The sequence below is a fragment of the Mycobacterium sp. IEC1808 genome, assembly GCF_002101935.1.
Lineage (GTDB): Bacteria > Actinomycetota > Actinomycetes > Mycobacteriales > Mycobacteriaceae > Mycobacterium.
On the sequence record NZ_LQPV01000002.1, the window covers coordinates 1 to 53,647 of the forward strand.

Consider the following 53,647-nt stretch of genomic DNA (forward strand, 5'->3'; position numbering starts at 1 on the left):
ATGCCCAAACGCCGCCGCACCCGCGCCCAAGACCGCGCCCACCGGGTGGCCACCGAACGCCGCCACAACCGCGACGCTCGCCTGGCCCGAAAATCGGAGACCCACGACTACTTCGCCCTGCCCCCACCCACCGGCGACGAGGAACCGCCACCCTTCTAGGCGAATTTGGCTCTGAGCTGGTCGTCCCCTAGACTCTAGGGGTTGCCTTGGGCAGACCTCGGCCGGTAAGCGAAAGCACTATCGGCCCCGCGTGCCCTTAGGTGACAAAGACCGCGCACGTCAGGTTGTTGGTGAGCACTGCTCATTGAGACGTTTTCTCCTGCCGTGCACATATGAAACCAGGTCAGGAGATCGAGTGATTCAGCAGGAATCGCGGCTGAAGGTTGCCGACAACACCGGCGCCAAGGAGATCTTGTGCATCCGGGTGCTCGGCGGTTCGTCGCGACGCTACGCCGGCATCGGTGACGTCATCGTCGCCACGGTCAAAGACGCCATCCCCGGCGGCAACGTCAAGCGCGGGGACGTCGTCAAGGCCGTCGTGGTGCGCACGGTCAAGGAGCGCCGTCGTCCCGACGGCAGCTACATCAAGTTCGACGAGAACGCCGCGGTGATCATCAAGCCCGACAACGACCCGCGCGGGACGCGCATCTTCGGGCCCGTCGGGCGCGAACTGCGCGAGAAGCGATTCATGAAGATCATCTCGCTGGCCCCGGAGGTGTTGTAGATGAAGGTCCACAAGGGCGACACCGTCCTCGTCATCGCGGGCAAGGACAAGGGTGCCAAGGGCAAGGTGCTACAGGCGTACCCGGAACGCAACCGCGTGCTGGTCGAGGGCGTCAACCGCATCAAGAAGCACACCGCGGTTTCCACCAACCAGCGTGGCGCCCGCTCGGGCGGCATCGTCACGCAGGAGGCCCCGATCCACGTGTCCAACGTGATGGTGGTCGACTCGGACGGCAAGCCCACCCGCATCGGCTACCGGCTGGACGAGGAAACCGGCAAGCGCGTCCGCGTCTCCAAGCGCAACGGCAAGGACATCTAATGACCACAGCAGAGAAGGTTCAGCCGCGCCTCAAAGAGCGCTACCGCAACGAGATTCGCGATGCGTTGCACAAGCAGTTTGGCTACGGCAACGTCATGCAGATCCCGACCATCACCAAGGTCGTCGTGAACATGGGCGTCGGCGAGGCGGCTCGCGACGCCAAACTGATCAACGGTGCGGTCAACGACCTGGCGCTGATCACCGGCCAGAAGCCGGAGATCCGTAAGGCGCGAAAGTCCATCGCGCAGTTCAAGTTGCGCGAGGGCATGCCGATCGGCGTGCGGGTGACGCTGCGCGGGGACCGCATGTGGGAGTTCCTCGACCGGCTCACCTCGATCGCGCTGCCGCGTATCCGTGACTTCCGCGGGCTTTCGCCCAAGCAGTTCGACGGCGTCGGCAACTACACCTTCGGACTGGCCGAGCAGTCGGTGTTCCACGAGATCGACGTGGACAAGATCGACCGGGTCCGCGGCATGGACATCAACGTCGTCACCTCGGCGACGACCGACGACGAAGGACGAGCCCTGTTGCGGGCCCTCGGATTTCCGTTCAAGGAGAACTGACTAGATGGCTAAGAAGGCACTGGTTAACAAGGCCGCGCGCAAGCCCAAGTTCGCGGTGCGCGGCTACACCCGCTGCAGCAAGTGCGGACGTCCGCGCGCGGTGTTCCGCAAGTTCGGGCTGTGCAGAATCTGCCTGCGCGAGATGGCGCACGCGGGCGAACTGCCCGGCGTGCAGAAGAGCAGCTGGTGACGGGACATAGGACGCAACTATGACGATGACCGATCCGATCGCCGACTTCCTGACCCGTCTGCGCAACGCCAATTCGGCGTACCACGACGAGGTGACGTTGCCGCACTCCAAGATCAAGGCCAACATCGCCCAGATCCTCAAGAACGAGGGCTACATCAACGACTTCCACACCGAAGACGCTCGGGTCGGCAAGTCGCTGGTTGTCCAGCTCAAGTACGGGCCGAGCCGGGAGCGCAGCATCGCCGGCCTGCGCCGGGTGTCCAAGCCCGGGTTGCGGGTGTACGCGAAATCCACCAACCTGCCGCGCGTGCTCGGCGGACTGGGCGTGGCGATCATCTCGACCTCGTCGGGTCTGCTCACCGACCGTCAGGCAGCCAGACAGGGCGTGGGCGGCGAAGTCCTCGCGTACGTGTGGTGAGGGGTTAAACATGTCACGTATTGGTAAGCAGCCGGTTCCGGTCCCCTCCGGAGTCGACGTAACGATCGACGGCCAGAACGTCTCGGTGAAGGGTCCCAAGGGCAGCCTGAACCTGACCGTCGCCGAACCGATCACGGTGGCGCGCAACGACGACGGCGCGATCGTGGTCACCCGCCCCAACGACGAGCGACGCAACCGCTCGCTGCACGGGCTGTCGCGCACCCTGGTGTCCAACCTGGTCACCGGCGTGACGGAGGGCTACACCGTCAAGATGGAAATCTTCGGTGTCGGCTACCGCGTGCAGCTCAAGGGCTCCAACCTCGAGTTCGCGCTGGGCTACAGCCACCCCGTCGTGATCGAGGCGCCCGAGGGCATCACGTTCGCGGTCCAGTCACCGACGAAGTTCACGGTCACCGGGATCGACAAGCAGAAGGTCGGTCAGATCTCGGCGAACATCCGCCGCCTGCGCCGTCCCGACCCGTACAAGGGCAAGGGCGTGCGCTACGAGGGCGAGCAGATCCGCCGCAAGGTCGGAAAGACAGGTAAGTAGTCATGGCGCAAACAAAGACGGCCGCCCCGGCCGGAAAGCCGGTGGGGCAGAACGTATCCGAGACGCGGCGGGTCTCCCGGCTGCGCAGGCACGCGCGGCTGCGCAAGAAGCTGGCGGGCACCCCGCAGCGCCCACGCCTGGTGGTGCACCGCTCCGCGCGGCACATCCACGTGCAACTGGTCAACGACGAGAACGGCACCACGCTGGCCGCGGCGTCGTCGATCGAGGCCGACGTGCGTGGCCTGGACGGCGACAAGAAGGCGCGCAGCGTGCGGGTCGGTCAGTTGATCGCCGAGCGCGCCAAGGCCGCCGGCATCGACACCGTGGTCTTCGACCGCGGCGGGTACACCTACGGCGGACGGATCGCCGCGCTGGCGGATGCCGCGCGCGAGAACGGATTGCGATTCTGATGAACAACATCAGCCTGATGACAACTGGAAGGACCGCATAATGGCGGAACAGTCGGCCGGCGGGCAGGGCCCGGACAGCCGCGACAGCCGCGACTCGCGCGGTGACGGCCGCGACAGCCGCGGCCGGCGCGACGGTGGTGGCCGCGGCGGTCGTGACCGCGACGGCGAGAAGAGCAACTACCTGGAGCGGGTCGTCGCCATCAACCGCGTCTCCAAGGTGGTCAAGGGTGGACGGCGATTCAGCTTCACCGCGCTGGTCATCGTCGGCGACGGCAACGGCATGGTCGGCGTCGGCTACGGCAAGGCCAAGGAGGTGCCGGCCGCGATCGCCAAGGGTGTCGAGGAGGCGCGCAAGGGCTTCTTCCGGGTCCCTTTGATCGGCGGCACCATCACGCACCCGGTGCAGGGTGAGGCGGCCGCGGGCGTCGTGCTGCTGCGTCCCGCCAGCCCGGGTACCGGCGTCATCGCCGGCGGCGCGGCCCGCGCCGTCCTGGAATGTGCTGGGGTGCACGACATTCTGGCCAAGTCGTTGGGCAGTGACAACGCGATCAACGTGGTGCACGCGACCGTGGCCGCGCTCAAGCTGCTGCAGCGTCCCGAGGAGGTGGCCGCTCGCCGCGGACTGCCGATCGAGGACGTCGCCCCGGCCGGCATGTTGAAGGCGCGCCGGGAAAGCGACGCACTGGCCAGTGCGGCGGCGGCGCGTGAGGCTCAGATTTCGGGAGCGCAACCATGAGTCAGCTCAAGATCACCCAGGTGCGCAGCACCATCGGTGCTCGCTGGAAGCAGCGTGAGAGCCTGCGGACCCTGGGCCTGCGGCGGATCCGCCATTCGGTGGTCCGTGAGGACAACGCACAGACCCGCGGCCTGATCGCGGTGGTGCGCCACCTCGTCGAGGTGGAGGAGGCCAAGTGACCATCAAATTGCACGACCTGAAACCCGCACCCGGGTCGAAGAAAGCGCGCACCCGTGTCGGTCGCGGCGAGGGCTCAAAGGGCAAGTCGGCCGGGCGCGGCACCAAGGGCACCAAGGCCCGCAAGAACGTGCCGGCGACCTTCGAGGGTGGCCAGATGCCGATTCACATGCGGCTGCCCAAGCTCAAGGGATTCCGGAATCGCTTCCGCACCGAGTACGAGATCGTCAACGTCGGCGACTTGGGCCGGCTGTTCCCGCAGGGCGGCGCGATCGGCGTCGACGAGCTGGTGGCCAAAGGCGCGGTTCGCAAGAACTCGTTGGTCAAGGTCCTCGGCGACGGCAAGCTGACCGTCAAGGTCGACCTGTCCGCGCACAAGTTCAGCGGCAGCGCGCGCGAGAAGATCACCGCGGCGGGCGGCTCGGTCACCGAGCTGTAGTCAGCTCAGCTGCGGAATGACCTCCGCGGCAAGGCGTTCCATCTGTTCGCGGTTCTCTCCTACGTCGGCGCCGACGGGGTTGAGTAGCAGGTACTCGGCCCCCGCGTCGATCACCTCGCGCAGCCCGCGCACCACGTCGTCGGGCGTGCCCGACACCGGCACGTCATCCCCGCCGGGAATGGAATCGCCGTAGATGCGATGAAGGCCTTCGAGCACCCGCTCCCGGGCCCGCGACGCGTCGTCGTCGACCGTCAGGTAGACCCGCTTGCCAATGGTGAAGTGCGCCGGGTCCTTTCGTTGTTCGGCGAGTTCGCGGCGCACCACCGCGACAGCCCCGGCGAACGCCTCGGTGGTCGACGAGCCCGCGCCCAGAAACGAATCACCGTGGCGCACCGCCCTGGCCAGCGCCTTGGGGGCCAGCCCGCCGAACCAGATCGGCGGATGTGGCCGCTGCACCGGCTTGGGTTGAATCGGTAGGTCGTCGACGTCGCGGAACCGGCCGTGGAACGTCACCCGGGGCTCGTCGGACCAGGCCGCCTTCATCAGCTCCAGGCCTTCGGTGAAATACGAGATGTAGGTTGCCTTTTCGACGCCGAAGGCGTCGAATCGGCGAAAGCCGCCGCCGGCCCCGACGCCGAGGTCCAGCCGCCCGTGGCTGAGCCGGTCGACGGCGGTGGCGGACGAGGCCAGCTGCAGCGGGTCGTGCAGGGACGTCACCAGGACGGCGACCCCGAGGCGCAGCCGCTCGGTGCAGGCGGCGCAATAGGCCAGCAGCTCCAGCGGCGCCAGCAGCGGCGCCTCGCCGATGATCTGCTCGAGGACCCAGCCGCCCTCGAACCCGAGTTCCTCGGCGCGGGCGAGGTAGGCGCGCAGACCGGGCGCGTCGAAACGGTCGTAGTCGAATTGGGGGATCGCGATGGAAAACCTCACCCGACCACCGTACGGCGCCCGATCGGTAGGCTGCGAATATGTTCGGTTTCCTGCCCTCGGTCCCAAGCCTCGACGACGTCCGCGCCCTCGCCGGCCGCGTCGACACGGCGCGCCACCACGGCGTGCCCAACGGCTGCGTCCTCGAGTTCGACCTGCGCTCGGCGCCGCCGGAGAGCACCGGTTTCGACCCGGTGGCGATGATCACCGGGGGCAACCGGCCGATGTCGCTCCGCGACACCGTCGCGGCGATCCACCGCGCCGCCGAGGACCCGCGGGTCGCCGGGCTGATCGCGCGCGTGCAGCTCGCGGCGGCGCCGCCGGCCGCGGTCCAGGAACTGAGGGAGGCGATCGCGGCGTTCGCCGCCGTCAAGCCGTCGCTGGCCTGGGCCGAGACCTACCCGGGCACGCTGTCCTACTACCTCGCCTCGGCGTTCGGCGAGGTGTGGTTGCAGCCCTCGGGCAGCGTCGGCCTGATCGGCTTCGCGAGCAACGCCATGTTCCTGCGCGACGCGCTCGACAAGGCGGGGATCGAAGCCCAGATCATCGCGACGGGCGAATACAAGTCGGCGGCAAACCTTTTGACCGAGGGCGGCTTCACCGAGGCCCACCGCGAGGCCGTCACGCGGATGCTCGAGAGCCTGCAAGAGCAGGTGTGGGCAGCGATCGCCGAGTCGCGCAAGATCGAACCGGAGGCGCTCGACGAGTTGGCCGACCGGGGCCCGCTGCTGCGCGACGACGCGGTGGCCTCGGGCCTCGTCGACCGGGTCGGATTCCGCGACGAGGCCTACGCGCGGATCGCGGAACTGGTTGACGTGCAGGATATTTCGGACGAAAACACTCCGCCCCGGCTCTACCTGACGCGCTACGCCGGCGCGGCCCGGCCGCGACTCAGCCCGCCCGTGCCGTCGGTCCCGGGCCGCCGGCCCAAGCCGATGCTAGCCGTGGTCACCGTCGACGGCACGATTGTCACCGGACGCGGTGGCCCGCAGTTCCTGCCGCTGGGCACGTCGACCGCCGGCGCCGACACCATCGCGGCGGCGCTGCGGGAGGCCGCCGCCGACGATTCGGTGTCCGCGATCGTGCTGCGGGTGGACAGCCCGGGCGGTGCGGTCATCGCGTCCGAGACCATCTGGCGCGAGGTGAAAAGGGCCCGCGAGCACGGCAAGCCAGTGGTGGCGTCGATGGGTGCAGTGGCGGCATCCGGGGGCTACTACGTCGCGATGGGCGCCGACGCGATCCTGGCCAACCCGGGCACGATCACCGGCTCGATCGGCGTGATCACCGGCAAGCTGGTGGTGCGTGATCTGAAGGATCGCCTGGGGGTCGCGTCGGATACGGTGCGCACCAACGCGAATGCCGACGCCTGGTCGGCCGACGCGCCGTTTACGCCGGAACAGCGCCGGCATCGCGAGGCCGAGGCCGAGCTGCTGTACAGGGACTTCGTCGAACGGGTCGCCGAGGGTCGCAAGTTGAGTGCCGAAGCCGTGGAACTCGTTGCGCGGGGCCGGGTTTGGACCGGAGCCGACGCGCTCGAACGCGGCCTGGTCGACGAGCTCGGCGGCTTCCGGGCCGCGGTGCGCCGGGCCAAGGTCCTGGCTGGGCTGGACGAGGACGCCGAGGTGCGCGTCGTCAGCTATCCCGGGTCGTCGCTGCTGGACCTGGTGCGGCCGCGGGCCTCGTCGCAACCGGCCGCCGCGTCGCTGCCGGATGCGCTGGGCGCGCTGCTGGGCCGCTCGATCGCCGGGATCCTCAGCAATGTCGAGCAGACGCTGGGCGGCGTCAGCGCGCTGTGGCTGGGAAACCCGCGTCTCTAGTTCAGCGTGCCGCTGATGAAGATGATCTCGCCGAGCGGATCGTCCTGCTCCGGCGGCGGCACCTCGATGTCGTTGCGCCGGAACAGTTCCGTTCGCTCGACGCCCTCCGCGTCCCACCCCTTGGACCGCAGGTAGTCAACGACGTGGTTTCGTTCCCCGGTGTAGACCAGTGACGCCATGTCGACGTCGACGCCGTGCTCGCGGAATACGCCAGCCATGTCCTGCACCCGGCTGGGGTCGAAATCGATGATGCCGGGGACGAATTCGGTGGCGACGGTGCTGCCGGGCGCGCTGAGCGCTGTAATGTTGTCGAACAGCCGGTCCTGGGCCTCCGGCGGCAGGTAGATCAATAGGCCCTCGGCCAACCAGGCGGTCGGCGCCGTCGTGTCCAGCCCGGCCTCGCGCAGCGCGGCCGGCCAGTCTTGCCGCAGATCGACGGCGATGGTGCGCCGGGTGGCGGTGGGTTCGGCGCCGATGCCGGCCAGCGTGGTCGTCTTGAACTCGATCACCTGCGGCTGGTCGATCTCGTAGACCACCGTGCCGTCCGGCCACGGTAGCCGGTAGGCGCGGGAGTCCAGTCCGGATGCCAGGATGACTGCCTGGCGCACCCCGGCGCCCACCGCGTCGATGAAGTAATCGTCGAAATACTTGGTGCGCACCGCCATTCCGTCGGCCATCGCCTGCATGCGCGCCGGCGACGCGTTCTCGAACGCGTCGAGGTCGAGCTCGCCGTCCAGCATCTTGGTGAACAGATCCACCCCGACCGCGCGCACCAATGGCTCGGCGAACGGGTCGTTGATCAGGCCGCGGGGATCCCTCGTCGCCATGGCGCGGCCGGCCGCGACCATCGTCGCGGTGACGCCCACGCTGGAGGCCAGATCCCAGTTGTCGTCATGAGCGCGTGGCATAGGCGAAACCCTACTTGAAGGTCGCGGCCACGTAACTCAAGTCGCCGAAGGCGGCCGCCATCGCGTCCTCGGGGAACTCAAACCCGTTGCTGGCGTACAACTCCCGGGCGGGGTAGGCCGTCACCTGCCAGCCGTGGGTCTTGAGGTAGTCGACGACGACGTTGCGCTCACCGCGGTAGAACAGGTCGGCCGCGTTGAGGTTGAAACCGAAGCGCTGCCAGCGCTCGGAGATGCGCTGCAACCGCTCGTCGGTGAACGCGTTCGGGTCCGGGACGTGTTCGGTGGCCAGCCGGCTGCCCGGAGCGCTGAGCGCCGTGATGTGGTCGAACAGCCGGTCCTGGGCGTCGGGCGGCAGGTAGGGCAGCAGACCCTCGGCGCTCCACGCGGTCGGTTGGGTGACGTCAAATCCGCCGTGGGCCAACGCGGCCGGCCAGTCGTCGCGCAGGTCGACGGCGATCGTGCGGTGCTCTGCGGTGGGGGTGGCGCCGAGGTTGGCCAGCGTGCCGGTCTTGAACGCGATGACCTGGGGCTGGTCGATCTCGTAGACCACCGTGCCGGCCGGCCACGGCAATCGGTAGGCCCTGGTGTCCAGGCCGGAGGCCAGAATCACCGCCTGCCGCACACCGTCGGCGGTGGCGCCGGTGAAGAAGTCGTCGAAGAACCTGGTGCGCACCGTGATCTGTTCGCGCCGGGTCTTCCGGTTGAACAGCGCGTCGTCCTCGAAATCGATCTCGCCGTCGATGATGCGGATGAACGGGTCAAGCCCGACGGCGCGGACCAGGGGATCGGCGAACGGGTCGTCGAGCAGCGCATCGGGTCCCTGTGACGCCACCGCGCGGGAGGCCGCGACCATGGTGGCCGTGGCGCCGACGCTGGACGCCGGTCCCCAGCTGTCACCCTCGGTGCGGCCCTCACTCATGGGTGCCGCTCACGTAGAGCACGTCGCCCATCCGGGTGTCGTCTCCCTCGAGGGGCGGAAGGTCATTGGCCGCGAACAGCTCTCGGATGCTGATGCCTTCCAGCGCCCAACCACGGTCCCTCAGGTAGGTAGCCGCCTCGTTGCGCTCCCCGAAGTAGACCAGCCCCGCCATGTCCAGCTCGAAGCCGTGCGCACGCCAGCGTTCGGAGATCCGCTGCATGCGCTCCTTCAGCTTCTCCTCGTCCCCGGGCTCGGGGCTGGGCGCGCTTTCCGTCGCCAGCCGGCTCCCCGGAGCGCTGAGTTCGGTGATCGTGTCCAACAGGCGGTCCTGCGCCTCCGGCGGCAGGTAGCCGAGCAGGCCCTCGGCGCTCCACGCGGTCGGCCGCGTTGGGTCGAATCCGGCGGCGCGCAGCGCGGCGGGCCAGTCGTCGCGCAGGTCGACGGCCACCACCCGCCGGTAAGCCGTCGGGGCGGTGCCGAGTTCGGCAAGCGTGCGCGACTTGAACTCGATGACCTGCGGCTGGTCCACCTCGTAGACGACGGTCCCGGCCGGCCAGTCCAACCGGTACGCGCGGGAGTCCAGCCCCGAGGCCAGGATCACGACCTGCTTGACGCCGGCCTGCGTCGCACTCAGGAAGAACTCGTCGAAGAACTTGGTGCGCACCGCCATGTTGTCGGCCATCCGGGACATCGCCCCGGTCGACCCGTTCGCGCCGTCGTGCACGTCGTTCAGGTCGCTCGGATCCACCTCGCCGGTCGCCAGCCGGGTGAGCAGGTCGACGCCGACGGCCCGGACCAGCGGCTCGGCGAACGGGTCGTCGATGAGCGGACGATCGGCGCGGCTCGCCACGGCGCGGGCGGCCGCGACCATCGTCGCGGTCACCCCGACGCTGGATGCCAGGTCCCAGGTGTCGCCCTCATGCCTGGTGGAAGTCATGGTCTGCCCCTATTCGGACGTAGTTAATCTAATATTTAGCCGATATAACAAGCTTCTCCCACTGTACGCTTCCCGCGATTCGCGGCAACCTTGACGGATGGCGAACGCAGAGCCCTTCGAGGCGGCGGGTAAGCGGGTGCTGATCACGGGTGCCTCGTCCGGACTGGGCGCGGCCCTGGCCCGGCGACTGGCGACCCAGGGGGCGGTGGTGGGGCTGATCGCCCGCCGCCGGGATCGCCTCGCCGAGGTGCTGGCGGAGTGCCGGCGCACCTCGCCGGAATCGGCGATGTGGGTGGCCGACCTGGCGGACAGCTCGGCGCTGCGGGAGCTGGCGCTGCGGGCGTGGGACGAGCTCGGCGGCGTCGACGTGCTGATCAACAACGCCGCGATCCCGAAACGCCGCCCGGTCGCGGCCCTGGATCCCGGCGAGGTCGAGGACGTCATGCGGATCAACTTCTTCGCCCCGATGCGCCTCACGCTGGCCCTGCTGCCGCGGATGCTGCAGCGCGGGTCCGGCCTCATCGTCAACGTGTCCAGTGTCGGCGGCCGGCTCGGCATCATCCACGAAACCGCTTATTGTGCAAGCAAATTCGCGCTGTGCGGCTGGAGCGAGGCGATGGCCGTCGACCTGCACGGCAGTGGGGTTGTGGTGAAGCTGATCGAGCCGGGGCCCGTCGACACCGAGATCTGGGATCACCCGGGCAGCGAGGAGCCGCTCTACCAGGGGCCGAAGGTGCCCGCCGACGAGGTGGCCGAGGGCATCATCGAGGCGCTGGCCGGCGACACGTTCGAGCATTATGTTCCGGACATGAAAGCGGTCGTGGACGCGAAGAACGCCGACCTCGACGCGTTCATCGCCGGTGTCGCAGGAATGGCTCCGCGATGAGGGCGCTGGTGTACGGCGTGCCGCCGGAGCCGTCGCCCGGACCCGACGACGCACTGACCCACAGCCCTGTCGCACTGCGGGAGGTCGCGGATCCTCAACTGCCGCACGAGGATTGGGTGCTCACCCGGCCGCGGCTGACCGGCATCTGCGGCTCGGACTCCAAGCAGATCCTGATGGACTTCGGCGAGGCCGACGCCGACAACGCCATGTCCGCCTTCTGTTCTTTTCCGCAGGTCATGGGCCACGAGGTGGTCGCCGACGTGGTGGCGATGGGACCCAAGGCCCGGGGGCTGGAGGTGGGCCAGCGCGTGGTGCTCAACCCGTGGCTGTCCTGCGGCCCGCGCGGCATCGAGCCGCCTTGTCCCGCATGCGAAAGCGGTGACTACAGCCTGTGCTGGAGCTTCACCGACGGCGACATCAAGCCCGGCATCCACACCGGGGTGTCGGCCGACGTGACGGGTGGCTACGCCGAACTGATGCCCGCCCACGACAGCATGCTCTTTGCGGTTCCCGATTCCGTGCCCGACGAGCTCGCGGTGTTCGCCGACCCGTTCTCGGTGTCCCTGCACGCGATCACCCGCCATCCGCCGCCGCCCTCGGGCCGGGCGCTGGTCTACGGGGCCGGCTCGCTGGGGTTGTGCGCGGTCGCGATCCTGCGGGCGCTCTACCCCGACGTGGCCGTCGCGGTGGTGGGGCGGTTCGAGGCCCAGAAGGAACTGGCCCGCCGGTTCGGCGCGGCACTGGTGGTGGATCACGAACCGCGCCTGGCCGTCATCGAGGAACTGGTCGCGTGGGGCGGCGGTCGGCTGCGCCAGCCGCTGCTCGGCTTGCCGATGGCCTATCCGGGGGCGCTCGACGTCGTCTACGACACCGTCGGCAAGCCCGAGACGTTCGAGGTCGGGGTGCGGGTGCTGCGGGCCCGCGGCACGCTGGTGAAGGCCGGCGTGCATGCGCCCGGGCGGTGGGAGTGGAGTCCCTTGTATTTCAAGGAGATCGCCCTCGTGGGGTCGAACGCGTTCGGGGTCGAGGAGGTCGAGGGCGAGCGCCGCCACGCCATCGCCCACTACCTGGACCTGGCCGCCGCCGACCGGGTGGACCTGCGCCCCATGCTGACCCACACCTTCGGCCTCGAGCAGTGGCGCGAGGCGTTCCTGGCGATCGCTAACCAGGGCGACAGCGGCGCCGTCAAGGTCGCGTTCGACCAGCGTTAGGCGGGGCGCGTGGCGCGGTAGTAGTTCAACCGCCCGAGGACGCGGTGCGGCGTCGACGCAACCTCGGCGCAGTCGAATCCCGCCGCGTTCAGCAGTCGGGGAATCGCGTCGCCGAGGTTGCCGGCCGCGTGGGGGTTGCGCCTGATGAGCCGCGTCAACAGGCCGTGCTCGGCGGTAATCTCGCCGCCGATGTCGACGAGGTGCAGCCTGCCGCCGGGACGCAGGACGCGGAAGATCTCTTCCGCGGCGGCGGGTTTCGCGTCTTCGTTGATGTGGTGCAACATCATCGAGGACAGCACCCGGTCGAATTCACCGTCGGGGTAGGGCAGCCGCTCGGCGTAGCCCTGTTCGAAGCGGATGTCTTTTAGCCCAATGCCCTTGCGCCGCGCCCGCTCCAGTGCCCGGGGATCGGGGTCGGATCCCGTGACGTCAACCGTGGGGTGGGCACGTTTGACACGGGTGGTGAGATTGCCCGTGCCGCAGCCGATTTCCAGAACCCGCTGGCCGTCGGCGAGTTCAGCCTGCGCGATCAGCGTGTCGTAGACCTTCGGCATGCCCAGCAGGCGGGCGAACAGGTCGTAGCAGGGCAGCAGCGAGTCGTGGCCGGCGGCGGGCAGATAGTCATGTGGATGATGCTTTGTCATAGAGTTCATGATTAACCGCTATCCTGCTTCAGAATTGGTCGATCTTCGATGAAACTAGGATTATCTTTCGTACCATGACCCAGCCAGCTCGGATGGTCCGGCATCGCCGGGGCGTGCCCATTTACGCATATCGGACCGATCCGGACACCCCTCCGGTGTCGGTGCTGCGGGCCAGTCGCGAAGACCTGCCGGAGCACGGCCGACACATCCACGACTTTCCGGCGCTCTGGTACAGCCCTGGTCCGGGCTGCGTGTATGTACTGGCGGCGGGTGAGGTGATCGACCCGGCCCAGGTCGTGGGTCGTATCGATGTCGGGGTCGGGGTCTTCTTCGATCCCGCGGCGCTGGGGGAGGACGGGCGATCGCCATGGCCGACGTGGCGGGCGCATCCGCTACTGTTCCCGTTCCTGCACGGCCGATCCGGGGGACTACTGCGGCTGGAGGTGCCCGCGCACCGGCGGTCGGCGTGGGAGGGTGCCATCGCGTCGATCGAAGCCGAATTGACCGCGCGCCAACAGGGTTACCAGCAGGCGTCGCTGGCGCATCTGACGCTGCTGCTGATCGACCTCGCGCGCCTGGCGGTCGACGTGGTCGGCGACCTGCGGCGCAGCGGCGAACCGCTGCTGGCCGAGGTGTTCGCGGTGATCGACCGCCGGCACGCCGAGCCGCTGTCCCTGCGCGACGTGGCGGGTGAGCTCGGCATCACGCCGGGGCACCTGACCACCGTGGTGCGGCGCCGCACCGGACGCACGGTGCAGGAGTGGATCGTCGAGCGCCGGATGGCCGAGGCCCGGACGTTGCTCACCGAAACGGATCTGCCGATCGCGGAGGTCGCTGGCCGCGTCGGGATCGGCGACCCGGGCTATTTCAGCAGGCTCTTCCGCCGCACGCACGGCACCTCACCCCGCGCGTGGCGCGGTTCAAACCGCTAGTGCCCCATGTGATCCCATGATGGGCAGGTCGATCGGGGTGATGACGCCCGGCGGCGCCTCGCACAGGAACGGTATGGCGTTGACCGCCGCAACGGCCGTGCTGTCCATCAACACGGTCATCACGTCCTGGCCGGGCTCGCCGAATCGGATCGTCGCGTCGACGCGTGGTTGGCCGTCGATCGCCACGGAAAAACCCTTGGGGTCGGTCCATTTCGGGTCGAGCGCGTCGTCGCTCATCGTCCAGCAGATGGCCAGCTCGACCACCGGACGGCCGCCGCGAAAGCCGCGATAGGTGCGCCGCTGGCCCCCGGCGGTGCCGGCGGCGTAGTCCACCCAGCCCAGATTCAGATCCCGGGTCAGCACCGCGGGCTCGACGAATGCATCCTTGGAGTCGAGCTCGGTGCCCAGCATGGTGGCGATCATGTCCAACGTCTCGAAGTAGCCCAGGCCATATCGTTGCGTCGCGGGGTCGAGGTGCGTCACCGGCTCCCGGGGCGTTTTCCCGAATCCGAGCACCTTCCACACGTCCTGGACGGGATAGGTTGTGCAGTCCAGCGTTTCGACGAGCTTGACGCTGCGGACCGTTCGGCAGGCGCCGGTGAGAAATCCGGCGACGACGTTGATGAAGCCCGGCTCGAACCCCGTTCCCAGGAAGGTCGCACCGCCCTGTCGCGCTGCCTGCTGCAGCGCGGGGAGCTCGGTCGGGTGATGGGTGCCGGTCACGAAATCCCCCGTGGTGACGACGTTGATGCCGGCGCGCAGCATCCCGATCACCAGGTCGTAGTCGATGGCGCGGGGCATGTAGTTGACGCAATCCGGTTTTAGCGCGATCAACGCGTCGACGTCGTCGGTCGCGGCCACGCCGACCGGGGCCTGGCCCGCCAGCTCGCCGGCGTCGCGGCCCACCTTGTCCGAGCCGAAGGCGTGGACACCCACCACCTCGAAGTCGTCACGATCCAGCAGGACGCCGAGGGCGCGAGTGCCGATGTTGCCGGTCGACCATTGGACTACGCGGTACGCCATGGCTCACACCGTATCGATGTCGAGCCAATCCTCGACGTCGAATCGGTCGGCCACCGCGCGGATGGTGGCGCCTCCGTGACCCGGGTAGTGCGCGGGTATCACCGCGGCCTTCGCGCCGACGGCCTCGGTGAAGATCCGGCGGCGGCTCACCGCGGCCGCCGGGCCGTCCACGTCGAAGGCGCAGGCGTCGGCGGGGCGCCGCAGTTGCAGTGGGCTGTGGGTGAGGTCGCCGACGAAGACCGCGGGCCGGCCCGCATCGAGCCACAGCACCGAGGAGCCCGGCGTGTGCCCGGGGGCGGGCCGCAGGCGCAGCGACGGGCTGATCTGGCAGTCGTCCGACCATAGGACGAGCTGGCCCGCCTCGGCGATGGGCGCGACGCTGTCCGCGAACACCAGCCGGTCGCCGGGCTGCCCGCCCGCGGGCCCGTCGGGGGAAAAGTGGCGGTAGTCAGCGGCCGGCACCAGGTATCGGGCGTTGGGGAACGTCGGCACCCAGGCGTCGTCCTCGAGCATCGTGTTCCACCCGACGTGATCGGAGTGAATGTGCGTGTTGATCACGACGTCGACGGCATTGCGGTCCACGGCCGCGGCCGCCAGCGCGGCCAGGAACCCGGTGTTGAGGTGGTCCAGCGGTGGCATGTGCGGGCGCTCGCGATCGTTGCCGACACCGGTGTCCACGACGACGGTCAGCCCGTCGACCTCGATGACCCAGCTCTGGACCGCGATGTGCCACTTGTCTGTCGTGGGGTCGAAGAAGTCGGGCACCAGCAGGTCGGCGTTGTCCCGCCATCCCGATGGCGGCGTCTGCGGGAAACAGTGGGTGCCCAGGTCGAATTGCAGTTCCAGCACGCGCGTCACGCTCGCGTGGCCGAACCGGACCCGGCGCATCTAGGCGTTGGCGCGCAGGTAGCCGTATACGCCGGCGAAGTTGCGGTTCACCTCGTCGGGGATCGGCACGGGACCGCCGAGAGCTCTTGCCCCCCAGACGATTTGGGCGGTCCGCTCGACCAGGGCGGTGATGTGCAGGGCCTTGTCGGGTCGTGGCCCCACGGCCACCAAGCCGTGGTTGGCGATCAGCGCGGCGCCCCGGCCCTCGAGCGCCTTGACCGCGTTGGTGCCGACCTCGGGCGTGCCGGACGCGGCGTAGTCGGCGCAGCGCACCTCCCCGCCGCAGTAGACGGCGAACTCGTCGATGCACGCCGGAATGGGTTGGTGGGCAATGGCGAACATGGTCGCCCACACCGGATGGCTGTGGATGACGCTGCCGATGTCGTCGAAGGCCTGGTAGCACGCCAGGTGCAGCTTCGCCTCCGACGACGGGAACCGGCCGTCGCGCGCGTGCAGCACCTCGCCGTCCGGGTCGATCAGCACCAGGTCGTCCAGCTGCATGTCGCGGTAGTCGACCGACGACGGCGTGATGACGATGTTGCCGTCCGAGCGGCGCGCCGAGATGTTGCCTGCGGTGCCCTCGACCAGGCCGCGGCGCAGCATGTCCTTGGCCGCGTCCAGCACGGCGTCCTCGGGGTTGGTGACGGATTTCATGGGCCCAGCACCTCCGGGTTGACGATATGGGTGGGCGTCTCGCCGCTCAGCAGGGCTTCCAGGTCATCGGCCACCATCAGCGCCTGCCGGGCCTCAGTGTTCCACGTGGCGCCCCCGATGTGGGGCGTCAGCACGACATTGGGCATTGCCGTCAACGGATGATCGGCCGGCAGCCATTCGCCGACGAAGTGGTCCAGGCCCGCGGCGGCCACCTTGCCGCCGCGCAGGGCGTCGACGAGCGCGTCGGTGTCGTGCAGCTGCGCCCGGGCGGTGTTGAGGAAGACGACGCCGTCGCGCATGGCCGCGAACTGCCGCGCGCCGATCATGCCGGCGGTGTCGTCGGTGACGGGCGCGTGCAGGGACACCACGTCGGCCTCGGCGAGCAGTTCGTCCAGGCCGTGACGGGCCTCGTCGTTGTAGGGGTCGTGCGCGATCACCCGCATGCCCAGCCCGGCCAGCCGCCACTGGGTGGCCCGGCCGACGGCGCCGAGGCCCACCAGCCCGGCGGTGCGCCCGGCGATCTCCCAGCCGCGGAACCGCTGATACGGAATGCTGCCGTCGCGAAAGATGTTGCCGCCGCGGACATCCGCATCGGCGGTCAGCAGGTGCCGAGTCACGGCCAGCAGCAGCGCCACCGCCATCTCGGCGACGGCGTCGGCGTTGCGGGCGGGGGTGTTCAGCACCGGGATGCCGGCCGCGGTGGCCCCGTCGATGTCGACGTTGTTCGGGTCGCCCCGGGTGGACGCGATCGCGCGCAGGCCCTGCTCGAACACCGGGCCGCGCACCGAGTCGCCTTCCACCACAACGACATCGGCGGACTCGGCCGCGATCCGCTCGGCCAGTTGCTCGGGGCTGTAGATCCGCAGCGGGGTCTGCTCGATCCAGGGGTCGTACAGCACGTCGGCCAGTTGCCTGAGCTTGTCGAACCCCGGCCCCCGCAGCGGCGCGGTCACCAGGGCACGCGGTCTCGATGTCACAGACGCCAATGCTGGCGTACGGTGACGCCCGTGTCACGTGATGGCGTCACAATCGGCATCGACGTCGGCAGCACCGCCGTCAAGGCGGTGGCCGCCGACGCGGACGGCCGGGTGACGGCGCGGGTGCGCATTCCACACGAGTTGCGGGTGCCGGCGCCCGACCGGCTCGAGCACGACGCCGACGAGGCGTGGCGCCGGGGGCCGGTGGCGGCGCTGGAGCGCCTTGGCCCCGGACCCGAGGTCCGCGCGGTCGCCGTGTCGGCCATGGTGCCCTCGCTGACCGCCGTCGACGCCGCCGGCGCGCCGCTGACCCCCGGCCTGTTGTACGGCGACGGCAGGGGCCGGGTGCCCGGCTCGGACGACAAGCCGCTTCCGGCGCTGGGCGAGGCCGCCGAGTTCCTGCGCTGGACGGCGGCGCAGGCGCCCGGCGCGGCCGGGTACTGGCCCGCGCCCGCGGTGGCCAACCACGCCCTGGCGGGCGAGGCGGTGATGGACGTCGCGACCGCCGCCACCAGCTACCCCCTATTCGACGGGACCGGCTGGGACCCGGCGGCCTGCGCCGACTGCGGCGCGAGCGTCGAGCAGATGCCGCGGGTGGAGACGATCGGCACGGCCGCGGGACAGCTCCCCGGGACGGACGCCGTGCTGGCGATCGGGGCCATCGACGCCCTGTGCGAACAAATCGTGGCCGGCGTCGACCGCGACGGCGACGTGCTGGTGCTGTGTGGCACCACGCTGATCGTGTGGAACACGATCGCCGAGGCGCGGCAGGTGCCCGGCCTGTGGAGCATCCCGCACACCACCCCGGGCAAGAACCAGATCGGCGGCGCCAGCAACGCCGGCGGCCTGTTCCTCGGCTGGGTGGACCGCCTGCTCGGACCGGGTGACCCGGCGACGGCCGATCCGCGGCGGGTGCCGGTGTGGTCGCCCTACATCCGCGGCGAGCGCACGCCGTTTCACGACCCGGATCGCCGGGCCGTGCTCGACGCCCTCGACCTCACCCACGACCCGGCCGCCGTGCGCCGGGCCGCCTACGAGGCGGCGGGCTTCGTGGTGCGTCAGCTCATCGAGCTGGGCGGCGCGCCGGTGGCGCGCATCGTCGCCTGCGGTGGCGGCACCCGGGTCGGGTCATGGATGCAGGCCATCGCCGACGCCACCGGCCGGCCGGTGGAGGTGTCCGCGGTGGCCGAGGGCGCGGCGCTGGGGGCTGCCTTCCTGGGCCGGATGGCGGTCGGCCTGGAGACGTCGATCACCGACGCGGGCCGGTGGGCCCGCACCGAGCGCGTCGTCGAGCCCGATCCCGCCTGGGCGGAGCCGACCGCCGAGCGCTACCAACGATTCCTGGAACTGTCTAGGCTGTGGCAATGACTGACCAGGACCGCAAAGCCACCCGCCGCGAGATCGCCGACGCCCTGTTGAAAGCCCTCGAACGCCGGCACGAAATCGCCGACGTCGTGGTGGAGTCCGAGGACAAGGCGGCGGCGGTGGAGGCGATCGTCCGCCTGCTCGACACGTCTCACCTGGCCGCCGAGGCGGTGATGGGCATGTCGTTCGCCCAACTGACCATCGACTCGCGCCGCAAGATCCTGGCCGAGCTGGAGGACCTCAACAAGCAGCTGAGCTTCACGCTCGGCGAGCGTCCCGCCAGCTCGGGGGAGACCCTCGAGCTTCGGCCGTTCTCCGCCGACGCCGACCGCGACATCTTCGCCGCCCGCACCGAGGACGTCGGCGCCGCCGGCGACGGTTCCGGCGGGCCGGCGGGCAACCTCGACGACGAGATCCGCGCGGCGCTGGGGCGCGTCGGCGACGAGGAGGCCGCGTGGTTCGTGGCGGTCGACTCCGGCGAGAAGGTCGGCATGGTGTTCGGGGAGCTGGTCGGCGGCGAGGTGAACGTGCGGATCTGGATCCACCCGGAGCACCGCAAGAAGGGTTACGGCACCGCCGCGCTGCGCAAGTCGCGCACCGAGATGGCGTGGTGCTTCCCCGCCGTTCCGCTGGTGGTCCGGACGCCGCCGGCCCGGCCCAGCTAGGCCGAGCTCAAGCCAGCGTGGCGGTGACGGAGATGATGTTGCGCAGCTGCGACTCCTCGTCGTCGGGGAAGACGCGGCCGTAGTCGGCGAAGAACTCCCGCCGTGGCCGGGTGCTCACCTGCCAGCCCTTGCCGGCCAGGTAGTCGACGACGTTGCTGCGCTCGCCGTCGAAGAACAGCCCGGACAGGTCGATGTCGCAGCCCAGGTTGGCCCACCGCTGGTTGAATTGCTGCGCGCGTTGGGTCATGGTGCGGCCGGAGTCGCCGTGGTATTCGGTGGCCAGCTTGCTGCCGGGCGCGCTGAGCTCGGTGATGTTGTCGAAGAGCCGGTCCTGGGCGTCGGGCGGAAGGTACATCAGCAAGCCCTCGGCGCTCCACGACGTCGGTTGCGACGCGTCAAATCCGCTGCGGCGCAACGCTTCCGGCCAGTCGTCGCGCAGGTCGACGGCGACGGTGCGCCGGTCCGCGGTCGGGGCGGCGCCCAGGTTGTCCATGGCGGCGGTCTTGAACTCGACGACCTTGGGCTGGTCGACCTCGTAGACCACGCTGCCGGGCGGCCAGGCCAGCCGGTAGGCGCGCACGTCCAGGCCCGCGGCCAGGATCACCGATTGGCGGATGCCGTCGCGGGCGGCGTTGAGGAAGAAATCGTCGAAGAAGCGGGTGCGCACCGCGATCGAGTCGGTCTCGAGCTGCAGGTCGCGTTCCCCGCCGTCGTCGGGGCCCGGGGCCACCTCGCCGTCGATCAGGCGGACGAAGAAGTCCAGGCCGACCGCGCGCACCAGCGGCGCCGCGAACGGGTCGTCGATGATCGCGTCGGTCTCGGTGGTGGCCAGCGCGCGGGCGGCGGCGACCATCGTTGCCGTCGCGCCGACGCTGGAGGCCAGGTCCCAGGTGTCCTGATCGGTTCGCGTCATGGTGCTCCCATTTATTTAGCAAATGCAACGAGCCAAGCGATTCGAACTCTACGCCTCGAAGGGTGTTGGCAGGACCCGTCCCGATCAGCTGTTAGTCTCGTACACGGTTTGACGCGCGGCGCCGTACGTCCTGGCCTGCGGGTGTTAGGCGCGAGACGCAGGACGCAGGAGGAAGAGTGCTTTCGGCTTTCATCTCATCGCTGCGGACAGTCGACCTGAGACGGAAGATCCTCTTCACGCTTGGCATCGTCCTTCTCTATCGGGTCGGCGCCGCATTGCCCTCTCCGGGGGTGAACTACCCCAACGTGCAGCAGTGCATCAAGGAGGCCAGCGGCGGCGAGGCCGGGCAGATCTATTCGCTGATCAACCTGTTCTCCGGTGGCGCGCTGCTCAAGCTCACCGTGTTCGCCGTCGGCGTAATGCCCTACATCACGGCGAGCATCATCGTGCAGCTGCTGACCGTGGTCATCCCCCGCTTCGAGGAATTGCGCAAAGAGGGCCAGTCCGGCCAGGCGAAGATGACCCAGTACACCCGGTACCTGGCGATCGCGCTGGCCATCCTGCAGGCCACCAGCATCGTGGCGCTGGCCGCCAACGGCGGCCTGCTGCAGGGCTGCTCGCTGGACATCATCGCCGACCAGAAAATCTTCACGCTCGTCGTCATCGTGCTGGTGATGACGGCCGGTGCGGCCCTGGTGATGTGGATGGGCGAGCTGGTCACCGAGCGCGGCATCGGCAACGGCATGTCGCTGCTGATCTTCGTGGGCATCGCGGCGCGCATCCCGGCCGAGGGCAAGTCCATCCTGGACAGCCGCGGCGGGGTCATCTTCGCCGCCGTCTGCGGCGCCGCGCTGCTCATCATCGTCGGTGTGGTCTTCGTCGAGCAGGGCCAGCGCCGCATCCCGGTGCAATACGCCAAGCGCATGGTGGGCCGGCGCATGTACGGCGGAACGTCGACGTATTTGCCGCTGAAGGTCAACCAGGCCGGCGTTATTCCGGTCATCTTCGCGTCGTCGCTGATCTACATTCCGCACCTGATCACCCAGCTGATCCGCAGCGGCAGCGGCGGCGTGGGCAACAGTTGGTGGGACAAGTTCGTCGGCAGCTACCTGTCGGACCCGAGCGATCCGGTCTACATCAGCATCTACTTCGGCCTCATCATCTTCTTCACGTACTTCTACGTGTCGATCACGTTCAACCCCGACGAGCGTGCCGACGAGATGAAAAAGTTCGGCGGCTTCATTCCCGGCATCCGGCCGGGCAAGCCGACGGCGGATTATCTGCGTTACGTGCTGAGCAGGATCACCCTTCCGGGCTCGATTTACCTGGGCGCCATTTCCGTACTGCCCAATCTGTTCCTGCAGATCGGCAATGGTGGAGCGGTCCAGAATTTGCCGTTTGGCGGCACTGCGGTTTTGATCATGATTGGTGTCGGTTTGGATACGGTCAAACAAATCGAGAGCCAACTCATGCAGCGCAACTACGAAGGGTTCCTCAAGTGAGAGTGGTTTTGCTGGGACCGCCCGGGGCGGGCAAGGGTACGCAGGCCGAAAAGCTCGCCGAAAAGCTTGGCATCCCGCAAATCTCGACCGGGGAGCTCTTCCGCAACAACATTGAAAACGGGACCAAACTCGGCCTGGAGGCCAAGCGCTATCTCGACGCCGGCGACCTGGTGCCCTCCGAGCTGACCAACCAACTCGTCGACGACCGGCTCGACGACCCGGACGCTGCCAACGGTTTCATCCTGGACGGCTACCCGCGCTCCCTCGAGCAGGCCAAGGCGCTGCACGAGATGCTCGAACGGCGGGGCACCGACATCGACGCCGTGGTCGAATTCCGCGTCTCGCAGGACGAACTGCTGCACCGGCTCAAGGGGCGCGGCCGGGCCGATGACACCGACGACGTCATCCTCAACCGGATGAAGGTCTACCGCGACGAGACGGCGCCGCTGCTGGAGTACTACAGCAGCGAATTGAAGACGGTCGACGCGGTCGGCACGGTGGACGAGGTGTTCGCCCGCGCGCTGCGGGCGCTGGGCAAGTAATCATGAGCGCGCTGGCGCGGCTGCGGAGTCGCAGGGTCGTGCCGCAGCGCAGCCCGGGTGAGCTCGACGCGATGGCGGCGGCCGGCGCGGTGGTCGCCGCCGCGCTGCGGGCGGTCCACGCGGCCGCGGTCGAGGGGGCGTCCACCCTCAGCCTCGATGAGATCGCCGAGTCGGTGATCCGCGAGGCCGGGGCGGTTCCGTCGTTCCTGGGCTATCACGGCTACCCGGCGTCGATCTGCGCCTCCGTCAACGACCGCGTGGTGCACGGCATCCCGTCCGCCGCCGAAGTACTGGCGCCCGGCGACCTGGTGTCCATCGACTGCGGCGCGGTGCTGGACGGCTGGCACGGCGACGCCGCCATTACCTTCGGGGTCGGGAGGCTGGATGGGGCCGACGAAGCGCTGTGCGACGCGACCCGGGAATCGCTGCAGGCCGGCATCGCGGCGATGGTGGTCGGCAACCGGCTGACCGACGTGGCGCACGCCATCGAAATGGGCACCCGCGCCGCCGCGGCCCGCTACGGGCTCCCGTTCGGGATCGTGGAGGGCTACGGCGGCCACGGCATCGGCCGGCAAATGCATATGGACCCTTTCCTGCCCAACGAGGGCTCGCCCGGGCGGGGGCCCCTGCTGGCCCCGGGCTCGGTGCTCGCGATCGAACCCATGCTGACGCTGGGAACCAGCAAAACAAGGGTGCTCGACGACGAATGGACCGTCACGACCGCCGACGGGTCGCGCGCGGCGCATTGGGAGCACACCGTCGCGGTCACCGAAACCGGCCCGCGGATCTTGACCCTCGCATGAACTCGCCCCGATCGCGATCGCGGCGAAGCCGGGCGCGGCGGGTCGGGGCGCATTGAACCCAGCGCCTGCTCCACTCGTTTCTGAGGGCAGGAGGTGATCGAGTGGCTCGTGTGGCCGGCACTCGGGGGGCGTCCGGGGCTGCTGCCGAGGCCGCTCTGATGAAGGCGCTCTACGACGAACACGCCGCGGTCTTGTGGCGCTACGCGCTCCGGTTGACGGGGGACGCCAGCCAGGCCGAGGACGTCGTCCAGGAGACGCTGTTGCGGGCCTGGCAACATCCGGAGGTCATCGGCGACACCGAGAGGTCGGCGCGGGCGTGGCTGTTCACCGTGGCGCGCAACATGATCATCGACGACCGACGCAGCGCCAGGTACCGCAACGTCGTCGGTTCGCTGGACGAATCGGGGGCGCCCGAGCAATCGACGCCGGACGAGGTGAACGCGGCGCTGGACCGGCTGCTGATAGCCGAGGCCATGACGCAGTTGTCCGCCGAGCACCGGGCGGTGATCGAGCGGTCCTACTACCGCGGCTGGACAACCGCGCAGATTGCTACCGACCTCGAGATCGCTGAAGGAACCGTGAAGTCGCGACTACACTATGCCGTGCGGGCGTTGCGGCTCACTCTGCAGGAACTTGGAGTCACGCGATGACCATCCAGACGGTCGTCGGCTCCGAATGCTTGATGGGTGACAGGAGAAGGACGAGATGAGGACGCCGCTACGGGGCATCGGCCCGCCGGGTGACAACCCGTTTGACAAAGAGGTGTTGACCGTGGAAGACGATCACCGCTACGCGATGTGGGATGCCGCATACGTGTTGGGGTCGCTGTCGGCTTCCGACCGCCGCGAGTTCGAGGCGCACATGGCCGGCTGCCCGGCATGCCGGGAGGCCGTCGCCGATCTGAGCGGCGTGCCGGCCCTGCTGTCCCAGCTCGACGCCGAACAGGTGGCTGCGATGAACGAGTCCGGCCGCACCGTCACGGCGGCGCCGGAGATCTCGCCGGAGCTGTTGCCCTCGTTGCTCGCAACGGTGCGCTGGCGCCGGCGCCGCGCCCGGGTGGCGACGTGGGTGGCGTCGTCGGCCGCGGCCGCGGTGCTGGGGATCGGCGTGCTGGTCGGGGTGCAGGGGAACTCGGCGCCCGCGCAGCAGGTGGCCGGCTCCTCGCAGCCGATGGCGCAGATCGGCACCACCCTGTTGGCCTCCACGGTGCAGCTGTCCAGCCAACATTGGGGGACGTCGATCAACCTGAAGTGTGTCTGCCTGGCTCCGCTGAACGCACACCACGACACGCTGGCGATGGTCGTCGTGGGTCGCGACGGCAGCCAAACCCGGTTGGCGACGTGGGTGGCCGAACCCGGTCACACCGCCACGCCCGCGGGCAGCATCTCGACGCCGGTCGACCAGATCGCTGCCGTGCAAGTGGTTTCCGCTGACAGCGGGCAGGTTCTGCTGCAGCGTTCGCTGTAACCCGTCTGTAAAAACCGACGCGCGGTGAACTCAAGTTCGCCGCGCGTCGTGTTACAGGCATGCCCAGGAAGCAGCGAGTGGTCGACCACATCGTCGAGCGGCTCGCCTCGGTCGGCGTCGACCACATCTTCGGTGTCGACGGCGCCAACATCGAGGACCTCTACGACGCCGCGCACTTCCGCAGCGACATCACCGCCGTGCTGGCCAAGCACGAATTCTCCGCCGCCGCCATGGCCGACGGCTACAGCCGCAGCGGGGCCGGGCTGGGCTCCGGCCTGGGCGTCGTCGCAGCGACGTCGGGCGGCGGGGCGCTGAATCTTGTTGCCGCCCTTGGTGAGTCGCTGACAAGCCGGGTCCCGGTGCTGGCCCTTGTCGGTCAAGCCCCGACCGCCCTGGACGGCCGCGGCAGCTTTCAGGACACCAGCGGCGAGAACGGCTCGCTGAACGCGCTGGCGTTGTTTTCCGCGGTGTCGGTGTCGTGCGAGCGGGTGCTGCACCCCGCCGACGCCGCACCGGCCTTGACGCGGGCGATCGCCGCTGCGCGGACCGGCGGCCCCGCGGTGCTGTTGTTGCCCAAGGACATTCAGCAGGGCAGCGTCGTTTGCGGGCAGAACGGCTGGCCCACCGAGGAGCTGCGGCCGATCGGCAACCCGCATCCGATCGTCGGGCTGCTGCGCGACGCGAACGGCCCGGTCACCATCATCGTCGGCGAGCAGGTCGCCCGCGACAACGCCCGCGCCGAGCTGGAGGCCCTGCGCGCGGTGCTGCGGGCGCGGGTGGCGACCGTGCCCGATGCCAAGGACGTCGCCGGCACACCGGGTCTCGGGTCGTCGTCCGCGCTGGGGGTGACCGGAGTCATGGGCCACCCCGGCGTGGTTGAAGCGGTGGCCGGCAGCGCCGTGTGCCTGGTGGTCGGCACGCGCCTGTCGGTCACCGCGCGCACCGGGCTCGACGACGCCCTCGCTGCGGTGCGGACGGTCTCGATCGGCTCGGCGCCGCCGTACGTTCCGTGCACGCACGTCCACACCGACGACCTGCGCGGTTCGCTGCGCATGTTGACCCAGGCGCTGTCCGGGGCGGGACGGCCGCCGAGGGTGCGGGTGCCCGACGCGGTGCGGCACACCGAATTGTCCCCGCCGCCGTGCGCCGGGCCCGGGGTGCGCTACCGGGATGCGATGACGGTGCTGGATCGCTGCCTGCCCGACGGCGCGGACATCGTCGTGGATGCCGGCAACACCGGCGCGGCGGCGATCCACTATCTGCCGGCCCGCCGGGACGGCAGGTTCGCGGTCGCGCTGGGCATGGGCGGCATGGGCTACAGCTTCGGCGCCGGCATCGGCATGGCATTCGGCCGCGCCAACAGCGGGCGGCCCCCCGGGCGCACCGTGGTGGTGGCCGGGGACGGGGCATTCTTCATGCACGGCATGGAGGTGCACACCGCGTTGCAGTACCGGCTGCCGGTGACGTTCGTGGTCTTCAACAACAACGCCCACGCCATGTGCGTGACCCGCGAGCAGCTCTTCTACGACGACCTGTACAGCTACAACCGATTTCGGTCCAGCCGGCTGGGCGCCGGGCTGGCGGCGATGTTCCCGGGGCTGACGGCCGTCGACGTCGACGACCTCGATCACCTGGCTGCCTGGATGCGCGCGGTGCTGGCCACCGACGGGCCCGCCGTGGTCAGCGTCGAATGCGCGGCCGACGAGATGCCGCCGTTCGCACCGTTCTTGACGTCAATCGCAAAGGAGAACCGGACCGATGTCGCTGCCAGCGCTCGATGACATCCCCACGCCCCTCGACGGTGTGACCCGCATCGAAACCAGTCCCCGGGAAAAGGCCACCCCGATCATCATGGACATGATGCGCTCGGTCTACCCGCACGACCAGGTCTTCGGGGAGTACTGCACCGTCAACGATTACGTCGACTGCCCGCCGGACGAGTTGTTCGAGTACATGTCCGACACCCGCAGCCTCGAGGAGTGGACTTACAGCCTGCGCGGTTTCACCCCCACCGACGAACCCGGCCTGTGGCTGGCCTACGACCGGCTCGGCTCGGAGACCAAGATCTACACGCGGACCGTCGCCAACGAACAGGCCCGCACCGTCGACTACCACTGCGCGTGGGACCAGGGCAAGCACCTGTGGATGATCTACCTGATGCGGGTCGTCGACGCGCAGACGGTCCTGGACAAGCCGGGTTCCGTTGTGCTGTGGACGAATTGCCATCACCCGTTCTACGACGAAAACCCGTACCCGGAGACCGCGCCGCCGCAGCGCCCGGTGTGGGTGGGCGATTTCTGGGACATGTTTGGCGCCGGCCACCTGCTGGAGCTGAAGAACCTCAAGGCCATCGCCGAGTACCGGCACCGCAACGGGCTGCCGGTGACCCCGAAGTGGATGAGGTGAACCATGACCAAGCCGAGCGTGAGCCTGATCGACCTCTCGACCTATCTGCCCGGTGAGCCGATCGGCGCCGAGTATTACGCGCAATTCGCCGAATCCGACGACCTGCGCGACAATCTCATGTTCCGCGCCCCGAAGTTTCGCCATCACGTCGCGCCGGGGGAAAGCTCGATCGACATGATCGAGCAGGCGGTGGCCGGCCTGATCGAGCGGCACGGTCCCGACGTCGTCGAGGGCGCCGACGTGCTGATCACCCACACCCAGGTGCCGGACATGGCGTTCTACGGGCAGGGGGGCGGCATCGCGCACCGGTTGGGCATGCGACCGTCCTGGGTGCTCGACCTGAACAACGGCGGCTGCGCGGCATTCGTGTTGGCGCTCAACGTGGCCCGCAAGCTGCTGTCGTCGGGCGAGGGGCACACCGCGCTGATCGCGATCGCGCAGAACGCCGCCGGGCAGTTCTTCGACCAGCCGACGATCCGCCGCAAGGCGCAGTCGGCGGTGCCCGGGGACGGGGCGGCGGCGGCCCTGGTCGCCGTGGGCGACCAGTCGCCGATCCTGGACGTCGAGTGCCGCACCTACGGCGAATACGCCGGCGAGATGACGCTGTCGTTCGACCCGCCCCGCAAGTGGTGGCAGGCCGGCCCCGGCGAGGGCTCGATCGGCTTCACCGAGAGCAAGATCACCAAGGTGCTGGCCCGCGGCAACCGGCAGGTGCCCGAGGTGGCGCTGGCGGTCTGTGATCGAATCGGCCTGTCCGCCAAGGACATCGACCTTTTGGTCACCAACCAGCCCAACCGGGCGTTCCTGCGCAACTGGCGCGAGGCCCTCGAGCTGCCGCCCGAACGCCACCGCGACACCTTCGATCAGTGCGGCAACCTGTTCGGCGCCGGCATCCCGGTCAACCTCGACCACGCGATCTCCGACGGTCAGCTCCAGGCGGGCGACGTGGTGCTGATGGCTGCCTTCGCCCACGCCGGTGACTTCGCCGGCGCGGCGGCGGTGCGCTGGGGCGGACGGGGCTGATGCAACCCGTCCGCAGCCCCTTCGCCGACGACATCGATGAGGCGTTCCCCACCGCGATCGACCCGCTTGCGTTGTCGCTCAACGAGAATCCGTTCCCGCCGTTGCCGGCGGTGCGCTCGGCGTTGATCCGTTCGATCTACGCGGTCAACCGGTATCCGGAGTTCCTGCCCGACCGGCTGCGCGGGCTGATCGCGGGCCACGCCGGCCTGCCCGCCGAGCAGGTGGTGCTCGGCGCCGGCGCGACGGGCGTGGCGTTGCAGGCCCTGCACGCGCTGACCGCCCCGGGGGACACGGTCGCGATGGCGTCGCCGACCTTCGACGGTTATCCGATCATCGCCCGGATGGCCCGGTTGCACCCGCTGCTCGTCCCCCTCGACGCCGACGGCCACAACGACCTCGACGGGCTGGCCGACGCCGCCGCCGACGCCCGGGTGGTGGTGCTGTGCCGACCGCACAACCCGACCGGCACGCTGGAGAGCGCGGACGAGGTGGCGCGGTTTTTGCGCCGGGTGCCGCGCGATACCGTCGTGCTGCTCGACGAGGCCTACATCGAGTTCGCCGCGCCCGAGCACCGCATCGACGTCGCGGCGCTGCTCGCGCGTTTTCCCAACGTCGTGGTGGTCCGGACGTTCTCCAAGGCCTACGGCCTGGCCGGGCTGCGCATCGGCTACGGCCTCGCGTCGCCCGAGCTGGCCGCCACCCTGTGGTCCCAGCAGTTGCCGTTCGGCATCGCGCTCACCAGCCTGCTTGCGGTCGCGGCGTCTTACGACGCCGAAGACCAACTGCTGCAACGGATCCAGTCGATCAACGCCGAGCGCCGCTATCTGCGGATGCGGCTGAGCGCGTTGGACATCTACACCACGGACGCCCACGCGAACTTCATGTACCTGCCATCGAGGGGTAGGCAGTGGCATGAGGTGTTCGCGGACAGCGGGCTGCGTGTCCGCCACTACCCGGACGGCGGCGCGCGGATCACCGTGGGCAACCGCGCGTCGACCCTGGCGGTGCTGTCGGCAATAGGAAAGGTCCCGATTCGGTCCCAGATGCGGTAAGAAAGGGCGTGGCCGCATCGAGCCCGAAACGCGATCCGATCGCCGCGGCGCGGGCCAACTGGGAGCGCGCCGGGTGGGGCGACGTGTCGGAGGGCATGGTCGCCGTCACCTCGGTGATGCGCGCGCACCAGATCCTGCTGGCCCGCGTCGAGACCGCGCTGCGCCCCTATGACCTGAGCTTCTCCCGCTACGAGTTGCTGCGGCTGCTGGCGTTCAGCCGGACGGGGGCGCTGCCGATCACCAAGGCGTCCGATCGCCTGCAGGTGCACGTGACCAGCGTGACCCACGCCATCCGCCGGCTGGAGGCCGACGGGCTGGTGCAGCGGGTGCCGCACCCCACCGACGGGCGCACGACGCTGGTGGCCATCACCGATCTTGGCCGCTCCACCGTCGAGGACGCCACCGTCACGCTCAACGAGCAGGTGTTCGCCGACATCGGAATGGAGGCCACCGAGGCGGCGGCGCTGGTGTCATCCATCGAAACGTTGCGCCGCAACGCGGGCGACTTCTGAACACCGGGAGAAAGGCAGGACCGTGGACCCACTAGTTGCTCACCAGCGCGCACAGGAGGCGTTTGCCGGCGTCCTCGCCCACGTCAGCCCCGATCGATACCGCGGCCGAACACCCTGCTCGGAGTGGACGATTCGTGACCTGATCGAGCACGTCATCGGCGGCAACGAGCGCGTCGCGATATTCGCGGGCCGCGCCGATAAGCCGCCCGCACGTCCCGACGACATCGTGGCGGCGCACCGGGCGTCCGCCGCTGCCGCGCAGGAGGTCTTCGCGGCCCCGGACGGGATGACCACCACGTTCAAGCTGCCGTTCGGGGAGGTCCCAGGACAGATGTTTATCGGGATGCGCACCAGCGACGTGCTGACCCACGCCTGGGATCTGGCGACCGCCACCGGCCAGTCCACCGATCTCGATCCGGAGCTGGCAGCCGAGGAACTCGAAGCGGTGCGCGCTTTCGTGGGCCCGCAATTCCGCGGGCCGGACAAGCCGTTCGCCGCTGAGCGGCCGTGCCCGCACGGCCGCGCGCCGGCCGATCAGCTGGCCGCGTTCCTCGGGCGAAACGTGCAGTGACGCAGGGCTTCCGGCCCCGCCTTGAATTAACTCGAGCGCAGCATCTCGATGACGGCGCTGAAGTCCTTGTCCGCGTGGGAGGCATCGGACTTGAGGAAGTCAGCGTAGATCTCCGCGGCGTGCGTGCCCAGCGGCGCGGCCGAACCGGTGGACGTGACGGCGTCCATCGCCAGGCCCAAGTCCTTGTTCATCAGCGCGGTCGCGAAACCGGGCTTGAAGTCGTTGTTGGCCGGCGAGGTCGGGACCGGGCCTGGCACCGGGCAGTTGGTGTGCACCGCCCAGCAGTTGCCCGTCGCGCCGGTGATCACGTCGAACAGCGATTGGGCGGACAGCCCGAGCTTCTCGGCCAGCACGAACGCCTCGCCGACGGCGATCTGCTGCACGGCCAGCACCATGTTGTTGCACACCTTGGCGGCCTGGCCCGCGCCGGCCGCACCGCAGTGAATGACCTTGCCCGCCATGGGTTCCAGCACCGGGCGGGCGCGCTGCACCGCGGAGTCGTCGCCGCCCACCATGAACGCCAGCGTCCCGGCGACGGCGCCCTTCACCCCGCCGGAGACCGGCGCGTCCAGCTGCGCAATCCCGTGCCCCTCGGCCAGCGCGTGCACCTCGCGGGCGTCGCTTACGGAGATCGTGGAGCTGTCGATGAACAGCGCGCCCGCCCGCGCGGCGGGCAGGATGTCGGCGTAGCAGCGCTTCACGATGTCGCCGTTGGGCAGCATGGTGATCACCACGTCCGCGTCGGCCACCGCGTCGGCGGCGCTGTCGAACGCCTCGACGCCCGTGGCGACCGCGGCCTCCAGCGCCGCCGGCACGGGATCGAATCCGTGCACGGTGTGACCGGCGGTGACCAGGTTCGCCGACATCGGGCCGCCCATGTGGCCCAATCCCAGGAACGCAATCCGGGTCATCTGTGAGCCTTTCTACGCGCTTGCCCTGAATCGGGCGGCCTCGGCGCGGCCGATGACCACCCGCATGATCTCGTTGGTGCCTTCCAGGATGCGATGCACCCGCAGGTCGCGGACGATCTTCTCCAGACCGTACTCGCGCAGATAGCCGTAGCCGCCGTGCAGTTGCAGGGCCTTGTCGGCCACCTCGAAGCAGGTGTCGGTGACGTAGCGCTTGGCCATCGCGCACAGCTCGACCTTGTCCGGGTCGTCGTCGTCCAACGCGCTTGCGGCCCGCCACAACATCATTCGCGAGGTCTCCAGCCCGGTGGCCATGTCGGCCAGGGTGAACCGGACGGTCGGCTCGTCGAGCAGGGAGTTGCCGAACGCGTGGCGCTCCCGCACGTAGGCGCCGGCCTTGTCGAAGGCGGCCTGCGCGCCGCCCAGGGAGCAGGCCGCGATGTTGAGCCGACCGCCGTTGAGGCCGTTCATCGCGATGCCGAAGCCGGCGCCCTCGCCGTCCGCGCCGCCCAGCATCGCGTCGGCGGGCACCCGCACGCCCTCCAGAATCACCTGCGCGGTGGGCTGGGCGTGCCAGCCCATCTTCTCCTCGTGCGCGCCGAAACTCAGCCCGGGAGCACCCTTTTCGACGATGAAGGCGGAGATGCCGCGCGGTCCCTCGCCGCCGGTCCTGGCCATCACCACATACACGTCCGAGGCCCCCGCGCCGGAGATGAACTGCTTGACCCCGTCGAGCACATAATCGCCGCCCTGTTTGACGGCGCGGGTGCTCAGCGCGCTGGCGTCGGAGCCGGCGCCAGGCTCGGTGAGGCAGTAGCTGGCGATGGAGTCCATGGGCGCCAGCCGCGGGATCCATTCCTTGCGTTGCTCGTCGGTGCCGAAGCTGTCGATCATCCACGCGCACATGTTGTGAATCGACAAAAACGCGGCGACGGTCGGACATGCGATCGCCAGCTGCTCGAAGATGCGGACCCCGTCGAGCCGGCGCAGCCCGCTGCCCCCGACGTCCTCGCGGCAGTAGATGGCCGCCATGCCGAGTTCGGCGGCCTCGCGCAGCACGTCGGTCGGAAAGTGCTTGGTGGCGTCCCATTCCAGCACGTGCGGGGCGATTCGCTTGGCGGCGAACGCGGCCGCCGTCTCGGTGATGACCCGCTCGTCGTCGTTCAGGGTGAACATGTCGCGGGTCTAATTCATTGTCGGGATGACGAATTCGGCGCCATCCTTGATGCCGGACGGCCAGCGGGACGTGACGGTCTTGACCTTGGTGTAGAACTGGATCGACGCCGGCCCGTGCTGGTTCAGGTCGCCGAAGCCGGAACGCTTCCAGCCGCCGAAGGTGTGGTAGGCCACCGGGACCGGGATCGGCACGTTGACGCCGACCATGCCCACCTGCACCCGGGACACGAAGTCGCGGGCGGTGTCGCCGTCGCGGGTGAAGACCGCCACGCCGTTGCCGTACTCGTGCTCCGAGGGCAGCCGCAGGGCCTCCTCGTAGTCATGCGCACGAACGATGCACAGCACCGGCCCGAAGATCTCGTCGGTGTAGATCGACATGTCGGGAGTGACGTGGTCGAAAAGGGTTGGGCCGATGAAGAATCCGCCCTCGAGGTTGGCGTCTCCGAACGTCAGGTCGTCGCTGGTCCGCTCGCGCCCATCGATCACCAGCTCGGCGCCGGCGGCGACGCCCTGGCCGATGTAGTCGCGCACCCGCGCCAGCGCGGCCTCGGTGACCAGCGGGCCGTAGTCGGCCTTGGGGTCCAGGCTGTGCCCCACGCGCAGGTTGTTGATCCGCTCGATCAGCCTGGCGCGCAACCGATCCGCGGTCTGCTCGCCGACCGGCACGGCGACGCTGATCGCCATGCAGCGTTCGCCGGCGCTGCCGTACCCGGCGCCGATCAGCGCGTCGACGGCCTGGTCGAGGTCGGCGTCGGGCATCACGATCATGTGGTTCTTGGCGCCGCCGAAGCACTGCGACCGCTTGTCGTTGGCCGCGGCCGTGGAGTAGATGTAGTGCGCGATGTCGGAGCTGCCGACAAAACCGACGGCCTTGATGTCGGGGTGGTGCAGGATCGCGTCGACGGCCTCCTTGTCGCCGTGCACCACCTGGAACACGCCCGGCGGCAGGCCCGCCTCCAAGAACAGCTCGGCCAGGCGCACCGGGACCGACGGGTCACGCTCACTGGGCTTGAGCACGAACGCGTTTCCGCACGCCAACGCCGGCCCGGCCTTCCATAGCGGGATCATCGCCGGGAAGTTGAACGGCGTGATGCCGGCGACCACGCCCAAGGGCTGGCGCAACGAGTAGACGTCGATGCCCGGGCCGGCGCCCTCGCTGTAGTCACCCTTGAGCAGGTGCGGGATCCCGATGCAGAACTCGATGACCTCGATGCCGCGCTGGATGTCGCCCTTCGAGTCAGCCACCGTCTTGCCGTGCTCCATGGACAGCAGCTCGGCGAGCTCGTCGCTGTTGGAATTGACCAGCTCGATGAAGCGCATCATCACCCGCGCGCGTCGCTGCGGATTCCATGCGGCCCAATCCTTTTGGGCCTCGACGGCCGAGGCCACCGCCGCGTCGACGTCGGCCTTGCCGGCCATCGGAACCTTCGCCTGCACCTGGCCGGTGCTGGGGTTGAAGACGTCGGCGGTGCGGTCGGACTGGCCGGCGGTGCGCTTCCCGTCGATGAAGTGCGGGATCTGTGTGGTCATGGTGCCCTCGAGTCGTCGTTACGCAGCGAATACTTGCATATCCTAGTAACTTGGCTCGGGCGTTGGCAAGGCGCGCCTCACACCGGATAGTTTCCGGCCTCCAGGTCCTCGAGCAGGCTCGGATGCATGGGCCGCCAGCCGAATCTCTCCTGGGTCAACGCGCTCGAGGCCGGCTGGTCCAGGGCGAATATGGCGCCGAGGGGTCCGAAATGCTCGGCGGGTACCGACTCCGCGGGAAGGCCGAGCTGGCGTCCGATGGCCTCGGCCAGCGCGCGCATCGGGTCGCCCTCGTCGCCGACGGCGTGCGCCACCGTCCCGGGATCGGCCTGTTCGAGGACAAGGCGGAAGAGCAGGGCGGCGTCGACGACGTGCACGGCCGGCCAGCGTTGGGTGCCGTCGCCGACGTACCCGGACACACCGGTCCCCCGGGCGGCCGCGACGAGCAGCGAGGCGAACCCGCAGGGGCCGCCCGCCCGGTGGACGGAGCGGGGGAGGCGGACCACCGCCGACCGGACGTCATTGCGGGCCAGCTCCAGGGCCGCCTGGGCGTTCCGGCCGCGCCCGCCGACGAGTCCGTCGGTCGGCACCGAGTCGCGCTCGGTGGCGACGCGGCCGGCGACGGGCGGCGTGCCCGAGGCCATGACGAACGGCTTGCCGCTCCCGGCGAGTGCGGCGCCGAATGTCTCGACCGCGGCAGCCTCCTGGGCGATCGCTATCTCGAAGTCGTCGAAGTGCAGGAAGGCGAGGTGGACGACCCCGTCGGACTCCTTGGCGCCGACGCGCAGGCTCTCGGGGTCGTCGAGGTCGCCGCGCAGCACGTCGGCCCCCATCGCGGTGGCGACCCGGGCCGACGCGTCGGAGCGGGCCAGCGCCAGGACCTCGTGGCCCGCCCCGATGAGCTCGGGAACGACGGCCGAGCCGACCCCGCCGGTGGCACCCGTGACGAATACGCGCATGAGACACTCCTCAAGTGATGGGACTGAAGTCTCATCACGCTACCACGGTGATGGGACAAAGGTCTCATCGCCTACCATGGCGGCATGCCCCGATGGGAACCCGATGCGCGTGCGCGCCTGGTCGAGGCCGCGCTGCACCTTTTCTCCGAGCAGGGCTACGACCGAACCACCGTCGCCGAGATCGCCGATCGGGCCGGCCTGACCAAGAGCACCTTCTTCCGGTATTTCCCCGACAAGCGGGAGGTGCTGGCGGCCGGTCAGGAGGCGTTGTCGCAACTGCTGACCGAGGGAATCGCCTCGGCGCCCGCGGACGCCACGCCGCTTACCGCGGTCGCCGCCGGGCTGGAGCGTGCTGCCGGGGCGATGACCCCGCGCAACCGCGAGCTTGCTCCCCGGGTGAAGGCCGTCATCGCCTCCAGCGCCGAACTGCAGGAGCGCGATGCGCTCAAACAGGTCGGCCTCGCCGCGGCCATGGCGAACGCGCTGCGAGCGCGCGGCGTGCCGGATCGCGCTGCCGCCCTGGCCGCCGAGCTGGGTGGGCTCGCGTTCAAAGAGGCGTTTGCCGAATGGATTACGTCAGACGGTGACCGGAGCTTGGGCGAATTGGCCCGCGCGGCCCTGGACGACCTGCGCACCGCGGCGGCCGAAATCCGCTGAAGCGACCCCGGGCCGATTAGCCTTTAGCCCGTATGCGCACCATCGAGGCCGACTACCTGGTAGTCGGCGCGGGCGCCATGGGGATGGCGTTCATCGACACGCTGGTCACCGAAACCGAGGCACGCGTGGTGCTGGTGGACCGCCACCATCAGCCCGGCGGGCACTGGACCATGGCCTACCCGTTCGTGCGGCTGCATCAGCCGTCGGCGTTCTACGGCGTCAACTCGCTACCCCTGGGCAGCGACGCGATCGACCAAGTCGGCTGGAACCAAGGGCTTTACGAGTTGGCGACCGCGGGTGAGGTGTGCGCCTACTACGACCACGTCATGCGCCAGCGGTTCCTGCCCACCGGGCAGGTGGCTTACTTCCCGATGAGCGAATACTCCGGTGATCGCCGGTTTAGGACGCTGGCCGGGACCGAGTACGCCGTCGACGTGACGCGCCGCGTCGTCGACGCGACCTACATGCGCGTCATGGTGCCCTCGATGCGCCCGCCGCCCTACCGGGTGGCGCCGGGCGTCGACTGCGTCGCGCCCAACGAGCTGCCCCGGCTGGCCGCCCGCCCCCGTTACGTCATCGTGGGGGCCGGCAAGACCGGCATCGACGCGTGCCTCTGGCTGCTGGGCCAGGGCATCGCGCCGGATCGCCTGACGTGGATCGTGCCGCGCGACTCGTGGTTGCTCGATCGCGCGACGCTGCAGCCGGGATCGCTGTTCGCCGACAAGATCAAGACCGCCGTCACCGCGCAGCTGCGGGCGATCCGGGACGCGGCGTCGGTCGACGACCTGTTCGTCCGCCTCGAGGAAGCCGGCGCGCTGCTGCGGATCGACCCGACGATCCGCCCGACCATGTACCGCTGCGCAACCGTCACCCACGCCGAGTTGGAGCAGCTGCGGCGCATCACCGACGTGGTGCGCATGGGCCACCTGCTGCGCGCCGACGCCGGCGAGGCGGTCCTCGAGGGTGGCGCCGTGCCGACGGACCCCTCGGCGCTGTACGTCGACTGCACCGCCGACGGCGCCGAGACACGGCCCGCCACACCGATTTTCGATGGCGCCGGCATCACGCTGCAGAGCGTGCGCGGATGCCAGCAGGTGTTCAGCGCCGCGCTCGTCGCCCACGTCGAAGCCGCCTACCCCGACGACGCGGTGAAGAACGAGCTGTGCGACCCACTGCCGCATCCCGACACCGACCTCGACTGGCTGCGCATCACGCGGGCCTACTACCGCAATCAGCTGCGCTGGCTCGAGGACCCGGAGTTGACCGCCTGGCTGGCCGCGGCGCGCCTGGACGTCTTCGGGCGCCTGGTGGGCGACTCACTGGCGCCCGCCTCGGCGAAGCCGCGGGTGCGGGAGAGGGTCTTGGGCATGGCCAAGTCGGCCCTGGCGGCCGCCGCCGCGAAACTGGACGAGCTGATGGCCTCGGAAGCCGACGTGCCCGCGTGTAACCCGGTCCGATATTGAATCGGTGAAGGAGGACCGTGGCGGCGCAAAACGACCCCCAGAAACCGCTAGTCTCGCGACCGCTGCGCGCGGTGCCCGACAGTGGTTATGAAAGCTATCCCGACTGGGAAGCGGTGTACTCCGACAACGCGTCCTGGGTGTACCGCACGCTGTTCGCGCGGGTGGGTAACCGCGCCGACGCCGAGGACCTCACCGCCGAGGTCTTTCTGGCCGCGCTGCGGCCACTGCGCCTGACCGCGACCGTCGGCGAGGTGCGCGCCTACCTGCGGGCCACGGCCAGGACGGTGCTGGCCGCACACTGGCGGGAGACCATGGGCCGGGAGATAACCTCGATCGACGACATCGAACAACCCCCCGAGAGCGAGGAAGCGATCAGCACCGCGCCCCAGCGCGTCGCGCGGGTTCTCGACGGACTGCCGGACCGGTATCGCCAGATTCTCGAAATTCGCTTCCTGCAAGGAAATTCGATCAAGGAGTCCGCGGCCGAGCTTGGGATCAGCGTCGCCAACGCCAAGGTGCTGCAGCACCGCGCCCTGCGGCTGGCGGCACAGGTCAACGATGGAGGGCAACGATGAACGCGCGAGGGCTGCGGCGCTATGTCGATGACCTGTTGCGGGGTCGCCGGCCGAAGCCGTTTGCGCCCGACGACTTCGAGGCCGCGCAGATCCGCACGGCCATCGACCTGCGGGCGGCGGGGACCGCGGACGCCGAGCCGCGCCAGGAGTTCCTCGCCGATCTGCACCGGCGCCTCGCGGAGCAGATGGACGGCGCGCCGGCACCGGCGGCGCCCAAGCAGAGCGCGACGCGCCGACAGGTCATCGTGGGCACGTCGGCCGCCGCGGCCGCCGCGGCCGCCGCGGTTTCCATCGATCGCGCCCTGATTGGCAGCCCCACGCAGGGCCCGGCGGTCGCGGGTGAGCTGACGCCCAACGACGGGACGTGGCAGCGCGTCGCGTCGAGCGCAGACGTGCCCGACGGCGTCATGCATCCGTTCGACCTCGGTTCGGTCGCCGGGTTCGTCCACCGCGTCGACGGCAAACCCCAGGCCATCTCCGGCGTCTGCACCCATCAGGGATGCAAGCTATGGTTCGACGCACAGAACGACGCGCTGCAATGCCCCTGCCACACCACGTCGTTCTCGCCCACCGGGCAGGTGCGCACCCACCAGCTGCCGATCGCGCCAAAGCCCTTGCCCGCGCTGCAGGTTCGCGAGGTCGACGGCGTGATCGAGGTGTTCGCCCCGCCGCGCCGCGACGTGTAACCCGCCGCCATATCTCTTGGCATGAACATCGCCAAGCTTCGAAAACATGTGGTCGCGGCGTCGGCCGTCGGTGTGTTGCTGGCCGGCTGCTCGTCGTCGCCGCCCACCGCGCAGCCGCCGTCGGTGACCTTCGGATCGAATGCCAGCGGCACGCCCGGGATGCCGGGCATGAGCGGGATGCCCTCGGCGCCGGGTCCGCAGCCGGGCGCCGCGTCCGCGACGGGGTCGCCGGCCGCGGCCGCCGGCGATGCGGTCACCATCGACAACTTCGCCTTCGCGCCGGCCACGCTGACCGTCAAGGCCGGCAGCACCGTCACCTGGACCAACAAGGACGAGGAACCGCACACGGTCGCCGCCGCCGACGGGTCGTTCAAGTCGCCCGGAATGGGCACCGGCGCCACCTTTTCGCACACCTTTCCCACCGCGGGGAAGTTCGACTACGTCTGCTCGATTCACCCGATGATGCACGGCACCGTGGTGGTGACGGGATGAACGATCCGAACACGATGACCCGCCGGCAGCTGATCCGGCACTCGGCGTGGTTCGGCGCGGCGGTCGGTTTCGCCGTCGTCGGGGGCGAGGTCATCTCGCACGTCGCCGGGACGGCTTCGGCCTCGCACACCGGCGCCCGGCCCACGCTGCGCTTCGCCCAGGTGAGCGACAGCCACATCGGTTTTTCCGGCCCGCCCAACCCGGACGTCGCCGGCACCTTCGGCCACGCGATCGACCAGATCAACGGCCTCGGCTACGCACCGGACTTCGTCATCCACACCGGCGACCTCACCCACCTGTCGACCCCCGAGCAGTTCGACCAGGTCAAGCAGATGCTCACCAAAGTGCAGACGCCACACGTCTTCACGGTGCCCGGCGAGCACGATTCTGTCGACGACGCGGGACAGAAGTACCGCAGCGTCTTCGGCGCCGGGACGCGGGGCGACGGGTGGTACAGCTTCGACATCGCGGGTGTCCACGTGATCGCGTTGGTGAACACCTTGAACCTCAAGAAGCTCGGGCACTTGGGTGTCGACCAGCTGGAGTTCGTCGAGAAGGACGTCGCGGGCTTGTCCAGCGATACACCCATCATCGTGTTCAGCCACATCCCGCTGTTCGCGATGTACCCGGACTGGGGCTGGGGCACGGACGACGCCACCCAGGCCCTGAGCTACCTGAGCCGGTTCTCGTCGGTGACATGCCTCAACGGCCATGTGCACCAACTGTTTTCCAAGACGGAAGGCAACGTGACGTTCTACAGCGGGACGACGACCGCCTACCCGTTGCCCCATCCCGGCGACGGGCCGGCGCCCAAGCCGATCACGCTGCCGGCGGGCAAGCTGCACGATGCCCTGGGGATCCGCGAGGTCAACTACACCAAGGGCCAGGCCGCCCTCGCACTGAAAGAGACCAAGCTGCAATGAGAATCTTCCTCCGGCTCGCGCTGGCCGCGTCCCTGGCCGTCAGCGCCTTCAGCCACGCCTACCTGTACGTCCATGGCTACCAGCACATTCCGATGATCGGCACCAGCTTCCTGATCCAGGCCAGCGTTTCGTTCTCGCTGGCCCTGCTGGTCGCGGCCGGCGGGCCCTGGTGGCTGGAATGGTCCGCCGCCGGGTTGGCCGGCGGCTCCCTGGTCGCCTTCGCGCTGTCGAGAACCGTTGGGCTCTTCGGCTTTACCGAGCACGGCTGGGACCCGGCGCCGCACGCGGTACTCACCGTCGTCGCCGAGGCGCTGTGCGTGCTGCTGTGGGCGGCCACCGTGGTCGGGTCGCTACGGTCAAGACGCAACGTCGGTGGGCGCATTCCAACGGTGGAGGCCAGCACCGCTCCGGTTTAGCCTCAGGCGTCGAAGGTCATGGTGCCGGTGCCGCCCGGGCTGTAGGAGAGGTAGATCGGATCCTGGAGGAAGGGCGCGATCCCGGTGTTGAATGTGCCCCCCAGCAAGCTTGATACGACGGGCGTCTGTTGCGCCCCGACCGTCGTCGTGTACAGCAACTTCGTCCCATCGGGGGTGTAGACGGAAATGGAGGTTCCCGCCGGCAGGTATCCGCCGGAATTCGGGGGGCCGAGATTGTCTGGCACGTACCCGTAGAGGCCGCCCGAATCGATGAACGCGCCGGAAGTCTGTTGGAGGGCACCGTTATTGATGCGTATGTCCAGTGTGGTCGAGGGGGCTCCGGTAACGGAGGCGATGGCGGGTAACGGGTTTGCACCGAACTGCATCACGCCCTTGGGTTCATCGATCAGCAGACCCTGACCGAAACTGCCGGGCAACGCCGTCACGGGGCTGGTGCCGACTGGTCCGCCAGAATTGACCCCGACGCCCAAGATGGCTGGTACTTGCGAAGTTGGCACTGGGTTTGTAAAGAAAAAGGCGATGGTTTGGGTCGCCGAGGTGACCACGGCGACGGTGGTCGGTTGGGTGACGATTCCGTTCCCGAAATTCACCGTGGTCGTATAGGTGTTGTAGTTCACCGTCAACGTATTGCCGGGCTCGCCGTATACGACGCTACCGCTACCGGTGGGCGCGCCAAGGGTTGCCGTATTGACGTCTTGGGGCGGGAGAATGAGACCCTTCGACCCGGTGTCGACGATGACGGACGCCGTCGGTCCACCGCCCACCGAGAGATTGGCGATGATGTCGTTGTTTTGCACCGAGATGGGAACCGTTGCCAGGCCGGGAGCGCCGGTGGCCCCGGGCGCGCCGAACAAGCTGCCACTGCCGCCGGCGCCGCCGAGCGCGGCGGGGCCGCCGGTCCCGCCGTTGCCGCCGTTTCCGAGGAGCAGGCCGGCGGGCCCGCCGGCGCCACCGGGCGCTCCGGTGGCGGTGCTATTGCCGCCGTTGCCGCCGTTGCCGGCCAAGATCCCGCCCGGGCCGCCCGGGGTGCCCACCCCTTGCGCGTTCGTTACGCCGTTGGCGCCGTTGCCGATCAGCGGGCGCCCGAAAAGCGTGTTGGTCGGAGCGTTGATCAGCCCCAGCACGTCTTGTTGGAGCGTCTCCAGCGGCGAGGCGTTGGCCGCCTCGGTGGCCGCGTAGGCCGCCGCCCCCGCGTTGAGGGTCTGCACCAACTGCGTGTGAAAGGCCGCGGCTTGGCCGCTGAGCGCCTGATACGCCGAGCCGTAGGAAGAAAACATCGCCGCGATGGCCGTCGACACCTCGTCGCCGGCCGCCGCAAGCAGGCCCGTCGTGGGCGCCGACGCCGCTGCGTGGGCCGCGCTGATCGCCGACTCGATGCTCGCCAAACTTGTTGTCGCATCAGACATTACGTCCGGAACCGCCAACACAAATGACATCCGACCCCTCCAGCTACGGCACGTGAAGCGGTCGCGGCCCGACTACAGCGACAAGCGAATGATAACGACTCCGGGTGGCGGAAGCGCTTGTTTTCAGTGCCGAATTACGAGGCGGCGGGTCCCATTTCGCGTAACCGCTTGACCGTGAGTCGCGCGGCCTGCGTCGAAATGGCCGGGGAGAGGCGGTCCAGGTACCAAAATGCCTTCCACCACGCCGGCACGATGATGATCGCGTGATTGCGCGATACGGCCCGAAGGACGCGATCGGCGAACTTCTCGGGAGCCATGGGCCGCATCGGCTCCCAAAACTTGAGCAGGGCCTCGTCGCTGGCGCCGGTCTTGGTCATCCGCCCGTAGGTGCCGCCGGTGAGGATCGGGGTCCGGATGGCGCCGGGGCACAGGACCGACACCTTGACGCCATGGCGTTCGGCCTCCACCCGCAGCGCGCGCGAGATCGCGACGACGGCGTGCTTGGCGGCGGTGTAGCTCACCGCGCCGGGCGAGGGGAGCAGGCCGGCCATCGAGGCCGTGTTCACGATGTGGCCCGAGCGCTGGCGGATCATGATCGGGTACACCACCTGGACGCCGTGGATCACGCCGTGCAGGTTCACGTCGAGGACGTCGTTCCAGTCGTCGAGGGTGTACGAGTCGACCTCGCCGCCCACCCCGATGCCGGCGTTGTTGAACAGGTAGTCGATGCGCCCGGATTGCTCCGCCGTCGCGCCGACGGCGCGTTCGAACGCCGGGTAGTCGCGCACATCGAGCTCGATCGCGTGGGCCTTGCCGGCGCCGCTGCCGAGGCGCTGCGCCAGCGCCTGCGCCGCCTCGAGTTGGCGATCGGCGATCCAGACCTCGGCGCCCCCGTCGGCCAACTTGGTGGCCAGCGCGGCGCCGATGCCCGACGCGCCGCCCGTGACGAATGCGACCTTCCCGGTGAAGCTCACGCGTTGTCGAGTTGCTCGCGCAGACCGGCAACGAAGCTTTGCGTCTCCTCCCAGGTGGGCAGGAGGCCGGCGGCACGCACCTCCTCGAAGCTGGGCGCCACCGCGTCGCGGTCGGAGAGCGTGAGTGCGACGCCGTCGATCGCCGGCCAGTCGATCGCCAGGCTCGGATCCATGGCAGAGATGGTGTGCTCGCGCTGTGGGTCGTACTCCGACGAGCACAGGTACATGATCGTCGAATTGTCTTGCAGCGCAAGGAACCCGTGCCCGAGGCCCTCGGAGATGTAGATCGTCCGGCGGTCCTGGTCGTCGAGCAGGACCGAGTCCCATTGCCCGAACGTGGGTGACCCGACGCGGACGTCGACGACGACGTCGAAGACCGAACCGGACACGCAGGTCACGTATTTCGCCTGGCTCGGTGGCACCTGTGCGAAGTGCACGCCGCGCAGCACGCCGGCCGACGACACCGAGCAGTTGGCCTGCCGGACGTTCAGGCGGTGGCCGGCGAACTCGGTGAACGCGCGGTCGGTGAGCCATTCGAAGAACAGGCCCCGCGAATCGCCGTGGATGGTCGGGGTGATCTCCCAGGCTCCGGGGATCTTTAGCTCACGCACCGGCATGTCACTGACCCCGTTCTTCGTAGCGGCCCTCGGTGGCCTCCTTGAGCGGACGCCACCACGACTCGTTCGCGCGATACCACTCGATGGTGGCGTGCAGGCCCTCCTCAAAGTTGGCATGCTTTGGCGTCCAACCCAATTCGTTGTACAGCGTCGTCGGGTCGATCGCATACCGCAGGTCGTGGCCGACGCGGTCGGTGACATGGTCGAAGTCGTCGGGATCGCGTCCCAGTGCCTGCAGGATCGCGCGCATCACCGTCAGGTTGTCGCGCTCGCCCTCGGCGGCGATGAGGTAGGTCCGGCCGTTCTCACCCTTTTCCAGGATTCGCCGGACCGCGCTGTTGTGGTCATCGACGTGGATCCAGTCCCGAACGTTGGCGCCCGCGCCGTACAGCTTGGGGCGGCGCCCGGTGAGCACGTTGGTGATCTGGCGGGGGATGAACTTTTCGACGTGCTGATACGGCCCGTAGTTGTTCGAGCAGTTGGAGATCGTCGCGCGCACGCCGTAGGACCGCACCCAGGCCCGGACCAGCAGGTCGCTGGCGGCCTTCGTCGCCGAGTACGGGCTCGACGGGTTGTAGGGCGTCGACTCCGTGAACCGGCTGGGCTCGTCGAGCTCCAGATCGCCGTAGACCTCGTCGGTGGAGACATGGTGCAGCCGGACATCGTGGCGCCGCACCGCCTGCAGGATCGCGAAGGTCCCGACCACGTTGGTCTGCAGGGTCGTCCACGGGTCGTCCAGGGAGTTGTCGACGTGGGTCTCGGCGGCGAAGTGCACGACGGCGTCGGACTCGGCGACCAGCGCGGCGACCAGCGCGGCATCGGCGATGTCGCCCTTCACCACCGTAATGGCGTCCTCGACGTCGGCCAGCGACTCGCGCCGCCCGGCATAGGTGAAGGCGTCGAGCACCGTCACGGAGTCCTCGGGATGCTCCCGCACCGTGCTGTGCACGAAATTCGCGCCGATGAAGCCGGCTCCGCCGGTGACCAGCAATCGCATGGTCACACACCCTAACCGAGCCGGATGATCAGTTTGGGGCAGTTAGTCCTAATGGCCCCGCCAGCTCGCGCAGCGCCGACAGCAGCGCGTCGTCGTCCGCCGTCCCCAGCACCTGGACCGCCACGTGGTCCGCGCCGGCTTCGCAATGTTCATTGAGGCGCCGCGCAATGTCCTCCGGGGTGCCATGAGCCACCACCGCGTCGATCAGCTTGTCGCTGCCGGGGCTGCGGACGTCGTCCTGGGTGAACCCCAGGCGCTGCAAGTTGGTCACGTAGTTGCTCAGCGCCAGGTAGCGCTCGGCGGTCTTTCGGCCGATCGCGCGCGCTTCCTCGGGGTCGGTGGACAGCACCACCTTGTGCTCCGGCGCCAGGAACACCGACCCGCCCACCTGCTCGCGCGCCTTGGCGGTGTGTTCGGGCGTGGTCAGGTACGGGTGGGCTCCGGCGGCGCGTTCGGCCGCCAGCCGCAGCACCCGCGGTCCCAGCGCCGCGAGCACCCGCCGGCTGGTGGGCACCATCGCGGCGTCGAGGGCGTCGAGGTAGCTGACCAGCGCGTCGTAGGGCTTGACGTACTCGCCGGTGTGCTCGCGGTGGCCCACTCCGATGCCGAGCAGGAACCGGCCCGGGTGGGCGCCCTCGATGCGGGCGAACGAGTCGGCGACCTCGGGTGCCGGCGACGACCAGATGTTGACGATGCCGGTCGCCAGCTGCAGCGAGCTCGTCCGGGCCAGGGCCGGCTCGACCCAGGCGAGTTCCGCGTCGGGCGAGCCGCCGACCCACACGGCGCCGTATCCGAGCGCCTCGATCCCGGCGGCCAGGTCGGGCGAGATCGAGCGGGTGGCCAGAAATACGCCGAACCGCCCCAGGTCGGGTTTCAGTGCTACTGCCTCGCTCATCCAGATCCCCCTCGCGTCGGTCACTTCAGTCCGAGCGGCCCCGCCAATTCGGCCAGCGCCGAGACCAGGTTTTCATCCTTGGTGAGGACCTGCACGGGCACGTGGTCGGCGCCCGCGTCGAGGTGCTCTTTGAGCCGCGCGGCGATCTGCTCCGGCGTGCCGTAGGCCACCACCGAGTCGACCAGCCGGTCGCTGCCCGGGCGGGTGACTTCCTGCTCGGAGAAGCCCAGCCGCTTCCAGCTGTTGCGGTAGTTGGCCAGGTTGAAGTAGATGTCGAGCGCCTTGCGCCCGACGGCGCGGGCCTCTTCCGCGTCCGTGGTCAGCACCACCTTGTGTTCGGGCGCCAGGAACGCCGACGGGCCGATCAGCTCGCGGGCCTGCGCGGTGTGCTCCGGGGTGGTCAGGTACGGGTGCGCGCCGGCGGTGCGTTCGGCCGACAGCCTCAGCACCCGGGGACCCAGGGCCGCCACCACCCGCCGGTCGGCGGGCACGCCGTGCTCGTCGAGCTGCTCGAGATAGTTGACCAGGGCGTCGTAGGGCTTCTGGTACTCGCTGATGGCCTCGCGGTGCCCGACGCCGATGCCCAGCAGGAACCGGCCCGGGTAGGCCGCCTCGATGCGGTGGAACGACTCGGCCACCGGCCCCGCGGCCGCCGTCCAGATGTTGACGATGCCGGTGGCCACCTGCAACGTCGTCGTGGCCTCGAGCAGGGGCTCAACCCAGGCCAGCTCGGCCGGCGGGGAACCGCCCACCCAGACGGCCCCGTAACCCAGGGATTCGATTTCTTTGGCTTGCTGGGGCGTCACGCCGCGTCCGAATGATCCGAACCGGCCGAGGTTGGGTTTGGTCATGGTCGTTCCCAACCGGCCGGGTGATGCGGCTATTCCGGGAGATCCGGATCCGTGGCCGGCGGTGCCTCCAGCGGCAGCAGCACGATGAAGCGGGTATCGCCCGGCACGGATTCCACTCGCAGGTCCCCCCGATGGTTCTTGACGACGATGTTGAACGCCAGGTCCAGACCCAGGCCGGTGCCTTCCCCGAACGGTTTGGTGGTGAAGAACGGTTCGAAGATGTGCTCGCGCACGTCCTCGGGCACCCCTGGGCCGGTGTCGCAGATCTCGACGCGGACCATGTTCTCGCCCTCTCGGCAGGTGCGGACGGTCAGCGTGCCGCCCTGCTCGCGCATCGCGGCGAGCGCGTTGTCGATGATGTTGGTCCACACCTGGTTGAGATCGCCTGGGTAGCAAGGGATTTCGGGAAGTGACTGGTCGAAATCCTTCACCAGGGTGATCACCGGATTTTTACCGGCCTCCCGGCCAGCGTCCTTGGTCAACCGGTCGGCGAACATCACCAGCGTGCTGCGCAGCAGTTCGTGGATGTTGGCCACCTGGAACGGGGCGCGGTCAAGTTGCGAATACTGCTTGGCGTCGGCGACCAACGCCGAAATCCGTTTGCTCGCTTCCAGAATCTGGTTCATCAGCAGCTCGCTCTCGATGGTGTAGTTGATCCACCGGATCGCCTCCTCCAACGATGTCGACGCGAGTTCCTCGCTGACCGTGGAAATCCGCTCCAGCCAGTCGGTGTCGACGCCGCCTTCGACGAAGGTCGGCGCGATGTCCCAGCCGCCCTCGACACCGTGCTCTTCCAGCCAGTCGCCGACGGCGTCCTCGCGGTCAGCGGTTTCCATCGCGCTCAGGTTTTCCGTAGCCGACTTGGCGACCTGCTCGGCCACCCCTTGCTGGAGGTGGACCAGGGCGCTGAGGGCCTCGGGGCTGACGGTGCCGTCGGCGAGCATGGCCAGCTTGCCCCGCATGCCGGCGACCCGGCCGCGCAGGTCGGCCGCCGCCCGGGCGATGGCCGCCGCGGGGTTGTTCAGCTGATGGGTCAGCCCGGCCGAAAGCCGGCCCAGCGCGAGCAGCTTCTCCCGGTTGTCGATGATCCGCCGGGTCCGGTCGGTGCCGACGGCGATGCCGTCGAGCAGGTGGACGGCCATCGGGAACTGGTCCTTCATGAACTGGGCGAACACCGGGGCGTCCATCACGAAGAATCGCGACGGCTTGGTCACGTGCACCGAGGCGTCGTAGCTCTTCTGCTTCCCGCCGGTGAACGCCCGCCAGGCGCCGCAGTAGACGCCGCGCTGCGAGGTGCGGTTGGTTTCGATGTCCTGGCCGCCGGAGAGCTTGGACATCGTCAACTCGCCCTCGATGAGGACGTAGAAGCAGGTCGCCGGCTCGCCCTCGACGCAGATCGGGCCCGGTTCGTAGTTCTCGATGTGCCCAGCTGCGCACAACACCGCCAGCTGCTCGTCGGTGAGCGCCTCGAACAGGAACAGGCTGCGCAGCTCGTCGGGCTCGCACGGCGTCTTGGCGGTCATGGCCCCTCCTAGCTCTCGGCCAGGTAGCGGTGCACCAGCATGACGGCCATCGATCCCTCCCCGACCGCGGCCGCGACGCGCTTGGCCGACTCGGCCCGCACGTCACCGGTGGCGAAGACGCCCGGCACGCTGGTCTCCAGGTGGTGCGGCGGCCGGTCCAGCGTCCAGCCGCACACGTTGCGCAGGTCCGGTCCGGTGAGGATGAATCCGTGGTCGTCGCGGGCGACCACCCCGTCCAGCCACTCGGTGCGCGGCGCCGCCCCGATGAAGATGAACATCCGGGCGCAGGTGACGTCCTCGGTGTCCCCGGTCTGGTTGTCGACCAGGATCAGCCGCTGCAGGTGGTCCTCCCCGACGGCGCGGCGCACCTCGGTGCACGTGCGCACCGAGATGTTGGGCCGCTGCTCGAGCTGCTGGATCAGGTAGTACGACATCGAGGCCTCGAGCGACGGGCCGCGCACCACGATGGTCACCGACTTGGCCTCGCGGGACAGGTACATCGCGGCCTGCCCGGCGGAGTTGGCCCCGCCGACGACGTAGACCTCCTCGCCCGCGCACTCGGACGCGATGGAGACGGCCGCCCCGTAGTAGACGCCGCGGCCGGTGAGCTCGCTGCAGCCCTCGGCGGGCAGCTGGCGATAGGCGACGCCGGTGGCCAGGATGACCGCGTGCGCGTCGATGGAGCCGCCGTCGGCGAACCGCACGGTGCGCTTCGGGCCGTTCACCTCGAGCGCCGTCGCGGTGCGGGCGGTGATGAGCTCGGCGCCGAACTTCTCGGCCTGTCGGCGCGCGCGCTCGGCCAGCTGGCCGCCCGATACGCCGTCGGGGAAGCCAAGGTAGTTCTCGATGCGTGAGCTCTGGCCCGCCTGCCCGCCCGTCGCGGTGCGTTCGATCAGCACCGTGCGCAGCCCCTCCGACGCGCCGTAGACGGCGGCGGCCAGGCCCGCCGGCCCGCCGCCGATGACGATCAGGTCGTAGAACTCCTGCGACGGCGTCGTGGTCAGGCCCAGGGTGTCGGCCAGCTCGGCGTCGGTCGGTTCGACCAGGGTGTCGCCGCGCTCGGTGACCACGACCGGAAGCCGCAGGCGATCCGCGCCGGCGGCCTTGAGCAGCCGCTCGCCGTCGGGATCGTCGGCCATGAACCACGAGTAGTGCAGCCCGTTGCGGGCCAGGAAGTCGCGCACCTGCCAGGACCGCTCCGACCAGCGGTGCCCGATCACCTTGGTGTGCGGGATGGGGTGTTCCGGCGCCGCGCGCCAGGCGTCCAGCAGCCCGTCGATGACGGGGTAGAACTTCTCCTGCGGCGGGTCCCACGGTTTGAGCAGATAGTGGTCGAGGTCGACGACGTTGATCGCGTCGATGGCGGCGTGCGTGTCGGCGTAGGCGGTGAGCAGCACCCGCCGCGCCGCCGGGTAGAGGTCCATCGCCTGTTCGAGGAATTCGATGCCGCTCATCTGCGGCATCCGGTAGTCGGCGATCAGCACCGCGACGGTCTCGCCCCGCAGCTTGAGCTCCTTGAGCGTCTCCAGGGCGTCGGGGCCCGATTCGGTGCGCACGATCCGGTGCCGGTCGCCGTAGTGGCGGCGCAGGTCGCGCGCGACCGCGCGGGAGACGGAGGGGTCGTCGTCGACGGTCAGGAGGACGGGTTTGCGGGGCTCTGCTGTAACGCCTGCGGGGCTGCTCATCGCCGTTAAGTATGCCCTCGTCAGGCCCGGTCCGGCAGGTCGTGAAGGCGCGGCCGATTTCTCCGACAGCGATTTTGGGTGGGGCCCATTACCAGGTACCATTGACCAACGGTGCGATTTCCGCGCCGACTTTTTGTGTGCCCAGTCCCTAGGAATTTCCTGTCACCGGCTCACGTTCGAAGTCGGTGTATATCTCGCGCCGAAGCGGGCGCTACAGCGAACGAAACGAATGACGAGGATTTCTGACAAGTATGGCCAAGAAGGACGGCGCCATCGAGGTCGAGGGCCGCGTGGTCGAGCCCCTGCCCAATGCGATGTTCCGCATTGAGCTGGAGAACGGCCACAAGGTGCTCGCCCACATCAGCGGCAAGATGCGGCAGCACTACATCCGCATCCTGCCCGAGGACCGGGTGGTGGTGGAGTTGTCTCCCTACGACCTGTCCCGGGGCCGCATCGTGTACCGGTACAAGTAACCAACGAACGACGAGAACAGGATCGAAAAGCCGTGAAGGTCAACCCCAGCGTGAAGCCGATTTGCGACAAGTGCAGGGTGATCCGTCGGCATGGGCGGGTCATGGTGATCTGCTCGGATCCGCGCCACAAGCAGCGGCAGGGCTAGCGGCGATCGCAAGCGCGGCGTAGCCGTGCGCAGCGGGTCGCCGCAATGTACTTAGTCCCACCGCAGCCTCAAACAACTAAATGATGACCTTCCAGCACCACTGGGCGGCTCGCATCTTTAGAGATGGGCCAGCTCACCCACGTCCGGACGGAGGCCGGACCCCGATGACATCGGGAACGGGCTGGGATCAGACCTCCGCATGAGATAAGAGGAAACGCCACCTATGGCTCGACTAGTAGGCGTCGATCTCCCGCGCGACAAGCGGATGGAGATCGCGCTGACGTACATCTTCGGCGTCGGCCGCACCCGCGCCAACGAAATCCTGGCCGCCACCGGCATCGACAAGGACCTGCGCACCCGGGACCTCACCGATGACCAGGTGACCCAGCTGCGTGACTACATCGAGGCCAACCTCAAGGTGGAGGGTGACCTGCGCCGCGAGGTGCAGGCCGACATCCGCCGCAAGATCGAGATCGGCTGCTACCAGGGCCTGCGGCACCGCCGCGGCCTGCCGGTGCGCGGCCAGCGCACCAAGACCAACGCGCGCACCCGCAAGGGCCCCAAGCGCACCATCGCAGGCAAGAAGAAGGCCAGGTAGAACCCGATGCCACCAGCTAAAAAAGCGCAGGGAAGCTCCGCTAAGAAGGGGCAGAAGACCCGTCGCCGGGAAAAGAAGAACGTCCCGCACGGCGCCGCGCACATCAAGAGCACGTTCAACAACACGATCGTGACGATCACCGACCCGCAGGGCAACGTCATCGCCTGGGCGTCGTCGGGTCACGTCGGCTTCAAGGGCTCGCGGAAATCGACACCGTTCGCCGCGCAGTTGGCCGCCGAGAACGCGGCGCGCAAGGCGCAGGAGCACGGCGTGCGCAAGGTCGACGTGTTCGTGAAGGGCCCGGGCTCGGGCCGGGAGACCGCGATCCGGTCGCTGCAGGCCGCCGGCCTCGAGGTCGGCGCGATCTCCGACGTCACCCCGCAGCCGCACAACGGCGTCCGGCCACCGAAGCGACGGAGGGTTTAAGCAATGGCTCGTTACACCGGACCCATTACCCGCAAATCGCGCCGGCTGCGCACCGACCTCGTCGGTGGCGACCAGGCCTTCGAGAAGCGTCCCTACCCGCCCGGCCAGCACGGCCGCGCGCGGATCAAGGAGAGCGAGTACCTGCTGCAGCTGCAGGAGAAGCAGAAGGCCCGCTTCACCTACGGCGTGATGGAGAAGCAGTTCCGCCGCTACTACGAAGAGGCCGTGCGGCAGCCCGGCAAGACCGGTGAGGAACTGCTGCGCATCCTCGAGAGCCGGCTGGACAACGTCGTCTACCGCGCCGGGCTGGCGCGCACCCGACGGATGGCCCGCCAGCTCGTCACCCACGGCCACTTCTCGGTCAACGGCGTGCGCGTCGACGTCCCCAGCTACCGGGTGTCGCAGTACGACATCATCGAGGTGCGGGACAAGTCGCTGAACACGGTGCCGTTCCAGATCGCGCGGGAGACCGCGGGCGACCGCCCGATCCCGAGCTGGCTGCAGGTGGTGGGGGAGCGCCAGCGCATCCTCGTCCACCAGCTGCCCGAGCGCGCGCAGATCGATGTGCCGCTGACCGAGCAGCTGATCGTCGAGTACTACTCGAAGTAAAGACCCCCTGCACTGAACCCGGTGCAGGTCTTAGCGGCATCAAATAGCGGGTGCCGAGAAGGAGAAGAAGAAACACCATGCTGATCTCACAGCGACCCACCCTGTCCGAGGAAGTCGTCACCGACACCCGGTCCCAGTTCGTCATCGAACCGCTGGAGCCCGGATTCGGTTACACCCTGGGCAATTCGCTGCGGCGCACGCTGCTGTCGTCGATCCCCGGCGCGGCCGTCACCAGCATTCGCATCGACGGCGTGCTGCACGAGTTCACCACCGTGCCCGGCGTCAAGGAAGACGTCACCGACATCATCCTGAACCTCAAGGGCCTGGTCGTGTCCTCGGAGGAGGACGAGCCGGTCACCATGTACCTGCGCAAGCAGGGCCCGGGCGAGGTCACCGCGGGTGACATCGTGCCGCCCGCCGGCGTGACCGTGCACAACCCTGCCATGCACATCGCGACCCTGAACGACAAGGGCAAGCTCGAGGTCGAGCTCGTCGTCGAGCGCGGTCGCGGCTACGTCCCGGCGGTGCAGAACCGTGCCTCGGGTGCCGAAATCGGCCGCATCCCGGTCGATTCCATCTACTCGCCGGTGCTCAAGGTCACCTACAAGGTGGACGCCACCCGCGTCGAGCAGCGCACCGACTTCGACAAGCTGATCCTGGACGTGGAGACCAAGAGCTCGATCACCCCGCGCGATGCGCTGGCGTCGGCCGGTAAGACGCTGGTCGAATTGTTCGGTCTGGCACGCGAACTCAACGTCGAGGCCGAGGGCATCGAGATCGGGCCGTCGCCGGCCGAGGCCGACCACATCGCGTCGTTCGCGCTGCCGATCGACGACCTGGACCTGACCGTGCGGTCCTACAACTGCCTCAAGCGCGAGGGTGTGCACACCGTCGGCGAGCTGGTCAGCCGCACCGAGTCCGACCTGCTCGACATCCGCAACTTCGGTCAGAAGTCCATCGACGAGGTGAAGGTCAAGCTGCACCAGCTGGGCCTGTCGCTCAAGGACAGCCCGGCCACCTTCGACCCGTCGGAGGTCGCGGGTTACGACGTCGCCACCGGCACCTGGTCCACCGAGGCCGCCTACGACGACCAGGACTACGCGGAAACCGAACAGCTGTAACGGCCGTCCGGTGACGATGCGGCCGTGCAGCGGCCGCTGAGGAACCGGACACCTGCAACACCGCCGTCCCGGCCCTACCTGATACGGGGGCCGGCCCCGAATAGGAGATAGTCGCAATGCCCAAGCCCACCAAGGGCCCTCGCCTCGGCGGGTCGTCCTCGCACCAGAAGGCCCTGCTGGCCAACCTGGCCACGTCGCTGTTCGAGCACGGCCGGATCAAGACGACCGAGCCCAAGGCTCGGGCGCTGCGACCCTATGCGGAGAAGCTGATCACGCACGCCAAAAAGGGCACGCTGCACAACCGTCGCGAGGTTCTCAAGAAGATCCGCGACAAGGACGTGGTGCACGCCCTGTTCGCGGAGATCGGGCCGTTCTACGCCGACCGCAACGGCGGCTACACGCGCATCATCAAGGTGGAGGCGCGCAAGGGCGACAACGCCCCGATGGCCGTGATCGAGCTGGTCCGGGAGAAGACGGTGACGTCGGAGGCCGACCGCGCGCGCCGGGTGAAGGCGTCGAAGAAGGCGGCACCGGTGGCGGCAGCGGCGGCGCCGCAGGCCGCGGTCGAGCCCGAGGCGGCGGAGGGTCCGACGGCCGACGACGCCGTCGAGCCGGCCGAGACCACGGAGGCCGCGGAGGCCGCGGAGGCCACCGAGGCCGAGGCTGCCGCCGAGGAAAAGCATGACGAGGCCGTGGCCGCGCGGGCCGAGGCCGAGAAGGCCGAAGAGGCCGACGAGGCTGACGAGAGTTAGCGCGGACCTCCGTCTGCGGCTTGACATCGCCTACGACGGAACGGAATTCGCCGGCTGGGCGGCCCAGGCCGGACAGCGGACCGTCGCCGGCGTCCTCGATGAGGCGCTGACGACGGTCTTCCGCGTTCCGGTGCGGCTACGCGCGGCGGGGCGGACCGACACCGGGGTCCACGCCACCGGGCAGGTCGCCCACGTCGACGTGCCCGCCGACGCGCTGCCGAACGCCTACCCACGCTCGCCGCGCGCCGGTGAACCGGAGTTCCTGCCGCTGCTACGCCGGCTCGGCCGGTTCCTGCCAACTGACGTGCGGGTGCTCGAAATCGCCCGCGCCCCAGAGGGTTTCGACGCGCGGTTCTCCGCGCTGCGCCGCCACTATGAGTACCGGCTGTCGACGGCGCCCTACGGCGTGCAGCCACAACTGGCGCGCTACGTCACCGCGTGGCCGCGCGACCTGGACATCGACGCGATGGCCGCGGCGTCGCGAGACCTGGTGGGGCTCCACGACTTTGCCGCGTTCTGCCGGCAGCGGGAGGGGGCGACCACCATCCGTGACTTGCAGCGGCTGGACTGGTCGCGCGACGGCGACCTGATCACCGCGCACGTCAGTGCCGACGCGTTCTGCTGGTCGATGGTGCGCTCGCTGGTCGGGGCGCTGCTGGCCGTCGGGGAGCACCGCCGCCCCACCTCGTGGTGCCGCGACTT

The 53,647-nt window shown here is 69.1% G+C and carries 64 protein-coding genes (1 of these 64 cut by a window edge); 42 read left to right on the top strand and 22 right to left on the bottom strand.

Annotated features, from left to right (window positions below):
- Window positions 1-355 precede the first annotated feature (355 nt).
- The 10 genes from rplN to rplO are packed head-to-tail and all read left to right on the top strand — an operon-like array spanning window position 356 to window position 4,525.
- The gene (rplN, locus tag AWB92_RS00160; RefSeq protein ID WP_003403649.1) at window positions 356-724 is read left to right on the top strand and encodes a 50S ribosomal protein L14; all 369 of its coding nucleotides are present in this window, start codon (window positions 356-358) and stop codon (window positions 722-724) included.
- On the top strand, window positions 725-1,042 hold the full coding sequence (gene rplX / locus AWB92_RS00165) for a 50S ribosomal protein L24 (RefSeq protein ID WP_068104465.1): 318 nt from the start codon (window positions 725-727) through the stop codon (window positions 1,040-1,042).
- A complete protein-coding gene (gene rplE, locus AWB92_RS00170; protein WP_067006259.1) occupies window positions 1,042-1,605 on the top strand; it encodes a 50S ribosomal protein L5 in 564 nt (187 codons plus the stop codon). Before rplX ends, rplE begins: the two co-directional genes overlap by 1 nt.
- A 4-nt stretch (window positions 1,606-1,609) precedes the next feature.
- Window positions 1,610-1,795 carry a type Z 30S ribosomal protein S14 gene (locus tag AWB92_RS00175; protein WP_011739072.1) on the top strand — a complete coding sequence of 62 codons (186 nt, stop codon included), beginning with the start codon at window positions 1,610-1,612 and terminating at the stop codon, window positions 1,793-1,795.
- A gap of 19 nt (window positions 1,796-1,814) precedes the next feature.
- Window positions 1,815-2,213: a 30S ribosomal protein S8 gene (rpsH, locus tag AWB92_RS00180; RefSeq protein ID WP_067158795.1), complete on the top strand. Its 399-nt coding sequence runs from the start codon at window positions 1,815-1,817 to the stop codon at window positions 2,211-2,213.
- A 10-nt stretch (window positions 2,214-2,223) separates the two neighbouring features.
- Entirely contained in the window at window positions 2,224-2,763 is a 540-nt protein-coding gene (rplF, locus tag AWB92_RS00185) for a 50S ribosomal protein L6 (protein WP_068104467.1), read from the top strand.
- A 41-nt stretch (window positions 2,764-2,804) separates the two neighbouring features.
- Window positions 2,805-3,173, top strand: a complete 369-nt coding sequence (gene rplR / locus AWB92_RS00190; protein WP_142281883.1) for a 50S ribosomal protein L18 — start codon at window positions 2,805-2,807, stop codon at window positions 3,171-3,173.
- A gap of 40 nt (window positions 3,174-3,213) precedes the next feature.
- Entirely contained in the window at window positions 3,214-3,909 is a 696-nt protein-coding gene (gene rpsE, locus AWB92_RS00195; protein WP_068104472.1) for a 30S ribosomal protein S5, read from the top strand.
- Window positions 3,906-4,088 carry a 50S ribosomal protein L30 gene (gene rpmD / locus AWB92_RS00200; RefSeq protein WP_068104474.1) on the top strand — a complete coding sequence of 61 codons (183 nt, stop codon included), beginning with the start codon at window positions 3,906-3,908 and terminating at the stop codon, window positions 4,086-4,088. The genes rpsE and rpmD overlap by 4 nt, the downstream gene beginning before the upstream one ends.
- Window positions 4,085-4,525, top strand: coding sequence for a 50S ribosomal protein L15 (rplO, locus tag AWB92_RS00205; protein ID WP_085183543.1), 441 nt, complete (start codon window positions 4,085-4,087; stop codon window positions 4,523-4,525). Before rpmD ends, rplO begins: the two co-directional genes overlap by 4 nt.
- Here the strand turns inward: rplO and AWB92_RS00210 are convergent, their stop codons facing one another.
- The gene (locus AWB92_RS00210) at window positions 4,526-5,455 is read right to left on the bottom strand and encodes an LLM class flavin-dependent oxidoreductase (protein WP_085183544.1); all 930 of its coding nucleotides are present in this window, start codon (window positions 5,453-5,455) and stop codon (window positions 4,526-4,528) included. It lies immediately after the preceding gene.
- Window positions 5,456-5,493: 38 nt separating this feature from the next.
- On the opposite strand from AWB92_RS00210, the gene sppA reads away from it, so the two are divergent.
- Window positions 5,494-7,269: a signal peptide peptidase SppA gene (gene sppA, locus AWB92_RS00215; RefSeq protein WP_085183545.1), complete on the top strand. Its 1,776-nt coding sequence runs from the start codon at window positions 5,494-5,496 to the stop codon at window positions 7,267-7,269.
- Here the strand turns inward: sppA and AWB92_RS00220 are convergent.
- From AWB92_RS00220 to AWB92_RS00230, 3 genes are read right to left on the bottom strand one after another with little or no spacing between them, the layout of a single operon-like run.
- Entirely contained in the window at window positions 7,266-8,177 is a 912-nt protein-coding gene (locus AWB92_RS00220) for a class I SAM-dependent methyltransferase (RefSeq protein ID WP_085183546.1), read from the bottom strand. The genes sppA and AWB92_RS00220 overlap by 4 nt on opposite strands.
- A 10-nt stretch (window positions 8,178-8,187) precedes the next feature.
- The gene (locus tag AWB92_RS00225) at window positions 8,188-9,096 is read right to left on the bottom strand and encodes a class I SAM-dependent methyltransferase (RefSeq protein WP_085183547.1); all 909 of its coding nucleotides are present in this window, start codon (window positions 9,094-9,096) and stop codon (window positions 8,188-8,190) included.
- Window positions 9,089-10,033 (bottom strand): class I SAM-dependent methyltransferase, encoded by a 945-nt coding sequence (locus tag AWB92_RS00230; protein ID WP_085183548.1) that lies wholly within the window; start codon window positions 10,031-10,033, stop codon window positions 9,089-9,091. The genes AWB92_RS00225 and AWB92_RS00230 overlap by 8 nt, the downstream gene beginning before the upstream one ends.
- 97 nt (window positions 10,034-10,130) lie before the next feature.
- Here AWB92_RS00230 and AWB92_RS00235 point away from each other — a divergent pair, with 97 nt between their 5' ends.
- Both AWB92_RS00235 and AWB92_RS00240 read left to right on the top strand, forming a co-directional pair.
- The gene (locus tag AWB92_RS00235) at window positions 10,131-10,919 is read left to right on the top strand and encodes an SDR family oxidoreductase (RefSeq protein WP_085183549.1); all 789 of its coding nucleotides are present in this window, start codon (window positions 10,131-10,133) and stop codon (window positions 10,917-10,919) included.
- Window positions 10,916-12,130: an alcohol dehydrogenase catalytic domain-containing protein gene (locus tag AWB92_RS00240; RefSeq protein ID WP_085183550.1), complete on the top strand. Its 1,215-nt coding sequence runs from the start codon at window positions 10,916-10,918 to the stop codon at window positions 12,128-12,130. Before AWB92_RS00235 ends, AWB92_RS00240 begins: the two co-directional genes overlap by 4 nt.
- On the opposite strand, the gene AWB92_RS00245 is transcribed toward AWB92_RS00240, so the two are convergent.
- Window positions 12,127-12,783 (bottom strand): class I SAM-dependent methyltransferase, encoded by a 657-nt coding sequence (locus AWB92_RS00245; protein WP_142281881.1) that lies wholly within the window; start codon window positions 12,781-12,783, stop codon window positions 12,127-12,129. The two genes, AWB92_RS00240 and AWB92_RS00245, sit on opposite strands and share 4 nt — an antisense overlap.
- Window positions 12,784-12,848: 65 nt before the next feature.
- On the opposite strand from AWB92_RS00245, the gene AWB92_RS00250 reads away from it, so the two are divergent.
- Window positions 12,849-13,706 (top strand): AraC family transcriptional regulator, encoded by an 858-nt coding sequence (locus tag AWB92_RS00250; RefSeq protein ID WP_085183551.1) that lies wholly within the window; start codon window positions 12,849-12,851, stop codon window positions 13,704-13,706.
- On the opposite strand, the gene AWB92_RS00255 is transcribed toward AWB92_RS00250, so the two are convergent.
- Genes AWB92_RS00255 through AWB92_RS00270 form a run of 4 tightly spaced genes read right to left on the bottom strand, consistent with a single transcriptional unit; the run spans window position 13,695 to window position 17,248 of the window.
- A complete protein-coding gene (locus AWB92_RS00255) occupies window positions 13,695-14,729 on the bottom strand; it encodes a dihydrodipicolinate reductase (RefSeq protein WP_085183552.1) in 1,035 nt (344 codons plus the stop codon). The two genes, AWB92_RS00250 and AWB92_RS00255, sit on opposite strands and share 12 nt — an antisense overlap.
- A 3-nt stretch (window positions 14,730-14,732) precedes the next feature.
- Window positions 14,733-15,617 carry an MBL fold metallo-hydrolase gene (locus tag AWB92_RS00260; RefSeq protein WP_085183553.1) on the bottom strand — a complete coding sequence of 295 codons (885 nt, stop codon included), beginning with the start codon at window positions 15,615-15,617 and terminating at the stop codon, window positions 14,733-14,735.
- Entirely contained in the window at window positions 15,618-16,271 is a 654-nt protein-coding gene (locus tag AWB92_RS00265) for an L-fuculose-phosphate aldolase (protein ID WP_085183554.1), read from the bottom strand.
- On the bottom strand, window positions 16,268-17,248 hold the full coding sequence (locus AWB92_RS00270) for an NAD(P)-dependent oxidoreductase (RefSeq protein WP_085183555.1): 981 nt from the start codon (window positions 17,246-17,248) through the stop codon (window positions 16,268-16,270). The genes AWB92_RS00265 and AWB92_RS00270 overlap by 4 nt, the downstream gene beginning before the upstream one ends.
- A 30-nt stretch (window positions 17,249-17,278) precedes the next feature.
- On the opposite strand from AWB92_RS00270, the gene AWB92_RS00275 reads away from it, so the two are divergent.
- Window positions 17,279-18,616 carry an FGGY-family carbohydrate kinase gene (locus AWB92_RS00275; protein ID WP_085183598.1) on the top strand — a complete coding sequence of 446 codons (1,338 nt, stop codon included), beginning with the start codon at window positions 17,279-17,281 and terminating at the stop codon, window positions 18,614-18,616.
- Window positions 18,613-19,278, top strand: coding sequence for a GNAT family N-acetyltransferase (locus tag AWB92_RS00280; protein ID WP_085183556.1), 666 nt, complete (start codon window positions 18,613-18,615; stop codon window positions 19,276-19,278). Before AWB92_RS00275 ends, AWB92_RS00280 begins: the two co-directional genes overlap by 4 nt.
- A gap of 7 nt (window positions 19,279-19,285) precedes the next feature.
- Here the strand turns inward: AWB92_RS00280 and AWB92_RS00285 are convergent, their stop codons facing one another.
- Window positions 19,286-20,191 (bottom strand): class I SAM-dependent methyltransferase, encoded by a 906-nt coding sequence (locus AWB92_RS00285; RefSeq protein WP_085183557.1) that lies wholly within the window; start codon window positions 20,189-20,191, stop codon window positions 19,286-19,288.
- Between the two features lie 176 nt (window positions 20,192-20,367).
- On the opposite strand from AWB92_RS00285, the gene secY reads away from it, so the two are divergent.
- The 11 genes from secY (at window position 20,368) to AWB92_RS00340 (ending at window position 30,069) form a co-directional block, all read left to right on the top strand.
- A complete protein-coding gene (gene secY / locus AWB92_RS00290) occupies window positions 20,368-21,693 on the top strand; it encodes a preprotein translocase subunit SecY (protein ID WP_068104521.1) in 1,326 nt (441 codons plus the stop codon).
- On the top strand, window positions 21,690-22,235 hold the full coding sequence (locus tag AWB92_RS00295) for an adenylate kinase (protein ID WP_068185838.1): 546 nt from the start codon (window positions 21,690-21,692) through the stop codon (window positions 22,233-22,235). Before secY ends, AWB92_RS00295 begins: the two co-directional genes overlap by 4 nt.
- A gap of 2 nt (window positions 22,236-22,237) precedes the next feature.
- Window positions 22,238-23,038: a type I methionyl aminopeptidase gene (map, locus tag AWB92_RS00300; protein ID WP_085183558.1), complete on the top strand. Its 801-nt coding sequence runs from the start codon at window positions 22,238-22,240 to the stop codon at window positions 23,036-23,038.
- Window positions 23,039-23,139: 101 nt separating this feature from the next.
- The gene (locus tag AWB92_RS00305) at window positions 23,140-23,688 is read left to right on the top strand and encodes a sigma-70 family RNA polymerase sigma factor (protein ID WP_081665372.1); all 549 of its coding nucleotides are present in this window, start codon (window positions 23,140-23,142) and stop codon (window positions 23,686-23,688) included.
- Between the two features lie 55 nt (window positions 23,689-23,743).
- Window positions 23,744-24,505: a zf-HC2 domain-containing protein gene (locus AWB92_RS00310; protein WP_085183559.1), complete on the top strand. Its 762-nt coding sequence runs from the start codon at window positions 23,744-23,746 to the stop codon at window positions 24,503-24,505.
- 59 nt (window positions 24,506-24,564) lie between these two features.
- The gene (locus tag AWB92_RS00315; protein ID WP_085183560.1) at window positions 24,565-26,286 is read left to right on the top strand and encodes a thiamine pyrophosphate-binding protein; all 1,722 of its coding nucleotides are present in this window, start codon (window positions 24,565-24,567) and stop codon (window positions 26,284-26,286) included.
- Window positions 26,264-26,911: a hypothetical protein gene (locus AWB92_RS00320; protein ID WP_068104533.1), complete on the top strand. Its 648-nt coding sequence runs from the start codon at window positions 26,264-26,266 to the stop codon at window positions 26,909-26,911. Before AWB92_RS00315 ends, AWB92_RS00320 begins: the two co-directional genes overlap by 23 nt.
- 3 nt (window positions 26,912-26,914) lie before the next feature.
- On the top strand, window positions 26,915-27,934 hold the full coding sequence (locus AWB92_RS00325) for a 3-oxoacyl-[acyl-carrier-protein] synthase III C-terminal domain-containing protein (protein WP_085183561.1): 1,020 nt from the start codon (window positions 26,915-26,917) through the stop codon (window positions 27,932-27,934).
- Complete coding sequence (locus AWB92_RS00330) at window positions 27,934-28,986, top strand: aminotransferase class I/II-fold pyridoxal phosphate-dependent enzyme (protein ID WP_085183562.1); 1,053 nt, start codon at window positions 27,934-27,936, stop codon at window positions 28,984-28,986. The genes AWB92_RS00325 and AWB92_RS00330 overlap by 1 nt, the downstream gene beginning before the upstream one ends.
- A gap of 8 nt (window positions 28,987-28,994) precedes the next feature.
- Window positions 28,995-29,498: a MarR family transcriptional regulator gene (locus AWB92_RS00335; RefSeq protein ID WP_085183563.1), complete on the top strand. Its 504-nt coding sequence runs from the start codon at window positions 28,995-28,997 to the stop codon at window positions 29,496-29,498.
- 22 nt (window positions 29,499-29,520) lie between these two features.
- On the top strand, window positions 29,521-30,069 hold the full coding sequence (locus AWB92_RS00340) for a TIGR03086 family metal-binding protein (RefSeq protein ID WP_085183564.1): 549 nt from the start codon (window positions 29,521-29,523) through the stop codon (window positions 30,067-30,069).
- Window positions 30,070-30,095: 26 nt separating this feature from the next.
- Here the strand turns inward: AWB92_RS00340 and mmsB are convergent, their stop codons facing one another.
- The 4 genes from mmsB to AWB92_RS00360 form a co-directional block, all read right to left on the bottom strand.
- Window positions 30,096-30,980, bottom strand: a complete 885-nt coding sequence (mmsB, locus tag AWB92_RS00345; RefSeq protein WP_085183565.1) for a 3-hydroxyisobutyrate dehydrogenase — start codon at window positions 30,978-30,980, stop codon at window positions 30,096-30,098.
- A 12-nt stretch (window positions 30,981-30,992) separates the two neighbouring features.
- Window positions 30,993-32,153 carry an isobutyryl-CoA dehydrogenase gene (locus tag AWB92_RS00350; RefSeq protein WP_085183566.1) on the bottom strand — a complete coding sequence of 387 codons (1,161 nt, stop codon included), beginning with the start codon at window positions 32,151-32,153 and terminating at the stop codon, window positions 30,993-30,995.
- A gap of 9 nt (window positions 32,154-32,162) precedes the next feature.
- Window positions 32,163-33,683, bottom strand: coding sequence for a CoA-acylating methylmalonate-semialdehyde dehydrogenase (locus tag AWB92_RS00355; protein WP_085183567.1), 1,521 nt, complete (start codon window positions 33,681-33,683; stop codon window positions 32,163-32,165).
- 77 nt (window positions 33,684-33,760) lie between these two features.
- The gene (locus tag AWB92_RS00360) at window positions 33,761-34,639 is read right to left on the bottom strand and encodes an SDR family oxidoreductase (RefSeq protein WP_085183568.1); all 879 of its coding nucleotides are present in this window, start codon (window positions 34,637-34,639) and stop codon (window positions 33,761-33,763) included.
- Window positions 34,640-34,723: 84 nt separating this feature from the next.
- Here AWB92_RS00360 and AWB92_RS00365 point away from each other — a divergent pair, with 84 nt between their 5' ends.
- The 7 genes from AWB92_RS00365 (at window position 34,724) to AWB92_RS00395 (ending at window position 39,851) form a co-directional block, all read left to right on the top strand.
- Window positions 34,724-35,296: a TetR/AcrR family transcriptional regulator gene (locus AWB92_RS00365; RefSeq protein ID WP_068185803.1), complete on the top strand. Its 573-nt coding sequence runs from the start codon at window positions 34,724-34,726 to the stop codon at window positions 35,294-35,296.
- A gap of 32 nt (window positions 35,297-35,328) precedes the next feature.
- Complete coding sequence (locus AWB92_RS00370; protein WP_085183569.1) at window positions 35,329-36,759, top strand: NAD(P)-binding protein; 1,431 nt, start codon at window positions 35,329-35,331, stop codon at window positions 36,757-36,759.
- A gap of 17 nt (window positions 36,760-36,776) precedes the next feature.
- Entirely contained in the window at window positions 36,777-37,334 is a 558-nt protein-coding gene (locus AWB92_RS00375; RefSeq protein WP_068101076.1) for an RNA polymerase sigma factor, read from the top strand.
- The gene (locus AWB92_RS00380; RefSeq protein ID WP_085183570.1) at window positions 37,331-38,020 is read left to right on the top strand and encodes a Rieske (2Fe-2S) protein; all 690 of its coding nucleotides are present in this window, start codon (window positions 37,331-37,333) and stop codon (window positions 38,018-38,020) included. The genes AWB92_RS00375 and AWB92_RS00380 overlap by 4 nt, the downstream gene beginning before the upstream one ends.
- 159 nt (window positions 38,021-38,179) lie before the next feature.
- Entirely contained in the window at window positions 38,180-38,512 is a 333-nt protein-coding gene (locus tag AWB92_RS00385) for a cupredoxin family copper-binding protein (RefSeq protein WP_142281884.1), read from the top strand.
- Window positions 38,509-39,435: a metallophosphoesterase gene (locus AWB92_RS00390; RefSeq protein ID WP_085183572.1), complete on the top strand. Its 927-nt coding sequence runs from the start codon at window positions 38,509-38,511 to the stop codon at window positions 39,433-39,435. Before AWB92_RS00385 ends, AWB92_RS00390 begins: the two co-directional genes overlap by 4 nt.
- Complete coding sequence (locus AWB92_RS00395; RefSeq protein WP_085183573.1) at window positions 39,432-39,851, top strand: hypothetical protein; 420 nt, start codon at window positions 39,432-39,434, stop codon at window positions 39,849-39,851. Before AWB92_RS00390 ends, AWB92_RS00395 begins: the two co-directional genes overlap by 4 nt.
- Before the next feature lie 2 nt (window positions 39,852-39,853).
- Here the strand turns inward: AWB92_RS00395 and AWB92_RS00400 are convergent, their stop codons facing one another.
- The 8 genes from AWB92_RS00400 to AWB92_RS00435 all read right to left on the bottom strand — a co-directional run bounded on the left by AWB92_RS00400 (window position 39,854) and on the right by AWB92_RS00435 (window position 48,820).
- A complete protein-coding gene (locus tag AWB92_RS00400) occupies window positions 39,854-41,278 on the bottom strand; it encodes a PecA family PE domain-processing aspartic protease (RefSeq protein WP_241523328.1) in 1,425 nt (474 codons plus the stop codon).
- Window positions 41,279-41,412: 134 nt separating this feature from the next.
- Entirely contained in the window at window positions 41,413-42,252 is an 840-nt protein-coding gene (locus AWB92_RS00405; RefSeq protein WP_085183575.1) for an SDR family oxidoreductase, read from the bottom strand.
- Window positions 42,249-42,869 (bottom strand): dTDP-4-dehydrorhamnose 3,5-epimerase, encoded by a 621-nt coding sequence (gene rfbC / locus AWB92_RS00410; RefSeq protein ID WP_085183576.1) that lies wholly within the window; start codon window positions 42,867-42,869, stop codon window positions 42,249-42,251. The genes AWB92_RS00405 and rfbC overlap by 4 nt, the downstream gene beginning before the upstream one ends.
- Window position 42,870: 1 nt before the next feature.
- Complete coding sequence (gene rfbB, locus AWB92_RS00415) at window positions 42,871-43,866, bottom strand: dTDP-glucose 4,6-dehydratase (RefSeq protein ID WP_085183577.1); 996 nt, start codon at window positions 43,864-43,866, stop codon at window positions 42,871-42,873.
- A gap of 28 nt (window positions 43,867-43,894) precedes the next feature.
- Window positions 43,895-44,761 carry an LLM class F420-dependent oxidoreductase gene (locus AWB92_RS00420; RefSeq protein WP_085183599.1) on the bottom strand — a complete coding sequence of 289 codons (867 nt, stop codon included), beginning with the start codon at window positions 44,759-44,761 and terminating at the stop codon, window positions 43,895-43,897.
- Between the two features lie 20 nt (window positions 44,762-44,781).
- Window positions 44,782-45,612 carry an LLM class F420-dependent oxidoreductase gene (locus AWB92_RS00425; RefSeq protein ID WP_085183578.1) on the bottom strand — a complete coding sequence of 277 codons (831 nt, stop codon included), beginning with the start codon at window positions 45,610-45,612 and terminating at the stop codon, window positions 44,782-44,784.
- Between the two features lie 29 nt (window positions 45,613-45,641).
- Window positions 45,642-47,135, bottom strand: coding sequence for an ATP-binding protein (locus AWB92_RS00430; RefSeq protein ID WP_085183579.1), 1,494 nt, complete (start codon window positions 47,133-47,135; stop codon window positions 45,642-45,644).
- 8 nt (window positions 47,136-47,143) lie between these two features.
- Window positions 47,144-48,820: an FAD-dependent oxidoreductase gene (locus AWB92_RS00435; RefSeq protein WP_085183580.1), complete on the bottom strand. Its 1,677-nt coding sequence runs from the start codon at window positions 48,818-48,820 to the stop codon at window positions 47,144-47,146.
- A 251-nt stretch (window positions 48,821-49,071) separates the two neighbouring features.
- Between AWB92_RS00435 and infA the strand changes: the two genes are divergently transcribed.
- The 8 genes from infA to truA all read left to right on the top strand — a co-directional run.
- Window positions 49,072-49,293 (top strand): translation initiation factor IF-1, encoded by a 222-nt coding sequence (gene infA / locus AWB92_RS00440; protein ID WP_003418601.1) that lies wholly within the window; start codon window positions 49,072-49,074, stop codon window positions 49,291-49,293.
- Window positions 49,294-49,325: 32 nt separating this feature from the next.
- Entirely contained in the window at window positions 49,326-49,439 is a 114-nt protein-coding gene (gene rpmJ / locus AWB92_RS00445; protein WP_003879483.1) for a 50S ribosomal protein L36, read from the top strand.
- A 223-nt stretch (window positions 49,440-49,662) separates the two neighbouring features.
- On the top strand, window positions 49,663-50,037 hold the full coding sequence (gene rpsM, locus AWB92_RS00450; protein WP_085183581.1) for a 30S ribosomal protein S13: 375 nt from the start codon (window positions 49,663-49,665) through the stop codon (window positions 50,035-50,037).
- Between the two features lie 6 nt (window positions 50,038-50,043).
- Window positions 50,044-50,463, top strand: a complete 420-nt coding sequence (gene rpsK, locus AWB92_RS00455) for a 30S ribosomal protein S11 (protein WP_068179458.1) — start codon at window positions 50,044-50,046, stop codon at window positions 50,461-50,463.
- Between the two features lie 3 nt (window positions 50,464-50,466).
- Window positions 50,467-51,072, top strand: coding sequence for a 30S ribosomal protein S4 (rpsD, locus tag AWB92_RS00460; protein ID WP_068179461.1), 606 nt, complete (start codon window positions 50,467-50,469; stop codon window positions 51,070-51,072).
- A 77-nt stretch (window positions 51,073-51,149) separates the two neighbouring features.
- On the top strand, window positions 51,150-52,193 hold the full coding sequence (locus tag AWB92_RS00465; RefSeq protein WP_067006072.1) for a DNA-directed RNA polymerase subunit alpha: 1,044 nt from the start codon (window positions 51,150-51,152) through the stop codon (window positions 52,191-52,193).
- Window positions 52,194-52,309: 116 nt separating this feature from the next.
- Window positions 52,310-52,945, top strand: a complete 636-nt coding sequence (gene rplQ / locus AWB92_RS00470; RefSeq protein WP_085183582.1) for a 50S ribosomal protein L17 — start codon at window positions 52,310-52,312, stop codon at window positions 52,943-52,945.
- A protein-coding gene (truA, locus tag AWB92_RS00475) for a tRNA pseudouridine(38-40) synthase TruA (RefSeq protein WP_085183583.1) crosses the window boundary here: on the top strand, window positions 52,875-53,647 show its 5' portion. Its footprint extends 139 nt past the window's final position; 773 of the gene's 912 nt are visible here — the first part of the coding sequence; it begins with the start codon at window positions 52,875-52,877; its stop codon lies off the right edge, out of view. The genes rplQ and truA overlap by 71 nt, the downstream gene beginning before the upstream one ends.

What these genes read in the sequence shown, in the direction of transcription:
- rplX (WP_068104465.1), top strand. Translation starts at nt 725, where the DNA reads ATGAAGGTCCACAAGGGCGACACCGTCCTCGTCATCGCGGGCAAGGAC.
- rplE (WP_067006259.1), top strand. Translation starts at nt 1,042, where the DNA reads ATGACCACAGCAGAGAAGGTTCAGCCGCGCCTCAAAGAGCGCTACCGC.
- AWB92_RS00175 (WP_011739072.1), top strand. Translation starts at nt 1,610, where the DNA reads ATGGCTAAGAAGGCACTGGTTAACAAGGCCGCGCGCAAGCCCAAGTTC.
- rpsH (WP_067158795.1), top strand. Translation starts at nt 1,815, where the DNA reads ATGACGATGACCGATCCGATCGCCGACTTCCTGACCCGTCTGCGCAAC.
- rplF (WP_068104467.1), top strand. Translation starts at nt 2,224, where the DNA reads ATGTCACGTATTGGTAAGCAGCCGGTTCCGGTCCCCTCCGGAGTCGAC.
- rpsE (WP_068104472.1), top strand. Translation starts at nt 3,214, where the DNA reads ATGGCGGAACAGTCGGCCGGCGGGCAGGGCCCGGACAGCCGCGACAGC.
- rpmD (WP_068104474.1), top strand. Translation starts at nt 3,906, where the DNA reads ATGAGTCAGCTCAAGATCACCCAGGTGCGCAGCACCATCGGTGCTCGC.
- sppA (WP_085183545.1), top strand. Translation starts at nt 5,494, where the DNA reads ATGTTCGGTTTCCTGCCCTCGGTCCCAAGCCTCGACGACGTCCGCGCC.
- AWB92_RS00220 (WP_085183546.1), bottom strand. Translation starts at nt 8,177, where the DNA reads ATGCCACGCGCTCATGACGACAACTGGGATCTGGCCTCCAGCGTGGGC.
- AWB92_RS00225 (WP_085183547.1), bottom strand. Translation starts at nt 9,096, where the DNA reads ATGAGTGAGGGCCGCACCGAGGGTGACAGCTGGGGACCGGCGTCCAGC.
- AWB92_RS00230 (WP_085183548.1), bottom strand. Translation starts at nt 10,033, where the DNA reads ATGACTTCCACCAGGCATGAGGGCGACACCTGGGACCTGGCATCCAGC.
- AWB92_RS00235 (WP_085183549.1), top strand. Translation starts at nt 10,131, where the DNA reads ATGGCGAACGCAGAGCCCTTCGAGGCGGCGGGTAAGCGGGTGCTGATC.
- AWB92_RS00240 (WP_085183550.1), top strand. Translation starts at nt 10,916, where the DNA reads ATGAGGGCGCTGGTGTACGGCGTGCCGCCGGAGCCGTCGCCCGGACCC.
- AWB92_RS00245 (WP_142281881.1), bottom strand. Translation starts at nt 12,783, where the DNA reads ATGAACTCTATGACAAAGCATCATCCACATGACTATCTGCCCGCCGCC.
- AWB92_RS00250 (WP_085183551.1), top strand. Translation starts at nt 12,849, where the DNA reads ATGACCCAGCCAGCTCGGATGGTCCGGCATCGCCGGGGCGTGCCCATT.
- AWB92_RS00255 (WP_085183552.1), bottom strand. Translation starts at nt 14,729, where the DNA reads ATGGCGTACCGCGTAGTCCAATGGTCGACCGGCAACATCGGCACTCGC.
- AWB92_RS00260 (WP_085183553.1), bottom strand. Translation starts at nt 15,617, where the DNA reads ATGCGCCGGGTCCGGTTCGGCCACGCGAGCGTGACGCGCGTGCTGGAA.
- AWB92_RS00265 (WP_085183554.1), bottom strand. Translation starts at nt 16,271, where the DNA reads ATGAAATCCGTCACCAACCCCGAGGACGCCGTGCTGGACGCGGCCAAG.
- AWB92_RS00280 (WP_085183556.1), top strand. Translation starts at nt 18,613, where the DNA reads ATGACTGACCAGGACCGCAAAGCCACCCGCCGCGAGATCGCCGACGCC.
- AWB92_RS00285 (WP_085183557.1), bottom strand. Translation starts at nt 20,191, where the DNA reads ATGACGCGAACCGATCAGGACACCTGGGACCTGGCCTCCAGCGTCGGC.
- map (WP_085183558.1), top strand. Translation starts at nt 22,238, where the DNA reads ATGAGCGCGCTGGCGCGGCTGCGGAGTCGCAGGGTCGTGCCGCAGCGC.
- AWB92_RS00310 (WP_085183559.1), top strand. Translation starts at nt 23,744, where the DNA reads ATGAGGACGCCGCTACGGGGCATCGGCCCGCCGGGTGACAACCCGTTT.
- AWB92_RS00315 (WP_085183560.1), top strand. Translation starts at nt 24,565, where the DNA reads ATGCCCAGGAAGCAGCGAGTGGTCGACCACATCGTCGAGCGGCTCGCC.
- AWB92_RS00320 (WP_068104533.1), top strand. Translation starts at nt 26,264, where the DNA reads ATGTCGCTGCCAGCGCTCGATGACATCCCCACGCCCCTCGACGGTGTG.
- AWB92_RS00325 (WP_085183561.1), top strand. Translation starts at nt 26,915, where the DNA reads ATGACCAAGCCGAGCGTGAGCCTGATCGACCTCTCGACCTATCTGCCC.
- AWB92_RS00330 (WP_085183562.1), top strand. Translation starts at nt 27,934, where the DNA reads ATGCAACCCGTCCGCAGCCCCTTCGCCGACGACATCGATGAGGCGTTC.
- mmsB (WP_085183565.1), bottom strand. Translation starts at nt 30,980, where the DNA reads ATGACCCGGATTGCGTTCCTGGGATTGGGCCACATGGGCGGCCCGATG.
- AWB92_RS00350 (WP_085183566.1), bottom strand. Translation starts at nt 32,153, where the DNA reads ATGTTCACCCTGAACGACGACGAGCGGGTCATCACCGAGACGGCGGCC.
- AWB92_RS00355 (WP_085183567.1), bottom strand. Translation starts at nt 33,683, where the DNA reads ATGACCACACAGATCCCGCACTTCATCGACGGGAAGCGCACCGCCGGC.
- AWB92_RS00360 (WP_085183568.1), bottom strand. Translation starts at nt 34,639, where the DNA reads ATGCGCGTATTCGTCACGGGTGCCACCGGCGGGGTCGGCTCGGCCGTC.
- AWB92_RS00365 (WP_068185803.1), top strand. Translation starts at nt 34,724, where the DNA reads ATGCCCCGATGGGAACCCGATGCGCGTGCGCGCCTGGTCGAGGCCGCG.
- AWB92_RS00370 (WP_085183569.1), top strand. Translation starts at nt 35,329, where the DNA reads ATGCGCACCATCGAGGCCGACTACCTGGTAGTCGGCGCGGGCGCCATG.
- AWB92_RS00380 (WP_085183570.1), top strand. Translation starts at nt 37,331, where the DNA reads ATGAACGCGCGAGGGCTGCGGCGCTATGTCGATGACCTGTTGCGGGGT.
- AWB92_RS00385 (WP_142281884.1), top strand. Translation starts at nt 38,180, where the DNA reads ATGCCGGGCATGAGCGGGATGCCCTCGGCGCCGGGTCCGCAGCCGGGC.
- AWB92_RS00390 (WP_085183572.1), top strand. Translation starts at nt 38,509, where the DNA reads ATGAACGATCCGAACACGATGACCCGCCGGCAGCTGATCCGGCACTCG.
- AWB92_RS00395 (WP_085183573.1), top strand. Translation starts at nt 39,432, where the DNA reads ATGAGAATCTTCCTCCGGCTCGCGCTGGCCGCGTCCCTGGCCGTCAGC.
- AWB92_RS00400 (WP_241523328.1), bottom strand. Translation starts at nt 41,278, where the DNA reads ATGTCTGATGCGACAACAAGTTTGGCGAGCATCGAGTCGGCGATCAGC.
- rfbC (WP_085183576.1), bottom strand. Translation starts at nt 42,869, where the DNA reads ATGCCGGTGCGTGAGCTAAAGATCCCCGGAGCCTGGGAGATCACCCCG.
- rfbB (WP_085183577.1), bottom strand. Translation starts at nt 43,866, where the DNA reads ATGCGATTGCTGGTCACCGGCGGAGCCGGCTTCATCGGCGCGAATTTC.
- AWB92_RS00420 (WP_085183599.1), bottom strand. Translation starts at nt 44,761, where the DNA reads ATGAGCGAGGCAGTAGCACTGAAACCCGACCTGGGGCGGTTCGGCGTA.
- AWB92_RS00425 (WP_085183578.1), bottom strand. Translation starts at nt 45,612, where the DNA reads ATGACCAAACCCAACCTCGGCCGGTTCGGATCATTCGGACGCGGCGTG.
- AWB92_RS00430 (WP_085183579.1), bottom strand. Translation starts at nt 47,135, where the DNA reads ATGACCGCCAAGACGCCGTGCGAGCCCGACGAGCTGCGCAGCCTGTTC.
- AWB92_RS00435 (WP_085183580.1), bottom strand. Translation starts at nt 48,820, where the DNA reads ATGAGCAGCCCCGCAGGCGTTACAGCAGAGCCCCGCAAACCCGTCCTC.
- infA (WP_003418601.1), top strand. Translation starts at nt 49,072, where the DNA reads ATGGCCAAGAAGGACGGCGCCATCGAGGTCGAGGGCCGCGTGGTCGAG.
- rpsM (WP_085183581.1), top strand. Translation starts at nt 49,663, where the DNA reads ATGGCTCGACTAGTAGGCGTCGATCTCCCGCGCGACAAGCGGATGGAG.
- rpsK (WP_068179458.1), top strand. Translation starts at nt 50,044, where the DNA reads ATGCCACCAGCTAAAAAAGCGCAGGGAAGCTCCGCTAAGAAGGGGCAG.
- rpsD (WP_068179461.1), top strand. Translation starts at nt 50,467, where the DNA reads ATGGCTCGTTACACCGGACCCATTACCCGCAAATCGCGCCGGCTGCGC.
- AWB92_RS00465 (WP_067006072.1), top strand. Translation starts at nt 51,150, where the DNA reads ATGCTGATCTCACAGCGACCCACCCTGTCCGAGGAAGTCGTCACCGAC.
- rplQ (WP_085183582.1), top strand. Translation starts at nt 52,310, where the DNA reads ATGCCCAAGCCCACCAAGGGCCCTCGCCTCGGCGGGTCGTCCTCGCAC.